This window comes from Acinetobacter sp. NIPH 1852 (assembly GCF_022549455.1).
Taxonomy (GTDB): Bacteria; Pseudomonadota; Gammaproteobacteria; order Pseudomonadales; family Moraxellaceae; genus Acinetobacter.
Genome location: NZ_JAKZGG010000026.1, coordinates 1 through 44790, shown reverse-complemented (window position 1 = coordinate 44790; position 44790 = coordinate 1). Strand labels below are relative to the sequence as shown.

General features: G+C 40.3%; 42 protein-coding genes and 2 pseudogenes. 12 read left to right on the top strand and 32 right to left on the bottom strand.

Features of this window, described 5'->3' with window-relative positions; all coding sequences use genetic code 11:
* Positions 1 to 1269: FUSC family protein (locus MMO38_RS15660; protein ID WP_241324104.1), on the top strand; the 1269-nt coding region annotated here is incomplete at its 5' end.
* Between the two features lie 21 nt (positions 1270 to 1290).
* On the opposite strand, the gene MMO38_RS15655 is transcribed toward MMO38_RS15660, so the two are convergent.
* The gene (locus tag MMO38_RS15655; RefSeq protein ID WP_155757169.1) at positions 1291 to 2502 is read right to left on the bottom strand and encodes an MFS transporter; all 1212 of its coding nucleotides are present in this window, start codon (positions 2500 to 2502) and stop codon (positions 1291 to 1293) included.
* Between the two features lie 369 nt (positions 2503 to 2871).
* Positions 2872 to 3243: a hypothetical protein gene (locus MMO38_RS15650; protein ID WP_241324108.1), complete on the bottom strand. Its 372-nt coding sequence runs from the start codon at positions 3241 to 3243 to the stop codon at positions 2872 to 2874.
* Positions 3244 to 3498: 255 nt separating this feature from the next.
* Between MMO38_RS15650 and MMO38_RS15645 the strand changes: the two genes are divergently transcribed.
* Both MMO38_RS15645 and MMO38_RS15640 read left to right on the top strand, forming a co-directional pair.
* Entirely contained in the window at positions 3499 to 4089 is a 591-nt protein-coding gene (locus MMO38_RS15645) for an NAD(P)H-dependent oxidoreductase (RefSeq protein ID WP_241324103.1), read from the top strand.
* 12 nt (positions 4090 to 4101) lie between these two features.
* Positions 4102 to 4416 (top strand): putative quinol monooxygenase, encoded by a 315-nt coding sequence (locus MMO38_RS15640; protein WP_241324102.1) that lies wholly within the window; start codon positions 4102 to 4104, stop codon positions 4414 to 4416.
* 259 nt (positions 4417 to 4675) lie between these two features.
* On the opposite strand, the gene MMO38_RS15635 is transcribed toward MMO38_RS15640, so the two are convergent.
* The 3 genes from MMO38_RS15635 to MMO38_RS15625 form a co-directional block, all read right to left on the bottom strand.
* On the bottom strand, positions 4676 to 5440 hold the full coding sequence (locus tag MMO38_RS15635) for a nucleotidyltransferase domain-containing protein (protein ID WP_241324101.1): 765 nt from the start codon (positions 5438 to 5440) through the stop codon (positions 4676 to 4678).
* Between the two features lie 184 nt (positions 5441 to 5624).
* Entirely contained in the window at positions 5625 to 6863 is a 1239-nt protein-coding gene (locus tag MMO38_RS15630) for a caspase family protein (protein ID WP_241324100.1), read from the bottom strand.
* 75 nt (positions 6864 to 6938) lie between these two features.
* Positions 6939 to 8348, bottom strand: coding sequence for an FAD-binding oxidoreductase (locus tag MMO38_RS15625; RefSeq protein ID WP_004673120.1), 1410 nt, complete (start codon positions 8346 to 8348; stop codon positions 6939 to 6941).
* A 363-nt stretch (positions 8349 to 8711) separates the two neighbouring features.
* On the opposite strand from MMO38_RS15625, the gene serA reads away from it, so the two are divergent.
* Entirely contained in the window at positions 8712 to 9944 is a 1233-nt protein-coding gene (serA, locus tag MMO38_RS15620; protein WP_004673121.1) for a phosphoglycerate dehydrogenase, read from the top strand.
* Between the two features lie 53 nt (positions 9945 to 9997).
* Here serA and MMO38_RS15615 read toward each other — a convergent pair whose 3' ends face one another.
* Both MMO38_RS15615 and MMO38_RS15610 read right to left on the bottom strand, forming a co-directional pair.
* Complete coding sequence (locus tag MMO38_RS15615; RefSeq protein WP_004673122.1) at positions 9998 to 10876, bottom strand: M23 family metallopeptidase; 879 nt, start codon at positions 10874 to 10876, stop codon at positions 9998 to 10000.
* A 168-nt stretch (positions 10877 to 11044) separates the two neighbouring features.
* A complete protein-coding gene (locus MMO38_RS15610) occupies positions 11045 to 11869 on the bottom strand; it encodes a M23 family metallopeptidase (RefSeq protein WP_004673123.1) in 825 nt (274 codons plus the stop codon).
* 435 nt (positions 11870 to 12304) lie between these two features.
* Between MMO38_RS15610 and MMO38_RS15605 the strand changes: the two genes are divergently transcribed.
* Both MMO38_RS15605 and MMO38_RS15600 read left to right on the top strand, forming a co-directional pair.
* Positions 12305 to 13186, top strand: coding sequence for an EamA family transporter (locus tag MMO38_RS15605; protein ID WP_004673125.1), 882 nt, complete (start codon positions 12305 to 12307; stop codon positions 13184 to 13186).
* Positions 13187 to 13278: 92 nt separating this feature from the next.
* Positions 13279 to 14142: pseudogene (locus tag MMO38_RS15600) on the top strand (EamA family transporter).
* 22 nt (positions 14143 to 14164) lie between these two features.
* Here MMO38_RS15600 and MMO38_RS15595 read toward each other — a convergent pair.
* From MMO38_RS15595 to ispH, 21 genes are all read right to left on the bottom strand, one after another.
* Positions 14165 to 14611, bottom strand: coding sequence for a hemerythrin domain-containing protein (locus MMO38_RS15595; RefSeq protein ID WP_004673129.1), 447 nt, complete (start codon positions 14609 to 14611; stop codon positions 14165 to 14167).
* Positions 14612 to 14764: 153 nt separating this feature from the next.
* Positions 14765 to 15535, bottom strand: a complete 771-nt coding sequence (locus MMO38_RS15590) for a TSUP family transporter (protein WP_004673130.1) — start codon at positions 15533 to 15535, stop codon at positions 14765 to 14767.
* 11 nt (positions 15536 to 15546) lie between these two features.
* Positions 15547 to 16440 carry a tRNA pseudouridine(55) synthase TruB gene (truB, locus tag MMO38_RS15585; protein ID WP_004673131.1) on the bottom strand — a complete coding sequence of 298 codons (894 nt, stop codon included), beginning with the start codon at positions 16438 to 16440 and terminating at the stop codon, positions 15547 to 15549.
* A gap of 148 nt (positions 16441 to 16588) precedes the next feature.
* The gene (rplS, locus tag MMO38_RS15580) at positions 16589 to 16960 is read right to left on the bottom strand and encodes a 50S ribosomal protein L19 (protein ID WP_004673132.1); all 372 of its coding nucleotides are present in this window, start codon (positions 16958 to 16960) and stop codon (positions 16589 to 16591) included.
* Between the two features lie 137 nt (positions 16961 to 17097).
* Complete coding sequence (gene trmD, locus MMO38_RS15575) at positions 17098 to 17838, bottom strand: tRNA (guanosine(37)-N1)-methyltransferase TrmD (RefSeq protein ID WP_004673133.1); 741 nt, start codon at positions 17836 to 17838, stop codon at positions 17098 to 17100.
* Positions 17839 to 17883: 45 nt separating this feature from the next.
* Positions 17884 to 18432 carry a ribosome maturation factor RimM gene (rimM, locus tag MMO38_RS15570; RefSeq protein ID WP_004673135.1) on the bottom strand — a complete coding sequence of 183 codons (549 nt, stop codon included), beginning with the start codon at positions 18430 to 18432 and terminating at the stop codon, positions 17884 to 17886.
* A 24-nt stretch (positions 18433 to 18456) separates the two neighbouring features.
* Positions 18457 to 18714 carry a 30S ribosomal protein S16 gene (gene rpsP / locus MMO38_RS15565; protein ID WP_165382351.1) on the bottom strand — a complete coding sequence of 86 codons (258 nt, stop codon included), beginning with the start codon at positions 18712 to 18714 and terminating at the stop codon, positions 18457 to 18459.
* Positions 18715 to 18879: 165 nt separating this feature from the next.
* Positions 18880 to 19359, bottom strand: a complete 480-nt coding sequence (locus MMO38_RS15560) for a prepilin-type N-terminal cleavage/methylation domain-containing protein (protein ID WP_130160880.1) — start codon at positions 19357 to 19359, stop codon at positions 18880 to 18882.
* Positions 19343 to 23578: a PilC/PilY family type IV pilus protein gene (locus MMO38_RS15555; RefSeq protein ID WP_241324099.1), complete on the bottom strand. Its 4236-nt coding sequence runs from the start codon at positions 23576 to 23578 to the stop codon at positions 19343 to 19345. Before MMO38_RS15555 ends, MMO38_RS15560 begins: the two co-directional genes overlap by 17 nt.
* 13 nt (positions 23579 to 23591) lie before the next feature.
* Positions 23592 to 24326 (bottom strand): pilus assembly PilX N-terminal domain-containing protein, encoded by a 735-nt coding sequence (locus tag MMO38_RS15550; protein ID WP_241324098.1) that lies wholly within the window; start codon positions 24324 to 24326, stop codon positions 23592 to 23594.
* Positions 24327 to 24328: 2 nt separating this feature from the next.
* Positions 24329 to 25543 (bottom strand): PilW family protein, encoded by a 1215-nt coding sequence (locus MMO38_RS15545; RefSeq protein ID WP_277602886.1) that lies wholly within the window; start codon positions 25541 to 25543, stop codon positions 24329 to 24331.
* 1 nt (position 25544) lies between these two features.
* Positions 25545 to 26033, bottom strand: coding sequence for a type IV pilus modification protein PilV (gene pilV, locus MMO38_RS15540; protein WP_121928911.1), 489 nt, complete (start codon positions 26031 to 26033; stop codon positions 25545 to 25547).
* Positions 26030 to 26716, bottom strand: coding sequence for a prepilin-type N-terminal cleavage/methylation domain-containing protein (locus tag MMO38_RS15535; protein WP_241324097.1), 687 nt, complete (start codon positions 26714 to 26716; stop codon positions 26030 to 26032). The genes pilV (MMO38_RS15540) and MMO38_RS15535 overlap by 4 nt, the downstream gene beginning before the upstream one ends.
* A gap of 314 nt (positions 26717 to 27030) precedes the next feature.
* Entirely contained in the window at positions 27031 to 27486 is a 456-nt protein-coding gene (locus MMO38_RS15530; RefSeq protein ID WP_347006104.1) for a prepilin-type N-terminal cleavage/methylation domain-containing protein, read from the bottom strand.
* 2 nt (positions 27487 to 27488) lie between these two features.
* The gene (locus tag MMO38_RS15525; RefSeq protein ID WP_277602885.1) at positions 27489 to 28058 is read right to left on the bottom strand and encodes a type IV pilin protein; all 570 of its coding nucleotides are present in this window, start codon (positions 28056 to 28058) and stop codon (positions 27489 to 27491) included.
* The gene (locus MMO38_RS15520; RefSeq protein ID WP_241324096.1) at positions 28046 to 32008 is read right to left on the bottom strand and encodes a PilC/PilY family type IV pilus protein; all 3963 of its coding nucleotides are present in this window, start codon (positions 32006 to 32008) and stop codon (positions 28046 to 28048) included. Before MMO38_RS15520 ends, MMO38_RS15525 begins: the two co-directional genes overlap by 13 nt.
* Before the next feature lie 19 nt (positions 32009 to 32027).
* Complete coding sequence (locus MMO38_RS15515) at positions 32028 to 32858, bottom strand: PilX N-terminal domain-containing pilus assembly protein (RefSeq protein ID WP_241324095.1); 831 nt, start codon at positions 32856 to 32858, stop codon at positions 32028 to 32030.
* Positions 32858 to 33862, bottom strand: a complete 1005-nt coding sequence (locus tag MMO38_RS15510; RefSeq protein ID WP_241324094.1) for a PilW family protein — start codon at positions 33860 to 33862, stop codon at positions 32858 to 32860. Before MMO38_RS15510 ends, MMO38_RS15515 begins: the two co-directional genes overlap by 1 nt.
* Positions 33862 to 34404: a type IV pilus modification protein PilV gene (pilV, locus tag MMO38_RS15505; RefSeq protein ID WP_004673161.1), complete on the bottom strand. Its 543-nt coding sequence runs from the start codon at positions 34402 to 34404 to the stop codon at positions 33862 to 33864. Before pilV (MMO38_RS15505) ends, MMO38_RS15510 begins: the two co-directional genes overlap by 1 nt.
* Positions 34404 to 34892 (bottom strand): GspH/FimT family pseudopilin, encoded by a 489-nt coding sequence (locus tag MMO38_RS15500; protein WP_241324093.1) that lies wholly within the window; start codon positions 34890 to 34892, stop codon positions 34404 to 34406. Before MMO38_RS15500 ends, pilV (MMO38_RS15505) begins: the two co-directional genes overlap by 1 nt.
* A gap of 141 nt (positions 34893 to 35033) precedes the next feature.
* Complete coding sequence (gene ispH / locus MMO38_RS15495; protein ID WP_241324092.1) at positions 35034 to 35984, bottom strand: 4-hydroxy-3-methylbut-2-enyl diphosphate reductase; 951 nt, start codon at positions 35982 to 35984, stop codon at positions 35034 to 35036.
* Between the two features lie 103 nt (positions 35985 to 36087).
* Between ispH and gmk the strand changes: the two genes are divergently transcribed.
* The 6 genes from gmk (at position 36088) to bfr (ending at position 41039) form a co-directional block, all read left to right on the top strand.
* Positions 36088 to 36711 (top strand): guanylate kinase, encoded by a 624-nt coding sequence (gene gmk / locus MMO38_RS15490; RefSeq protein ID WP_241324091.1) that lies wholly within the window; start codon positions 36088 to 36090, stop codon positions 36709 to 36711.
* 70 nt (positions 36712 to 36781) lie between these two features.
* The gene (gene rpoZ / locus MMO38_RS15485) at positions 36782 to 37060 is read left to right on the top strand and encodes a DNA-directed RNA polymerase subunit omega (protein ID WP_004673169.1); all 279 of its coding nucleotides are present in this window, start codon (positions 36782 to 36784) and stop codon (positions 37058 to 37060) included.
* A gap of 234 nt (positions 37061 to 37294) precedes the next feature.
* The gene (locus MMO38_RS15480; RefSeq protein WP_241324090.1) at positions 37295 to 39403 is read left to right on the top strand and encodes an HD domain-containing protein; all 2109 of its coding nucleotides are present in this window, start codon (positions 37295 to 37297) and stop codon (positions 39401 to 39403) included.
* A gap of 103 nt (positions 39404 to 39506) precedes the next feature.
* The gene (locus MMO38_RS15475) at positions 39507 to 39887 is read left to right on the top strand and encodes a RidA family protein (protein WP_241324089.1); all 381 of its coding nucleotides are present in this window, start codon (positions 39507 to 39509) and stop codon (positions 39885 to 39887) included.
* A gap of 179 nt (positions 39888 to 40066) precedes the next feature.
* Positions 40067 to 40261 carry a bacterioferritin-associated ferredoxin gene (locus MMO38_RS15470; protein ID WP_004673176.1) on the top strand — a complete coding sequence of 65 codons (195 nt, stop codon included), beginning with the start codon at positions 40067 to 40069 and terminating at the stop codon, positions 40259 to 40261.
* A 313-nt stretch (positions 40262 to 40574) separates the two neighbouring features.
* Positions 40575 to 41039 (top strand): bacterioferritin, encoded by a 465-nt coding sequence (bfr, locus tag MMO38_RS15465; protein ID WP_004673178.1) that lies wholly within the window; start codon positions 40575 to 40577, stop codon positions 41037 to 41039.
* Positions 41040 to 41088: 49 nt separating this feature from the next.
* Here bfr and MMO38_RS15460 read toward each other — a convergent pair whose 3' ends face one another.
* The 4 genes and pseudogenes from MMO38_RS15460 to MMO38_RS15445 form a co-directional block, all read right to left on the bottom strand.
* Positions 41089 to 42726, bottom strand: coding sequence for an O-antigen ligase family protein (locus MMO38_RS15460; protein WP_241324088.1), 1638 nt, complete (start codon positions 42724 to 42726; stop codon positions 41089 to 41091).
* A gap of 155 nt (positions 42727 to 42881) precedes the next feature.
* A complete protein-coding gene (gene tfpZ, locus MMO38_RS15455; RefSeq protein WP_241324087.1) occupies positions 42882 to 43616 on the bottom strand; it encodes a TfpX/TfpZ family type IV pilin accessory protein in 735 nt (244 codons plus the stop codon).
* A gap of 35 nt (positions 43617 to 43651) precedes the next feature.
* Positions 43652 to 44077, bottom strand: a complete 426-nt coding sequence (locus MMO38_RS15450; protein WP_241324086.1) for a pilin — start codon at positions 44075 to 44077, stop codon at positions 43652 to 43654.
* Positions 44078 to 44250: 173 nt separating this feature from the next.
* A pseudogene (locus MMO38_RS15445) lies at positions 44251 to 44790 on the bottom strand (hypothetical protein); the annotation flags it as partial.

Genomic DNA, 44790 nt, shown 5'->3' with positions numbered 1-44790 from the left:
CATAAAACACCCTATCAAAACAGTCAACGGGCAGATGCAGCACTGGAAAATCTTGAAGCATCCATGAAAGATTGGATCGTTCAGCATCCTCATAATCTTGAGGTTAAAAATTTAGAACTCATTCTCAATAATTTAAAAAGTATCCATGAGCAATTCGCTCAACTGCAATTCAAGCAAAAAATCGAAACACTCTCCCCACAGCAACAACAGGCACACTTGAACTTGCTTGATGAAGATATTCAGGGTTTTCAGGATTTCTTCTTAAAAATTAAGCAACATCTCAGTCCACAGTCTGCCTTATTTCGTCATGCGGTTCGTTTAGCAATCGTCTTTGCCGTGGGTTATGCAATTTCTTTGTTGCCGTTTGCAAAAAATGGTTATTGGATTTTACTGACCAGCTTGTTTGTTTGTCAGATCACCTATTTTGCAACCAAAAGCCGCCTGAAACTCAGAACCATCGGCACGTTATTAGGTGTGCTGCTTGGCATACCCGTGCTTTATTTTGTACCCAGTATAGAAGGACAACTGGTCATTACCGTGATTAGCGGTGTGTATTTCTTCTATTTACGCCAAAAGAAATACGCGCTTGCCACGGTGATGGCAACACTGATGGTTTTATTGATTTTTAATCTAAAGGGCGCGGGTTTTAGTATTGTTTTACCAAGGATTGTCGATACGCTCATCGGTTGTGCAATCGCATGGTTAGCAGTGAACTTTATTTGGCCCGATTGGAACTTTCGTAATATCCCTGAAAATATACGCAAAAGTAGCCAAGCCACCATGAATTATTTGGATGCGGTCATCCAGCAATATCATCAAGGGCGTTCCAACGACCTTGAATATCGTAAAGCACGTCGTGCGGCACATAATGCCCAGATCGAACTGTCAAATATGATTTCGAGTCTCAGTACCGAACCACAGCCCAATCAAGAACTCATCCATTATGCATTTCGCTACTTAGTTTATAGTCATAGTCAATTGAGCTATGTTTCTGCTCTCGGCCATCAACGTATTCAAATTCAAGATCAACATATTTTGGCGCTGTTAGATCAAAGTGGCGAATTAATCAAACACAGCTTGATCCAACAACAACAGCCAATTCCAAATCAACAGATTGAAGACATATTAATCAAAATTCAGCACTTAAATTCACAAGGTCAGGTCTCAGAGCAAAATCAATTGCTGTTAAAGCAAATGAGTCTATTACTCGAGACCCTCACTGAACTGGTGATGTTGAAAAATAAACTTCTAGAACTCGAAATTCAGTAATCAACGGACACCTCATCCGTTCTAATTTATCCCTTGTTGCTGACGTGTTTGCATCACCTGTTTCAGCGCAGCACGCGGTTGAGCAAACCATAAAGCAATCAAAGCCACACTCGCGAGTGCAAAAGCCCAAATGTGGAAATGCGTATAAAGTACCCGTACCAGTTCAATAATGACAAAGAAACTCATCATCATGATCATCGACACTGCGGCTGCAACTGTCCCCTTCGATACTTCTGAAGACATTAAGGCAAAACGATACATCACGGAGAAGCTAATCCCTTCACCAAAACTGATCAAGGTCATGCCGATCAATAAACATGGCACCAAATAGATCGGCCAAATCACGCCAAGCAATAAGAACAACGTCCCAAATAACATGATGGGTAAACCCACCAAAATGGTTTTACCTAAAGCAAAACGATCCATCACTTTGATCAAGACAATATTGCCCGCAATCAAACCAAAGAATATCGGGAACTGTGCCAAACCATATTGCATGCTGCTCAGTTTCAACTCATCCACCAAAATGATCGGTGATAAGGCAATCCATAGCATCAAGGGCATCGCCACCAGTGGTAAAGCAAGGCTTAAACCCAAGAAATGGCGATTGGTAAACACCTTTTTAAAGTCATCAAACATATAGCTAAAAGGCTGTTTCACTCTGCTTTGTTGTTGTGATGGCATAAATTTCTTCAGACCAAACCAACTCAAGAATGAAACTGCGGCAATCGCGACAAAGCCCCAATGCCAAGAAATATGTTCAATGAGAAATGCACCGAGTACAGGACCAAGTAAAGGTGCTAATAATGAAATATTTGCCATCAGTGCCATGACTTTAATGGCATCTCGCTCTTCAAATGTTTCTTGAATTGCGGCATAACCAACCGCTGAAATAACAGTTAAGCCAATACCTTGCAAGAAACGCAAGGCCAAGAATTGTTCAATATTATGCGTCAATAAAATCAACAAACAGCAGACTGTAAAGAATGCCACGCCTGCCAATAATACTGTTTTACGCCCAAGTCGATCTGAAAGTGGTCCAAGCAGCCAAGCGACACTGGCACCACCCAACAAATAGAATGACATCGACGAAGGTGCCCACGTCGCACTGACACCAAATTCTTGGGTAATCGACAGCATTGCAGGCTGTATCAAGTCATTACCGATATAAACCGCAAACTCAAATAGCACTAAAGCTAAAGGAAACATGAGCGTTATACGGTTTAACGTCATATTTTGATTATTCGTCATCATGTTCTATTCACAAAAACAACCAATTCGGGTGCGTCCCATTTCCATACAAAGAAAATAGGATCATCACCACACGATTTTATGGTTTAGATTTAAATTAAATTTTGATTTTCATGCTGTGAGAGCGCATGTAATAAATGTGAAAACACCGTATTCACTAGGTGTATATAAGAAAAACAATCTATTTACGTGAGCTTGGTAAATGTTTTACCTTTTGGCAAAATTGCCAGACGCAACTTTAGCATTATTTCAAAATGACCGCAATTTGAGCAATTGTTTTAATATGTGAATAACAATCAAGTTATCCACAGCTTTGCTGATCTTTCATCCAATCTCAAATGAGTTTTACGTTTAAGGGCATAAATCAAACTGGAATGTCGCAGTATTCTCCCCTCTAGCACATTGATAACTTTGTTTCTTATTCACAACTTTCCAAACTGCTTGATCGCGTTTTAATTGATATTCGGTTCGAACGGCAATCACAGAATCATCAAGTTGAGTTTGTTCAACCGTAATTTCTGCCTCGCTTGGATTTTCTGCGCTATTAAATTGTTGATCGATCTTTAAATTAGTTTCTTCATTGAATAGATTCGGTTGATCCAATAACACGGCATGTATCGCTGTACTTTTTTGTACCGCAGTTTGCTGCTGCGACTGAGCTATGGGCTGATTACATGCTGTTAAAAAAATTCCGCATCCTAAAATCATCAAAATTTTATGCATTTTTAATCTTCCATCACAACACTGCTTATTCATATTAACGCCCCAGAACAAATCGTACAGCACAAGTATGTATATAACTTGCAAATGAATTTGTATTCCCCTCTCACATTGCGATCGCAGCAATGAAATCTACTATTGATCAGCTCAACTATTGATTTTTGATCAATAGTATTTTGCCTATTTATGTATTTTTACTCATGAATAGATTTCCTAAAATGCCGTCAAGTTTTAGCAATCTATTTTTTGAGTTCTCCCATGACTAAGATTTTAATTATTAACGGTGCCAAACAATTCGCCCACTCCAATGGTGAGTTGAATGACACCTTAACTGACTTTTCTGAAGGGCATTTAAAAAACTTAGGTCATCGCGTACAAGTCACTCGTACTGACAGTGACTATGACATCCATGCCGAAATTGAAAAATACTTATGGGCAGATGTGGTGATTTATCAAATGCCAGGCTGGTGGATGGGTGCACCGTGGACCATGAAGAAATACATTGATGATATATTTACCATTGGTCATGGTTCACTGTATGCCAGCGATGGGCGTAGTCGTTCAGACGCATCTAAAAAATATGGTTCAGGTGGTTTGATTCAAGGCAAGAAATACATGTTGTCTTTAACATGGAATGCACCAATGGAAGCCTTTACCGATCCTGATCAATTCTTTCACGGCGTTGGGGTTGATGGAGTTTATCTACCTTTTCACAAAGCCAATCAATTTTTAGGTATGGAATCACTCCCAACGTTTATCGTGAATGATGTGATCAAAATGCCGAATGTTCCAAGCTATATAGAAGCGTACAAAGTTCATTTAGATCAGCTTTTTGCAACTGCTAACTAAGAGGGAAATAATATGCTTACTATTATCGCTGAAATCCGTACTCATCAAGGTACTGAACACCGCCAAGCAGTGTTAGATGCTTTCCAAAAAATCATTCCAACTGTACTGGCTGAAGATGGTTGTCATGGCTATGCGCCATTGATTGATCATTTACCTGCAATTGAAATGCAGACACAGGATGAAAATAGCATTGTGATGTTGGAGCAATGGGAAAGCACAGCTCATCTTGAAGCGCATATGCAAACGGCACATATGCTGAAGCATTTTGAGGCGACCAAAGATCATGTAGCTGATGTAAAAGTGCGTATTTTGGAAAGTGGGATTTAGAACAAAGATTGGTTATTTATCAAATCCTCATAAAATATATGATACTCGGTAATGTCATCTGCAACCTGCGTGATTTCAAGAAGATGCTGTTTCTGCGATAAATTTTAATTAATGCAAGAAGTGAACAGGTTTTGCAGATGACAATGCCTTTGGTTACTTTGGGCAAAACCAAAGTAACTCCAGCCGAAGGCTAATCTTAAATATGAATGAGAACACAATACGACTCCGCCAAGATAAAGCAAAATATAAGCAAATGATTTTACTTATAATAATGCTGCTTCAAATGGCGACTATATTCCGTTAAATAACGCTCTAAGCCCTCACGTCGATCAGCTTTTTGCATTTCTTTAGCAGCTAATTTCTCAATCTTGGTTTCCAATAAATGAAGAATCGCTGCTTGTTCCACTTCTGGAAGTTGAGCTTTCTCTTTCTGCTGCTTTTTAATTTCTAAATAATCTTCTGCCCAATGACGCAATGGATCATTTGAATCAACTTGTGCAAATAAATCAGTAATCAATAATTCTGGCATCACTTCTTGGGTTGCCAACTCAGCCGACATCAAACCACGAATCGAATAAAATACTTTTTTATAAGTAAAATTATCTGCGGTTTGCATGACTTTCATCCCACCTTTGGCGAGTGACAAATAGTGGTGATACAACGCGCTATAATCGATTCGCTCAAGCAATCCATCTCGAAAGGTTTGCCATTCTGGAAAGGCATTAAAATAAACAATATGTGCTCTTACCCACTCCAAAACCGTGGGGTTACTTTTAGCCAATAGCCCAAACATTTTGTCTAAATCATAAGAAACAAAATCAAAATCACCGTCCATGATTTCGATCAAATCACGGTACTTTTTATAGTCAAAATACTGTTCTTTACTCGGTAAATGAAAACCACGCACATCATAGTCACTGTCAGGGCTAGCCATCCCCCATAAACGGCTACCACTTTCAATATAAAATAATGGGATATCTTGGCGTTGTTGAAACAGTTTTTCGATTTCGTGATGGATGTTCATTTGTATTACTTCTCAAACGTAGGTAAATCAACTGGTTGAATATTATTAATTTCTTCAATATTAGGATTAGGTTCAAATTTAAGCTAAGCTTTTTCATCCAATGTTTGAATTCTGAATTTTAAATCCTTCTTCATTGTATGGAATTTCAATACACCCACAAGCAGCGAATGCATGAGGTAGCATCTTATAAAAATATGCTCTTATCAGTAATAGAAAATTCTAAATCGTTGATGAGTTCATAAGTTAGAGAGTTTTTTAAGACAGCTTTACATTCACTTTCAGCATATTTATCAATAATATTTTCAATTGTTTCTTTGGCATTACCATCTAATAAATCACCTAATTGAATTTTTCGAACAGGGTTAAATGAGAAATTTAATGTCTCAACCCAATAATTTGGATATGCCGTCCCCAAAGACTGTCCTACTTCAATCAAGATACTAAGGTAATTTTTGTCATCCCTCATAATCTTGTATGAAATCTGAAAATCAAATCCAATTTCTTTACTACTTTTTATAGCGTAATCAATATCATCTACCATGAATTTTCTAACTTCATTAATGATAGAATACCCTAGTTGTTGAACATAAATATTTATAAAATTGCTTTGCGAATGATTTGTCTCACTAAAAAATGGGAGTTTACAATCTGCTTCAATTTTTATTTTAGGGTCTATATCTAATGGCAAACTAATTTCACTGATAGTCAATTTTTTATTATCTTGTTTTCTTCTAAAAATATATGTTCCTCCCTCATCTCCAGTATGAGAAAGAGTGCCAAATTGAGGAGTTTGTCGTAAATCTTCTCTAAAATTTCTAATCGTCTCTTCGGAAAGAGTATTGAATGTTAACTCTTGCTTATCATAACTACTTAGAACCTGCACTAATGCGATGTTAAAGGGGCTATTTTTTGCTACACCATCGCTTACTTTTTCAATTCCTCCAGAAGTTAAAGCCTGTCTTGATTTACTCTTAACTAATGCATTAATGCCTCCCCCCCTTATACTTTCAAAAATTGCACCTGAAAAACAACTATCTGAAATTAAAGCAATATGCTTGGCTTTTGAGGCTGTAAAAAAATCCATTAAATCCCGTAAATTAAACCACGTCGTAGGATCATTACTATCAGAATCTGAGCAATACCAATAGTTAGTTTTTAAATACTCATTATAATCGCCATGCCCAGCAAAAATAACTAAAACAGTATCATTATCTAAAGCATTTATCATTTCCTGATTAAGATTGTTATAAAGAAAAGATAATGTTGTTTGCTCTGGTTTATGATAAAGAATTAAATCAGGATCATTGAAATATTTTTCTGTAAGCACCCCTATCAAACTGTTTATATCATTCAAACAATTTTTCAAATTACTAATTTCTTGTGATTTATACTCGTCTATGGCTATTGCAATTATTTTATCCATTATTCTTTAACCTAAAAATTAAAAAGCGCATCTTTAGATACACTTTTAACAGAACTTCTTTTATTTAATCAAGCATTAAAGATCAAATAATTTCCCAGGGTTCATAATCCCATTCGGGTCAAATGCCAACTTCAATGCTTTCATATATTCAATTTCCTCAGGCGAGCGTGAATATTCCAAATATGGTTTCTTGGTCATGCCCACACCATGCTCGGCAGAGATTGAACCATCATATTTTTTCACAGTGTCAAATACGTATTTATTCACCACCTGACACTTCGCAAAGAACTCATCTTTGGTGAGGTTTTCAGGTTTTAAAATATTTAAGTGCAAATTACCGTCACCAATATGGCCAAACCAACAAATCTCAAAATCTGGATAGTTATCAGCAACAATTGCATCAATCTCTTTGATAAATGCAGGTACATGCGTAATCAGTACCGAAATATCATTTTTATAAGGAATAAACGGCGCAATAGACTCTGAAATATCTTCACGCAAACGCCATAAGCTTTGCGCTTGCTCTAAACTTTGGCTCATCACCCCATCAATGACCCAACCCTGTTCCATACAATGCTCGAAAATCTGCATAGCTTTATCCATGATTGGCTCATACGGCGCTTCAAATTCGAGTAATACATAGAACGGGCATTGCGTTTCAAATGGACGCTGTACATGACCGCGATCCAAAACTTTTTGCATTGCGACTTCACCAAAGAACTCAAACGCGGTTAAGTCAATTTCTTTTTGGAAAGCATGCAATACAGGCATCACCGCTTCAAAGTCAGGTGTACCCAATACCATCACTTGCAGGTTTTGTGGTTGACGTTCCAACTTTATCTCAGCTTCAGTGACTAAACCAAGCGTCCCCTCACCACCAATGAATAAATGCTGCAAGGCATAACCCGTGGCATTCTTAATCATGCCTTTATTGATACGAAGAATATCACCCTTACCTGTCACCACCGTTAGACCAAGCACCCAGTTTCGGGTCATACCGTATTTGATAACTTTAATGCCGCCTGCATTGGTTCCGATATTTCCGCCGATTTGGCTTGAGCCAGTTGAGGCAAAATCAACTGGATAACACATCCCTTGTTGTTCTGCATAGTTCTGCAACTGTTCAGTGACCACACCAGCTTGAACTCGCACCATACGATCGGCTGGGAAGAACTCCAAGATTTGGTTCATCTTGTCAAAGCTAATCACGATCTCACCGTTGGCTGCCACCGCACCTGCTGAAAGTCCAGTACGCCCACCTGACGGCGTAATCGCAACATTAAACTGATTGGCAAGTTTAACGATGGCTTGAACCTGTTCCGTGCTTGAAGGAAAAACGATGACTGAAGGGTTCGGATCAAAATGTTTAGTATGATCTCGTCCCCAATTTTCCAAACTATCGGCATCGGTTTTAATACGGTTTTCACCCACAATTGCCGTTAATTGGGTCAATAACTCAGGTGTTAAAGCGACTGAAGCATTCATCGTTTACAGGCCTAGCAAGAAGTAAATATAGGACTTTTGAATAACAAGTAATGATCTTTCAATCTCTTGAAGCGTTGATCATTGGAGGTATCCAAAATATAGAAACTTTACAGAACAGCTCAAACCATTTGATTTCTAGGTTTGACCATCAGATAACTACATTTTACATAGAAGCGAGCATTGGATAAAGCATTGCATCAAGATACTGTCATAAGACACGGTCAATCCTGAAAATCAATCAACATTTCCATGGAAAATGATCAGTATTTCCACGCTGGAATTTGCAATGAAATCGCCCTCATTTTGATCAAACATGGTATGATACGGCGATTTAAATTCGACCTGATATAGCGTAGAGCCGTTATGAGCCAACATCTATCACTCCCTAAAGATAAAATCCGTTTTCTATTGTTAGAGGGCGTTCATCAAAATGCCATCGATACTTTAAACGCTGCGGGTTATACCAATATCGATTACCACAAAACTGCACTTGAAGGCGATGCTTTAAAAGAAGCGGTCAAAGATGCTCACTTTATTGGTATTCGTTCGCGTACTCAATTGACTGAAGAGATCTTTGAAGCAGCGAATAAATTGATTGCGGTAGGTTGTTTCTGTATCGGTACCAACCAAGTCGATTTAAAAGCAGCGATGTCTCGCGGTATCCCTGTTTTCAACGCACCGTATTCAAATACACGTTCAGTGGCTGAATTGGTTCTAGCAGAAGCAATTTTATTACTTCGTCGCGTTCCTGAAAAATCAAAAGATACCCACGCAGGCGGCTGGAACAAAGCGGCAGTTGGTTCTTTTGAAACACGTGGCAAGACTTTAGGTATCGTTGGTTACGGTTCAATCGGTTCACAACTTTCTGTTTTAGCTGAAAGCTTGGGTATGAAAGTGATCTACTTTGATGCTGTGACCAAATTACCTCTAGGTAATGCACGTCAAGTGGGTTCTATGGATGAGTTGTTAGCGACTGCTGATGTGGTTTCTTTACACGTTCCAGATGTTCCATCAACGCGTAATTTCTTCAAGAAAGAACAATTTGCGAAAATGAAACAAGGTTCAATCTTTATTAATGCTGCACGTGGAACATGTGTGATTATCGAAGATTTAGCTGATGCGATTAAATCGGGTCACATTGCTGGTGCCGCGGTTGACGTCTTCCCTAAAGAGCCAAAAGCCAATGGCGAAGAGTTTATTTCACCGCTTCGTGGTTTAGACAATGTTATTTTAACCCCACACGTGGGTGGTTCTACCATGGAAGCGCAAGCCAACATTGGTTTAGAAGTTGCTGAAAAATTCGTTTCTTATTCAGATAAAGGTATGACACTTTCTGCGGTTAACTTCCCAGAAATCGCATTACCACTTTCTGATGGTCAACATCGTTTGCTTCACATCCATAAAAACGTTCCGGGTGTATTATCTAAGATCAACACCTTATTTGCAGAACAAGGCATCAACATTTCGGGTCAGTCTTTAATGACCAAAGGTGATATCGGCTACCTCGTTATGGATGTCGATGCATCTGCTTCTCAAGAAGCACTTGATACCCTAAATCATGTTGAAGGTACGATTCGCGTTCGCGTATTGTTCTAAAACACGCTGACTTAAAAAATCACAGCTTTGGCTGTGATTTTTTTTGCTACGTCTTAAGGACAGTTGGGAATCACCACCCCATTATTGTCTTTGGCTTGATCATTGCCCCAACGTGACAGCATAAATGCAGACACCCATTGATTGGTTGGACCTACATCTAAGTCTGTTTTTAACCACCAATGATTCCATTGTGCGCCTGTCGCATTCTGAACTTTTGGTCCCCACACCTTACAGTAAACATAACTCGTACCTTTATACAGCGTTCCAGTAACCGTACCTCCGGGGCTAGAACGACCATTGGCATCGCCCCACGTATCTACCCAATATTTATTTCCAGTCGGTGGAGGTGGCGGTGTTGTATTCGGACAGTTTGCACTGGTTCTGACTATAGGGGAGTTTGGTACCATATATAACCATTCACCTTGGACTATCGGGTTCACAATATGCTGATTGCCTGCATCATTCAGACCCGGTGCATATAACTGTTCATAATGTAAATGAGGAATACCGGGTGATCCGACATCTCCCATATAGCCCACCACATCACCTTGTTTAACCGTTGTACCAACAGGCACATGGCTACTCATATGCATATAGGTGCTAAACCAACCATTGCCATGTCGAATTTCGATCCCACCGGGATAGAACGTCTGATGGACGAAACCGTCTGCCGATGCAGTAATTGGACTGCCTGTAAACATGCCCATACGATACATATCAATTTTTTTATCATCAGGATTATGCCCTTGATAGGTTTTTAATTCGATTTGCGCACCGCAGGGAAAAGGAAGTTTGAAAGCAGGACGATTCGGTAATGGATCAGCAGAAAAAGAATGCGTTGAAACCATTGCAAGCACTGCACAGGCGATGGTTTTATATCTATTTTTTAGAATAATGCTGGTCATTAATGGCGGGATTTGTATTTCAAACATCGTTTATTATCCTTATTATTGGACTGCTTCCATAAAGCCTTTGTATTTCTCCCGATGAGAAAAATATAAAAGACTAAATATTCATGAAAGAGATTTATTGATCAGTTTTTTTATTTTTTAGATATGCCGTTCCATTGAACAGCACATTGTCATTAGATCGCTTAAATATTAAGGACAATTTGGAATCACAGTACCATTATTATCTTTTGCTTCATCATTACCCCAACGTGACAGCATGAAAGCTGAAACCCACTGATTGGCTGGACCCACATCTAAATCGGTTTTTAACCACCAATGATTCCATTGCGTTCCTGTCGCGTTTTGGATTTTTGGCCCCCAAACCTTACAGTAGGTATAATGTGTGCCCTTGTATAAAGTGCCCGTAACCGTACCGCCCGGACTAGAGCGACCATTGGCATCGCCCCATGTATCCACCCAGTATTTATTTCCAGTTGGTGGAGGCGGCGGTGTTGTACCACCACATCCATTATCACTGGTCAAGACTCTTTGACCGTAACTGTATGGATAAGGTGCCAGTGACTTGCCATTGATGACAATGCTTTGCGCTGAATTATTCAGACGCTGTTCAAAGTGTAAATGCGCACCCGTACTTTGCCCTGTACTTCCTACCGTACCAATTTGATGACCCTGACCAATTGAAGCACCGACATTGACATTAATACTATTCAAATGAAAATAGTGGGTAGACCAACCGTTGCCATGATTGACCACCACCATATTGCCAGCACCACCATTCCAGCCAATAGAACTTACCGATACTGTTCCACCTGCTGAAGCCAATACGGCGGCACCTGAAGTTGCTCCATTATCCCATCGTACCCAGTCCAAGGCATTATAATTATGACCTGAGTAGGTGCTATAACTCCACGTTTGTCCACAGGCGAAAGGGGCTTTGAAGGAAGGCGCTGCGTAAGCTGCAAAAGGAACGAATGTCATTATACCAATGGCAAAAGCTCGTTTTAGTTTTAACATTTAATTGTCTCCATCATTATTATTTCATTTAAAGCATTATCATTTTTAGCGTTTTAATTAAGATGTACGGGGTCTTGATTGCCCCAAAATTTTATAGCAGACAAATCGTAAATTTGGTCTGTGAATCAGACGAACTGCATGCTTTCAAGCGACTATTCACACGATTAGCAGACCATTGCACGCTAAGAAAAATTTATATGACCCACACTTTCCAGCATTTACTGAGCAACCAATCTCAAAAAGGAACTGCATTTCGCGCCAATCAACCAAGTCCACAAACAAATAATATTTAAAAAAATATTAAAGTTAATTCAAGAGCCACGAGCGTATAAAACCTCAGGCCGCAATAAACTAAAATTCTGCTCGTCTCAACCCAGATCTTTGGTTAGAATTCAATTATTATGTGAAAGTTACACTAACTCAATTGCTGATTAAATGTCCAACTCAATTCTAAAGTCTCCGCTGTCTGCCATAGCATTATTGATGCTTGCGATGATCTGTGTCCAAGGCAGTGGTTCTTTAGCCAAAATGTTATTTCAGAGTTTTCCGGTATTAACGGTCTCCGCGATGCGCTTGTGTTTTGGTGCACTCATTTTGGCTGTGATTTTTAAAATCTGGACCATTGATTTTCGTACAGTTCGCTGGAAAGCCATCCTGAGTTATGGTGTTGCGTTGGCAGGTATGAATGGGTTGTTCTATTTATCGCTTGAACGTTTACCGCTTGGTCTTGCCGTTGCCTTTGAATTTATTGGACCTTTAAGTGTCGCGCTCTACTACGCTCGCCAAAAATATGACTTTATCTGGGTCGGTTGTGCGATTTTTGGCTTAGCGTTATTGTTCCCAATGCAACAAGCGCAACAAAGTCTCGATTTGGTGGGGGTATTTTTTGCTGTCAGTGCAGGTGCGTGTTGGGCCATGTATATTATTGCAGGACAGAAGCCCTCAGGCATTTCTGGCAACCATACCGTTTGTTTAGGTATGAGTATTGGTATGCTCTGTTTACTGCCATTTGCTGCTTTTTCTGGAGCGATGGATCGTGTATTCGAACTCCCCAATTTATATTATTTTATTGGGCTTGCTATTCTCGCCAGTGCCTTGCCATTCTCATTGGAAATGATCGCTTTGCGTAATCTAACACCACTGAGTTTTGGGACTTTGATGAGTCTAGAACCTGCTGTTGCCGCACTTTCTGGATTTGTATTTCTCGGTGAAAAACTATTGTGGAATCAATGGCTCGCTCTTGCCACCATCATCATCGCCTCAATTGGTTGTACCTTTACCATGCAACGTGCTCGTCAACAAAAAGAGGTTAAATAAAATGCCGCTTTGCAATAAAAATGTACCTGTCCGAGCGTATGATCATCATGCCTGTTGTTTAGGTTTTCTTAAACTTATTTTGTAGATCTGCCATGAAAAATCTTCAATTGGTTGCAGTGCTATACATGGTTTTATCCATGGTTGCCTATCAGATTAGTGCCTCATTTGCCAAGCAACTGATCACCACACTCGACCCACTGACAGTGACGATTTTAAGGCTTTGCTTTGCGACCATTATCGTGGCAATCATGTTCCGCTCATGGACAATTTTATCCAAACTCAAACAACTCAAATGGCGAGATCTATTGCTTTATAGTGCTTCTTTGGGCTGTATGAATATCTTGTTTTATACCTCTTTAGGTAAACTGCCCCAAGGGATTGCCGTCGGTTTGGAATTCATTGGACCTTTGAGTTTGGCCTTGCTCTCAATCAAACAGCGTAGTGATTATATTTAGGTGGTTTTTGCAATATTAGGGATTGCACTGATGGTACCGTGGCACGATGCCAATCAAGATAATTTTTCTTATATCGGTGCAGCATGTGCTCTCGGTGCTGGATTTTTCTGGGCCTTTTATATTTATTATGGACATCGTGTTGCGCAACAAAATATCGGCATGCATGCGCTCACCATTGCGATTGGTTTATCGGCATTGATCCTATTGCCTTTTGGTCTATGGAATAACGCCCCAGTCTTACTTGACACCCAATACTGGGGCAAAGCCTTAGTCATTGCAGTGCTAGCGACAGCTATACCTTATGCACTCGACTTAATGGCCCTCAAACGCTTAAGTAAACTCAGCTATGGCACGCTCACCAGCCTAGCACCCGCATTAGCTGCTTTGGCAGGCCTAGTCATCCTGCATGAGCAAATCAGCTTGATTCAATGGGTTGCACTTGCTTGTATTATGGCGGCATCCATCGGTGTAACTTTACGCGGGGAAAAACAAGTTCCGTGACATGGTGAAGGAACACTGAATATTAAGTTTCAGAGACCTTATATTTACCATATTCCTTTAAATATTTCTGAGCGAGGCTTTCTTTCTCGCGATCAGAGAGGATTTTCCCAGCCTGTTGAAAAAATGTATGTTCTTCTTCTTTTAAGTGATGATGAACTGTCTCACTGAGCTGTTTAGCAGTTGCCAACCAGCTCGGATTACTCATATCTGTTTCTTCTAGTTTTTCGATCAATTCATCCATTTCATGGTGTTCTGCCAAAGCATGTCGGGTAATACCTAAACCCACATCATCAAACATCAATGGAATATATAAATAGCGATCCTCGGCAACCGAATGAGCATATAATTCATTTTTTAATAATTTAAATAATTGTTTTCGTTCATCACTCATACCACTGGTCGCAATGAGTTTCTGAGCTAGGCTACGTTGTTGCTCATGACTTTCTCGGAGTGCTTCAAATATATTCATCGATCACCTCTATGATTGGCTAACATCATCAACATAGGATTTAAATCCATTATCATGTTGTTGTGCTTGGCTGATCTTTCATAATAGAAAGTGTCGTTTTTTTATACAGTGCTATTTAAGTATGTTTTTGTCGTGAAAATTTAACGTTTAGATTCAAGCTGCAACCAAAATCTGATAGCCCAAGCGACAAATTAAGATACTCACCAAAATCAGAAAGAGGATACGGATAAATCCACTGCCATATTTTAAAGCCAAACGAACGCCCAATAATGAACCCGCAATATTCGCTACCGCCATCATCAAACCTAAACCAAATAACACATGCCCAGTCGGAACAAAAAAGCTCAAAGCTGCCAAATTGGTCATAAAATTTCCGATTTTAGACAGGGCTGAAGCATGTAAAAAATCGACCTGTAAAAAACGGATAAAGAAGAAAATAAAGAAACTACCCGTTCCTGGGCCAAAAATCCCATCATAAAAGCCTATCGCAAGACTACCGATTGCAGCAAAAATCAGTAACTTTGGTGTGATGCGTTGATCCACATGGACTTGGCCAAACTGCTTTTTCATCAAAGTATAAATCGCAATCACGATCAGCATGACCAAGACGAAAGGTCTTAAAATATGAGTTGGAATCATCGAGACACATGCAGCACCAGCAAAAGAGCTCACAAAGGCAAAGATCGCAATAACCACCAACAACGGCCACTTCAATTTAACTCGTCGTACAAATGAAAAGGCTGCTGAAGCTGTACCACAAATCGAGGCCAATTTATTGGTTCCGAAAATGGTGGCTGGGGCTGTCTGAGGTAATGCCCCCATCAAGGCAGGAATTTGAATCAATCCTCCACCGCCTACAGCCGCATCAATGGTTCCTGCACAAAACGCAAAGAACACCAGACTCAGAATCAGTTCCCATTCCATCGATGATTACTCTACAAATTCAAGAGGCGTTTTGGTACTAGACGTTTCTTATCAGTGATTTCAGCCAAACCTAAACAACGTTCGCCATCGAACACCAATACTTCTGCAACAGCCTCATGCTCAATATTACTTTCCTGACCATTGCCAAAATACTTTTCACGTCCTTCTGGCAACTGAACTCTAGGAAAATGCGCAATAGGTGCATAGACGGGAAGTAATAAAGCATCTCGTTGTTCTAGCGATAAGCTTTCCAAATACTCAATGGTGTAGTCTGGATTTATCTCAAAATGACCTGTTTGAATACGATTCAAATGAGTCAAATGTCCACCGCAACCTAAGGCTTCACCAATATCCTCACCGAGCACACGGATATAAGTCCCTTTTGAACAAGTCACATCTAAAGTCAGACTATCTTCAGTAAAGCTCACCAAAGTTAAGTCATAAATCGTGACTGGACGTGCTTCTCTTTCAATCTCAATGCCTTGACGCGCCAACTCATACAACGGACGCCCATCCCGTTTTAAAGCGGAATACATCGGTGGAATTTGCTGAATATCACCACGAAATTGCGCCAATACCTGTTCAATGCTTTCTAAGGTTAGATGTGGTACTTCTCTCTGCTGGAGAATTTCACCTTCGACATCACCTGTCGTGGTCGTTTGACCCAATTTGACTGTAGTTTGATAACGTTTGCTTGAATCGAGTAAGTAATGTGAAAACTTGGTTGCTTCACCCAAGCATATGGGTAATAGTCCCGTCGCCAAAGGATCTAAAGACCCTGTGTGCCCTGCTTTCTGAGCATTAAACAGTCGACGTACTTTTTGCAATGCTGAGTTTGAACTGATTCCTAAAGGCTTATTTAATAAAAACACACCACTTAGATGACGATAAGCACTTTTTTTCATAAATAAGAGTCAAAATACAAAGATGCATTTTAGCAAAACTATCTAGAAAAAGTTGCACCTTTAACTCATGGTCAAGGCAAATAAAGACCTATTGGCATAAAAAAATGCGCCTATTGGCGCATTTTTTTGCTTTAAAACAACGTTAAAATTAACCTTGTTTACGAGCTGGTAACTTTTCACGAATACGTGCAGCTTTACCAGTCAATCCGCGTAGGTAGTAAAGTTTCGCGCGACGTACATCACCACGACGTTTCACTTCAATTTTAGCAACAACTGGAGAGTGAGTTTGGAAAACACGCTCAACGCCAACACCGCTAGAAATTTTACGAACAGTGAAAGCTGAGTTCAAACCACGGTTTTTCTTCGCAATCACAACACCTTCATAAGCCTGAAGACGTTCACGGTTACCCTCTTTTACTTTTACCGAAACAATAACTGTGTCGCCTGGAGCAAAAGATGGGATATCAGTTTTCAACTGTGCATTTTCAATTACTTGAACTAAAGGATGTTTACCACTCATTGTGGGAATCTCCATAATTGCGGGAGAGAAGAGGTCTCTTACACCGCTGGGGATAGAGGCTAAAGCGCATATCGACCCGTTTAACTTTCTCTTCACGACAGACTGTCAATAAAGAGCCTATTTATACTTAAATAATTTTAAGTATCTAAACTTTGCAACCATTTTTTTTGCTGCTTGGTCAACTCGACTTTTTCCACCAACTCTGGTCGGCGATCTAAAGTCCGTTGATAGCGCTGCAAAAACCGCCATTTCTCGATATTGGCATGATGTCCAGATTTTAAAACCTCTGGAACATCCAGACCTTCGAAATGATCAGGCTTGGTATATTGTGGACAATCCAATAAACCATCCACAAAAGAATCTTGTACTGCCGACTGGTCATCTGACATCACATTCGGCAAACGACGAATGATACTGTCTAATAACACCATCGCAGGCAGTTCACCACCCGATAAAACGTAATCCCCAATTGACCATTCTTGATCAACATAATGCTGGATTAAACGTTCATCGACCCCTTCATAACGCCCACACAATACAATCAAGCCATCATAGTCGACAAATTGTTGTACTGCCTGTTCATTTAAGGTTTGCCCTTGCGGTGACATATACACCACAGGTGCATGAACACAGCCTGCTTGCGTAGCGAGTTGTTTGGCATGGCAAATCGCTTTCGCCAAAGGCTCAGCCATCATCACCATACCAGGACCACCACCAAATGGACGTTCATCCACTCGTTTGTAGTTGCCCTCAGCAAAATCTCGTGGGTTGATGCAAGTGACTTGCACGATGTCACGTTTCGATGCACGCCCGCTAATCCCGTATGCTGTAATCGCTTCGAACATCTCAGGAAATAATGTGATGACTGCAAAAAACACCGCAGACTCCTTTATTATCCTGCTGCGCGACTATCCTCTATAGGATTAGTAATCTACGCCCCAATTGACGTAAATACGACCAGCTTCAAGATCAACGCGTTGTACCACATCTTTATGCCAAGGAATCATGCGTTCCTCAGAGTCAACGCTGTCAAGGGTTGCTTTTACAACCATGACTTCATTGGCACCCGTTTCAAACAGCTCATAGATTTGACCGAGATTAACTTCCTGCTCTTCATCATCCAAACCGAACACGGTTAAGCCTTTAAGATCAGACCAGTAATACTCGTTCACATCCGCTTTTGGAAGCTGTGATTTGGCAATCCAGATATCCACGCCAACTAAGTTTTCTGCGCCAGTGCGATCATTTACACCTTTTAACGCAACAACCAAGCCTTTGCCATGTGGTTTCCAACGTTTTACATCGATTGTTTGCCAACCTGCCTTGGTCTCAATGTACCAAGGAAGGTAGTCAAACATATTGCTCATAGGTTCAGTATTTGAATACACCCAGAGCCACCCATTTAATCCATAAGCTGAACGTAACTGTCCAATCTGAATACGATCTTCTGGTACATTCTGTATTGGTGTCATGGGTTACCTACTACAATACAAATGTTATGCAGCAGCTACAGCTTTCTTAGCTTGAGCAGCTAAAGAAGCAACACGCTCTGAAGGTTGAGCGCCTTGAGCAACCCAGTGTGCAAAACGATCAGCATCTAAACGAAGTTTTTCCGCTTGACCTTGTGCAGTTGGGTTAAAGAAACCGATACGCTCGATGAAACGACCATCACGCGCATTGCGGCTATCAGTCACAATAATTTGATAGAACGGACGTTTTTTTGCACCACCGCGCGCTAAACGAATAACAACCATGAGAACAACCTTATAGTTTTTACGGATTATCCCTGCGCCGACCATCGACAGCATTTCAAACCCCTTTAATAGAGGGCGACATTCTACGTTAAATTTAGACTGAAAGAAAGATCAAATATTAAGTTATCCGCAGCTTTGAATTTAAATATTTGAAATCCAAATTCATTACCAATCTTCTGATTCTGTACCACAACTCTGATTGGTAATATTGGCCGTGGTTTTGGTTTTACATTTTATGCCCGTACTGGTGAGTAATAAGGAATAATTACGGGGACTTTGGCTTTCGGCTTTGAGTGACCAAGCCTGTGAATTTACGTTCAAAATCAAAGTAAATTTTTGCTTTCCTGTTGTCGTATCCAATGGAATCAGCAAAGTTGTATTGGTTGCATTCGGAACATCGAAGTAAGGTCCTTTATTTGTCGAGGTTCCTTTCAATACGAAACCATCATAACTAAAGTTACGTGTCCGATGTTTTTCTAATAGAGCAGCGACTTTATGCATTTCTTGTTGTGCCGTTGATAAATCTGCACGGCGTATATAAATGTCATAACTGGGGATCGCTATCGCTGCCAAAATAGCAATGATAGCGACAGTGACCATCAGTTCAATGAGTGTAAATGCCGATTGTTTATTCATTGCTTTCATACCATTTGAGTGGCACAAGTTGACGGCGCATGGTGTTGATTGGCATGGCATTTCCACCAACGATGCTATCTTTGGCATTTGGGTTTAAAATTTGGCGCGTCGCCTCATTTTTCTTATCGAGTCCAGTACCAACACCCGCCATAACATCAACAATACCTCGACCTGCACCAAAGCTCATTTCAGTAACATTTTGCTCACAAACACCAAATGGTAAACAATAACGTTGCACCGTAGTAATGCCTTGCGCTTGTACCCGACAACCATCAGTTGTACCGTTTGGATTATAAACACTGGCATATAAGCTCTTATTCATCACGACCATTTCACCCAATACTTTGCTCGCCGCTGTATTGGTTATCTGTTTTTCATTGCCATTTTGTTCAAGTTGCTTGCCAATCACTGTTTCAGCAGATACATACCAACCATTTTGCACACGCTTATTACCTGAAGCTTGTAAGTCAGCTAGTGTTAAAGCCACACCATTTAAATCAGCGATTTTCATTTCTTTTAAGTCGCTTAATAAAAACTTTGCTGTGGCACTTCGGGCTTCAAATTTAAAATTAGGATGAATCACTTCTCGATCAAAAAGATTATAAATCGTACTGGTTGAACTTTTATCACTAAATGGAAGACTGCGGTTTCCTGAAGCAATGCTAATCACTGCACGGGGCTGTTCATAACCATATACACTAAAGTTAGGCGCTTCATAAAAACGCTCTTTTGAATTTGTAAAAATAAGGCGAGCAAATCCAGCGTTATTGCCCACACCCAACTTCGAATCAAAATCTATACGCCAAACCTGCCCACCCAAATCTCCAAAATAAAGATGATCCGTCAAACCATCGCCATTACGATCTGCGGTATTAATCCGGCTCACCACACTATATTTCATGGCTTCAATCTTTAAACTACTGGCAGGATTGGCACTGGCCCACCATAAAAGCGCACCATTTTCGGCATCAAACATATATATACCAGCACCTTTTTCATTTGCTTGGTGTGTATAGTTTTGATCTTCATACCGAGCGTCATAACCACCACCGACGATCATGACGCGTTTCAGCTTACCATTCCATGCGACCTGAGTAATGGTCGGTTTTGACCAGCTCTGCCCCATTTGACTCAAAGCTGTTTGTGTATTCGTGTCATCTATAATCGTATCTTGATTAATGATACGTCTATGCTCAGGATCAATATGAAATTTAAGTTTCGGAGTATTTAAACTCACCAAGTCAAGTGCATAATAACTTCGTCCACCCATACGTAAACCACCATAAGCAATTTGTTTTCCCTTTGGTGCTTTACTATTTGATGAGTCTATTGAACCAACGGTAGCTATAACTTTACTGCTCCCATTACTCGCTTTTTTCATGCCATAGACATATTCACTATATAAGGTCCAAGCCCCGTCTATGCCGTATGCCATATTGGCTTTTAAGCCTGTTTTTTCTTTTAAGAAGGCATTCCTTTGTCGGCTATTTTCAAGCATTTCATTTGGAACAAAAGCAAACTGCTCTTTTCCAGTTTCAGCATCAACTACATGAAGTAAACCTTGTGTTGTACCAAACAACATATAATCTTTTCGAGTATCCTCTACAACATCACCATTTGCGTCAAAAGTCGCTTCTTGGGTCAATTTTATTGGCGTAGAATGTAGATTCATGCCCACTTGCCAATTACTACGATTGGCTTCAGTTAGATCATTTGCGGTCGCACCCTTCTCTAACTTGTAACCCAATAAACTCATAAGATAATAATCTTCATCCTTCACATTATCTCGCTTATTTGGATCAAGCACACAGCGACTTTGATTTGAAGTATCTAAATAATGATTATCAATGGCTTTAAGTTGACGTGTAGCAGTAAATCGAATATTACCCTGACCATCATTTTCACAATCACGGTTAATCAATAAGGTACGTCCAGTCGTATTTTCAGTGGTACTTAAATCCTCAAGTTTGGCGAGCAGACCACCTTTATTCCAATCTTTTACATCATAACTAGGTGCACTTGTACTCCACGCATCTTTAAGCTTATAAACAGAATTATCATCTTGGGTGTAATATTTTTTGAAGTTCCCCAACCAACTGGCTTTTTCAGTCGGTTCAAACATACTTTTATAGACATCATTGGTCATACGATATGGGGTAAGCGGATCAGCAGGAAGCGTTTGCAAACCAATTGGATCTGACTCCATTTCGACAAGGCTTTGGTTAAAATCCAAAATCCCCTCAGCAATACTTTGAGCACTAGATAGTTGATACCAACCGCCGCCGCCATGCACTCCCCAACGCGCCAAGTTTGCAACATCTGCATTATAAGCAGCTTGATCTAAAGGTACAGGCAGTACGTTATTGAGTATTTTATTAAGCTTTTCAATTAAATCCCCTAAACCAAGCAACGATAGAACAGGGTTTAATGCTTTTACAATATTTGCTACAGGTTGTAGTAGGCTTGATAAAACGGTTTTCGGTGCTTGAATCGTCCCTAATTCCTCTGAGGTTTTGGCATTTGGAATATGGGCAAAGTCGCGACCAATCCCACCAACACCTGTTTTTATACCAACACCATTATTATAAGTACCTTCTTTTAGAATACCTGCATAGTTTGCAATACAAGACCATGTCGCAGATGTTGAACCATTTGTCCAGCCACTCGGAACAGTGCCACAATTAAAAACGGTATTACTGGATGGGTCTAATGATCGACTCATTAATTTACGAACAGGATTATTGCTGGCGTTAAATGGCTCTCTTGTTGCCCCTCCTAATAGTCCATCGAGTAAATTTGGATTTAAATCTGGGACACTACCTGTCAAAACATACAAACCTTTAGCACTACACTCAGCACTCGTTGCTGGCGGTCCGACATAACGATTGCCAGATTTACTAGCAGTGGTAGATACAGGGAAACCACTATATGCAGATGCATACTGAAGATTTCCATTATAACGATAGAAAGATTTCCATTGATTGAGTTCTAAACCAATCAAAGATGTACCAGTCGTAGGTAAATCATGGCAATTTGTACTATTTGTTGATGTACATTGATTTTTATACCAACCAGGCGCATTTCCGCCTAGACCTAATAAACTACTATCCCTAAAAGGAGCCGACCAGTTAACACACTTTCCTACCTCATCAAGTGTACTACATTCTTGATACTCTCCTAATTTTATCAATCCAATACCTAAAAGGCTTATTTCTATTTTTCTTGCACGGCCAACTTCAACAATCCCAGTACCTTTAGTGGTGTTACTGAGTAAATAAGCGCCCGTTTCAGCATAGGCTGTGGCTGTCGGTGTACTTAAGCCAGCAAGGTTTTTTAAATCATTAATTAAAGTCGGAATCGTACCTAAAGCACCAACAATCAAGCCAACAAGATCAAGCGCCAATAGTTTTCCAACCAGCTCATTCACTTTTGTGGTAATACTAGCCGCGGGATCAACACTGCTCACTTCACTTATTTTTGCTTTAATTTTGGCACGTTGTGCGGCATCAAGCGGCTTTGCTTCAACTGCAATCATACCTGCCAACTCATTTTTTCCAGTGCCTGATTGATTCATGGCTGGAAAAACAGATAGACCTACAGAAACGTTATCAGGCAAAGCATCAATCCCTTTTCCTGAATTACCGTCAATCACATCATGGATTGCTTGTTTAACACGGTACAAACGGTTGTAACAACGATAAGCTGGGCCTGCAATTGCCAACGGTGGATTCTCAACCAGCTCACAACTGTCTTTAATATACTGCACAGACCCTCTCAACCCGAGTAAATCTGCACCTAAAATAGGATTGGTAATACCATCAACACCTTCTAAAATTTGCGTTACCAGCAATGAGGGAATGTAACAAGAATGTGGATCTGTTGGCGCACCAGTATCTAATTTCACTAAGCCTAATAAATTAAGATCAACCGTTGCGATACTGCCCAATAAACTGGTGACATTGCCAAGTAGACTGCCACTTAAACACAATGGATAGTCACGCTGTAAATCTGCAATTGGATCCGCTCCCATACTTTGGGATAAATCCACCATTAACATAATCGTATTACTACTATTATTTTGCTGATAAATCTCAATATCGCTTGCAGATGCAACTGAAGATAGCACTAAAAAACTCGATAATACCGTGCAACTCAACAACAACCCTCTTGTTCTATTTTTTTGCTTACACTCACGTTTTGTTAGTTTTTTCATTTTATTATTATTCATGACCCTTTCTCCCTTATGAACCTGATGGCTCAAAGTCAGATAAGAAGCGATATTCTGCTACTTGCATATTATACAAAAGGCTTTCTTCATTATTCTTTAAACAGTCAGCCACTTCATTTGTGCCGTCATTATCTATACTTTTGGTTAAACAGCCCTGCTTAATATCCGTACTCCCCAAAAAGAGCGTCTTATTTGGATCGAACAACAACCCCTTCATTACCGATACCACATAGACACGTAAACGGATGTTGTTTTCAGTTTTTGCTCCTAAGCTTTCAGTCCCACGAGCAAGGTCAGCAAATGGTACTGACACATCGTCTGTCTCTCGTTTAATATGAACCTGCGTTACTACTGCCGAACGACCACCAGATACTGAATCGTTATTACAGGCTCCACCACCCGTTGCCATGTTTAAGAAAGATGAGCTATTGAGACGATAACTTGCATTACTTAATTGAAATGGCTCAGCCCCAGAAAAACAAAATACCAATTCAGCTTCTCTATGATTTTCATTTCTAAAAAATCCAACGATTCCATTTATAGCTGTAATATGCGGTCGAAATGCAGGGTCCTGAAAAGCCATTAGAGCAGCATCAGAGTTTTGCAATAACAACGTTTGCATTTGATTATTACTCACCAATTTCAATGAGCTAATACTCTGACGAATCGCAAGCGTTCCTATAATCGTAATCATCAATACGATCATCAACACAATGATAAGCGTTGAACCTTTTTCATACTGAATCATATTCAAGCCCCCCCTGTACATGTTGACCCTGCACTACTATCGCAACCTTCAGTCACCCAACCCATCGCATTTCTAAGCGAGACTGTTTGATCAACCACTTGGCGTAAACGAGTATCTTGATATGTGGGTGTGAGTGTTACTTTGGTACCGAGCACCTGAAATGGTTCTTTATTTCTTTCTTTAATAATGTTTTGACTACCAGCGCTATCTGCTGATTGGACCAATACACCAAGCTGAATCGCATGAACATGTGGACGTACAGGCCGCATTACACCATCAATATTTTTATTTTTAGCACTCAAAGCCATATAGTTTTTGATATCGGTATAAGCGAGTGTGCTATCGGCATTATCCAGTTCGCCATCGATATAGCCTAAACGAACCTGAAAAAAATCAACATTCGGCAAAATAACCTGACTATCTTGCCAGCCTAATGATAACGGCGGATCAGTTTCACTAAGAAGATCAAGTTGCGCTTGCGTATATTGGGCCGCTTGACAGCGCAACGATTGACGCAAATCCGTTGAAGTTGAACCCACATAATACCTTTGCACCACAAATGTATCTTTTGCTAATGTATTTCCAGAACAATCAAAGCCCCCTTGTGGTGCCTGATAACGAATTAGGAGTTGGTCATTGGTTAACCCTGCTACATTCGCGTTGCCAAAACTCGTTAACTTATTATCAGAAAAACAGGTTGCACAGTTTAGATTGATTTTTGACCCTACATTATTCGATGTCAGGATAATTCCAGAATAAGCAATTTGATCGTTAACAGCGGGGATTGGAGAGCTTAAATTGGCTTTACGAACATCATCAATAATAAAGTTCAAGCCAAAACTTGCACTGTCCTGAATATGTGACATCGCTTTTTGCAGCTTATAACTGGTTACCCCTGTAATAAAAAGCTGGATTGCGGCTGCAACAATAATCAGACCTAACGCAAGTGAAATCATGAGTTCGATCAAGGTAAATCCTGAGCGAGAGTTAACAAAGTGAAACTTTGTCCGAGCGTAAGACGGAGAGCTATGCTCGAAGTGACCCTGTGCCGCAAGATGAGAAGCTATGCTTCGAGGACGAGAGTTCCGAGCGCAAGACGAAGAGCTATGCTCGAAGTAACCCGATGCCGCAAGACGAGGAGTCTTACTTCGAGTACGAGGACTAGCTATGTAATGCAGCGAGCTGTGCTCAGCATGTTTTAAGAGACTTCTTTTCATTTTAATAAGCCTCCAAAAACAAACAGTGTGACCCTTTTACATACACACCGTCTTTGATACATGACTCTACCCCTTGACTGTCTGCCAAAGTGGTCTCTTCCCATGCGACATAAATACACTGCCGTGTATTTCCAGTTGGACAGTCAGCAATCGATAGATTCATTCCATTATTCTTCGCTTGTACAGCCGCATTATTTAAATCTTGTTCTGCGATACTTGCAGCATCGCCTGCCGTTGTTGCAACATCTTCTGTCGGAATGGTTAACGCACCAACATTATAATTTCCATCTCTAACAGCTTGAGGGTTGGCTCTCATCCGTTCAGCCAAATCACGAGCAATCGTCAATCCAATCACTTGCTTACTCGCTTCCAAACTGGCATCGACTGCTTTCAACTGTAAGGCAGCAAAACCAAGTACAGCGATTGCTAGAAGTAATAGCGCAACTAAAACTTCAACTAAACCTACACCTTTTTGTTTGTTATAATTCATGTGCAAGCTCCCTCTTTTATTGTTGTATCACCCGTTATCCCAACAGCAATACAATAAGAAAAGCCATTCCGCAGTAAAATAAAATTGGTAGCAGCAGCTACACTGCCATTGTTTCTAAATTTAAGATAAGTTTCTGAACGACTATCAACTGTGACTCCTTTTTCTAAATGAGACACAAATATCCTATTTTTATTGGTATCCGTGATCGTAAGTGCTGTTGAACAATTGGCTTCTGATAACGAGCTTAGACAAACACCAGTTGACTCTCGAAGCATCACGGCTTGGGCCCTAGCCTCAGATACTTTCATCGCCACGTCACGTGCTGAAGATTCCAGTTTTTGACGTGAATACATACTGGCAAAAGAGGGGGCAGCCATCACAGCAAGAATTACAATAATTGTAATTGTCACGATCAGTTCAAATAACGTAAATCCTGAGCGAGGATAAACAAAGTATAACTTTGTCTGAGCGCAAGACGAAGAGCTATGCTCGAAGTTACCCGATGGAGAAAGACGAAAAGCTGTGCTTTGAGTATGAGGATAAACAAAGTGCAACTTTGTCTGAGCGCAAGACGGAGAGCTATGCTCGAAGTGACATGGTTTACATCGAGCATGGCTCGACCCAATAGCTATGCTTCGAGTATGAGGCGAAGCGTTAAGCTTGGAATGATATACTTGTTGCATATCGCCCTCCATATGCACAATTTTTATAGTTTTGATTTATGTTCTAATGTTTAATTATCAATTTCCTACCAAAACGCCATGAAATCTATTTTTTATGGATGAAAGGTAGATATTGTCAGATAACTGCAAAAATATTAAATACGAATCCACATTTATTAAAATAAAGATAAATTCATCACAAAATTAAGCTTATTTTTAGTATAAAAAATAATTGCAACATTAAAAAAATTAATCTATCCCTTGCGATAAAAAGAAGAAAAGCAAATACCTTTCGATATTTGCTTTTCTTAAAGATAGGGTACTTTATGAGGGAGTTAACGACCATCCCAATTAGAAGTTGCGGATAGTGCGCATACTGTTGCCGCTTTCTCCCAATATTTTTGTCCTTGATCATTTAAGCAAATTACACCATTACCAGCCTGTAATGTTCCTGCTTTAGGCGTTGCAATTAACAACCAAGTTCTAACTCTTGCAGAGGCTGCGGTAAGAGCTACGCCATCCGCATCAGTCAATACAATATCATATAGAGGCTGTGCTCTGGATATCGTCGTCGCACCATAAATATTTGTTGCTGTTCGTCCTGCATAGCTATTATTTGCCATTTTAAACGTTGCCAAATTACGTGCTATTTGCAACATTTCAGCCTGTGCATCTGTACGCTGTACTCGAACTTTATAGCCAGTATATGCTGGATAAGCGATCGCCGCCAATACACCAATAATCGCAACAACAATCATAAGCTCAATGAGGGTAAAACCTTTTTTATGCACGATTACCAGTCCTCCCTTCCTGTTGCTTCCGTACCACACCCTTCATCTGTAACATTCAATTTTGTTTTATTTTTACAACGTACTCCAGCACTGGTCATTAACAAATCATAGTTTCTAACGTCGTTCGTTCTCGCAATCATAACCCAATTACGAGCTCTAATCGTGGGAGCGGTAGTATCCGTTAACAATCTTGTTGGCGCTTCTGCATCTGTGATTGTAATTGTATATTTAATCGCCGAACTCACTGCTCCTCTTGGCAAAGTCACTGAATTCATTGGCCCCACGACGTTATAAATAAAATTCGGGTCAAAGCTTCGATAAGTAAAGTTTTTTGCCTTATGGCGCTCTAATTGTTCTGCAATCTTTTGCATTTCTTGTTGCGCCATAGCGACATTAGCTCTTCTCACATATTCCTGATAACTCGGAATTGCTATTGCAGCAAATATCGCAACGATAACAACAACGATCATCAACTCAATTAGAGTAAACCCTTTAGTAGCCCCCTCTTTCAACCGACGAAACGTTCCCGTCGATTGAAAGAATTTTGTATTTCCTTGCGTTATTTTTTCCATCTTTCATACCATCGAGTTGGATTAATCGTCGGAATACAATTCCAAATTCCATTCCCTTTTTCATTCCCAGCAATAGAGAAATCTGGACATGGATTTGTTGATGTTGGTTCTTTAATTGGCACTGGTGCCAAGCCAACAATTCCCCCGCCGATCACATTTTTATTACACTCAGTGACATTAGGCGGGCAGTCTTCCGTTGTCGTTTGAAAGCCAGTACCACCTTCTCGTGCGAGATTCACGGTACCATCTGACTTAAGACAAACACCATAAGGTAAGCAAAAGCGTTGACTATCTGTTTCACCAATCACACGAGGTTTACATGGGTCTTGTTGTGCAATACCCGTACCTTGTGGGTCATAAACAGGGACAATCAAGTTACCTGTTAATGCAATCGGCTCTTCAAATGCTTTCATACCACCCGCTACACGGAAACTATTATCCGCTCTTTCGATACCGTTACTGTTACTAGACAGCGAACGATACCAACCGTCTTTGGTAGCCGATGCACCAACAAATGCACCGATAATATTACCTGTCAACAATTGTGGATTTTTCTGCAAATGCGAGAGATTTTTATTTTCTGTACTCAGTGTTGGTGTACCACTAATTAGGTCTGTCTTAATAAAATCACGATCAATGAGACCATACACATTATTCACTAAGCGATCATTTAAAGCATTCACGGGGGTCATTCCATCACGGCCTCGTAATGGATAAACATCTAACGGGGTACTTCGATTACCCGATGCAAGACCAATCAACATGAATGTCTCAGCACCTTGATCATGAATCGTCACCGTAGGGGCTTTATAGAAACGTGGATTTTTTCCTTGATCTAAAGCAGCACCACTTTCTGTGGTTGCAAGATTTGCCAAACGTACGACACGTTTACCAAAATTTGCTGTTGTTGTTCCGACCGCATTATTTAAATCTGCACGGAAGACCTGCCCCCCCAAATCCCCAAAATAAAGATGATCAATCAATCCATCCGCGTTTCGGTCAATCGCACTGACACGACTCACGATACTATGCTTCATATTTGTATTATTAGTATTTGCCCCAGTATTACTCGCCCACCATAAGCGCTCACCTGTTTTTGCATCAATGATATAAACTGCATTGCCTTTAGCAGTATCACTTCCAGTCAAAGTAAAGGTTGGGCTCTCATAACGTGCATCGTAACCACCACCCACGATCATCACACGCTTAATCACATTGTTATGACGAATATTCGCAATGATAGGTTTAGACCATGATTGTCCCATACGACTATAATTACTTTGATCACTGCCAACCCTAAATAACAGTTTAGGTTTTTTAGGGTTTAAAACATCCAGACCATAATAACTCTCTCCGCCCATACGCAATCCACCATATACATTCATCTGGCGTGCTTGTACTTTACTTACATCTGTGGCATTTGTTGCTTTCTGAGATTTGTATAATGCATCTGCAACCCATTCGCCATCCACACCGTGCACAGGTGCAGTGTTATCGCTTGCACCTTTAACTAATGCTTTAGACGCAATGTTACTTCTCAATAACTCGGATGGAACAAACACCATTTGTTCCATCCCCGTCGTACTATCTACTAGATGTAAACCACCATCCATCGTACCGTATAAAATAGATTGTTCACGAGTACTTGTGAGTTGACCAGTGGCATCTAATGTTCCTGAATATGTCAATTGCACAGGAAATGAGTGCACACTTCCACCCATTGCCAAATGGGGTGCATTTGGTGTGGTCAGTGTTGCAGGCAAATCGGTAGCTGATTCATCCAAAGGCACACTAAAACCTAGATAATTCAAAATTTTCTGTTTAACTAATATTGGAAAATCTTTTAGCGTATTTTGCTCTGTAAACTGCTTCAGTACATATGCTGCAATTCCAGTCGTTGGAATCTCACCTTCCGCATCCCCAACGGGAATACTCAACAAATCACCACTATCATCTTTACTGGTTAAATCAGCACCACCGTTCACGGTGACGTTAGTGAATAAGCGTCTTAATGCATTTGGTCTTGCTGCATATGCGTACTGTTTTGGTTCTACAGACAAGTTTTCTGCTTGACCTAAAATTGGCATTGGTACACGAGAAAGTGCTCCGCCTAAATTGATAATGCCACCATCCGTATAGCTTTTCCCATCATAGACAGCACTACTGTTCCATAAATCTTTTGTGGTTTTATTAAACGCACCTTTTGAGTCATACACCAGTGTCGTGCCATTTGCTCCTGCAAACGCACCAGCATTCGCACCGCTCAAAACCACCTTATAACGTTTTAAGTTACCGGCCCAAATCATATTATTGCTTTGCGGATTTGGCTCTAAAGCCCGCAAATAACCATAAGGTTGTAGACCCGATGGACTTAGTGCATCTGAAGGAACGGAAATTGAACCTGTGGTGAGTGGCTCAAGCGGTGCTACCCCTAAGTTATTAATGAAAGCAATAACACTATCTGTGACACCTTGCGCACTCTGAGTAGTAAAGAAACCACCATTACCATAACCCGGTGTACTTACAGCATGTGTTCCCGCCCCTGGTGAACATGCATCATTTCCAGAACGGTCAGCCTGTGTACGTGAACTCATTTTACATGCTTGTTGTACATGTGTGGCTGTTAATGCATTAAAATCATTACCAAAACCCACAAAAGCAGTTTGAATAGATACACTAACGGGGTTAGTATTTTTATTAAATAACTTTTTAGCAAATTCCCCCATACAGTGCCAAGATGCAGCCGCCCCCGTATCTAAACCACCACTTGTTGGACAGGTAAAGTTGGTTGTTGTAGTCTCCAATGCAGCAGACATAATAGCTCTTGATCTAGCAACACTTGAGTTATTCGCTTCACCATCTGATAAGACATACACCCCTTGACCATCACAGCTCACACGATCAGCAGCAGCAGGTAAAGGTGAAATATAATTGTTACCATCTTTTGAAGCAGTAATTGAATCATCAAAACCACTATCAGCATTTGTTCCTAATTGCATCTCCAAAGTATAGGTAAAATCTCCACTAGCTCCATCTCCCGCAAAATCAGAAGGCTCAACATTACCCATATTCTGCCAGTAAGTCGCATTTGTACCATTTCTATTTGTATTGTTATTGGCACAATATTGCACACCATTAGAAAAATCCGTAGAACGCCAATTCACACATTTATAATAGGTCGTTACAGATCTATTGGTCACCTTTTTATATAAATCTTTTTGAATTTCTGAGGCACTTCGTGTTGATGTTCCCATAAGATAAGCGGCAGCTTCTGCATAAGCATGGGCTGTTGGTGTACGACCTGTTGCAATCAAATCGTTAACAGCTTGCCTTAATTTATAACGTTGTGAACCTGATGTATTTAAAGTATTTACATCACCTAATGGTTCTGCTGTAACTAAAATTTTACCTCGCACATTGCCAAGTGGATAATGCCCTAATCCAACTCGCACATTTTTTAATATGGCATTATTACTCTCTAATAATGCATTCATACCATCTTTTAATCGCGTAATACGATCATAACATTTATATGTTGTATCATTGACTTTTTCACAACCCGTATTCGGATCCTTTACTTTTGCAGGAACATCACGTTCTTGACTTTTTCTAACATAACAATACCTACGCTCATAACTTGGTGTCGTTGTAGAATCTTCCCTATAAACAGTATTATCCGTTGTTGGAGTTGTTTTTGAACCATTGAAAGTTGTATCGTTTGTACATACATCGTAATCATTACGGATATAATTCATCGACCCCGATGTATCCAACATCATTACAATAGTTTTTTTACCTGCGGTAGGATTCGCATAAATCTGCATATCACTGGCTTGTGCAACCGATGTCGCAACCAGCATTGTCCCTGTAAATGCCCAAACAAACGACGCACCATATGAAAAACGGTGAACATAATGCTGGAAATCTAACCTATTTTTTTGTCTTTTCATCATCATTCTCCCCATTTATTTATTCTGGTGCTTCGTCTTCGACGTAGCGTGTCATCAGATCAATCTCTTGAACCTGTGTATTTACGGGAATGCCATAATCACGCAAACAATCCGCAACTGTTCGCTTAGTTTGTAAACCATCATCGACATTGTCATTGATAAAACCCACAGCACTACCATTACCAATACAATCTTGTTGTACTGCCGCTAAGTTGGTACTCGAATAATTGGGCAAAATTGCGGTTGAGGTGATGCGAACTCGTCCATCGACCTTACCTTGCTGAACTTTAGCGTCTTTGCTCAAATCTGTATTTCGCGCCAAATCTGCACCCGGCGTCGTATCATTTGCTGCATTAATATATTTCACCGCAACTTGTGTCACGACAGCTTCACGCGCACTGCCAAAGTCCTGCTCTAAATTACAAAAGCCACTACGGTTACTTTCAGACGTATCTACTGTTGCCTTGGTATTATCCGAAGCAGTTGCCGCTGGTGGAACCAAAATCGTTACATCGAGGATACTGCCGACTTGTAACGCTTCAGTGGGGCGATAACAGAAAATATATTCCCGCCCATGACTTAAAGGATCTTTTTGATCATCGATCACCTTACCCACAACATTCATAACCGAGGTAATATCCTTATAATTGGTTCGATTTAAGAAATAGTTAGTCGGTGTATCACTGGTTTGTAATAGCAACTGTCCTATTTGACTGTTGGTTGCAATATTCAGTGAGGTCATAGCTACACGTATTGCAACGACGCCAATGATCGTCACAACAAGCAAAATGATTAAGACAACGATCAGTGTTGCACCACGTTGTTGGCGATAGGGTTGTTTTAAGCTCATCATTTTTCTCCCAACCCATTTCTAAATGTGACGACAGTGCTGTATACACGGCGAGCAAAACGAGTATTGGTGTCAGTGAGTGCGACATTTTGGTTTAACAGATCAATTCGTCTAGACAAATCAATTGCGTTATTCCGAGTGTTATCTGTTGAACGAACCAATACTGCTAATTTGACTGAAACAATTCGAGGTGGGACAGTGGGTATAGCTGCCGCATGAGCAGCAGCGGCCATCGTACGGTATTGATTAATTGTGTAATACGCCATATTACCTGTTGAGTCCTTAGTCCCAACCTGCACCACGAAATGATCAACTCGAGGCATAATTAACTCACCAGCCCCACCGAACCCTGTAATGGATGTCGGTTTTGCAACGGCTGCTGTGCCTGCTGGCGTTGGTCTATTTGCATCACAAGCCAATCCGTAATCCGTGCCCGTCGTTAAAGCCGCATTTGCACGTCTTAAAAAATATCGCTGAATGACGTAATCACCTGCTTGTACATTTTCCCCTTCACAATTCACCATCGCATTCGGTGCAACAAACTGAATAGTTAATTGATCACTTTCGACATCAACGTTCGACAAACCTTGCCATTCATTTAAAGTTGTACTAAGTGTATCGCCAGTCCCAATACTGTGACTCAATAGACCCTTTGAAATAAAAGGTGCTGTGGCAGGCATAGGTAAGTTTGCATTAGAGGTTGTTGCATCTATAGCGGTCAATACAATTCCGCCCCATGGCGTTTGGTCATTCAACTCTGGGAAAGCTGTATTTATATAATTCGCCAAACGAATATCACGTGCGACATAATCTAAACCAAAGACACCACTATTTTGCAGTTCAGCATTTGCTTCTTGCATACGAGAAGCAAGAAATCCACCCGTAAAAAGCTGCACCGCAGCGGCAGTCACAAGCAAACCCAACGCCAACGCCACCATCAATTCAATAAGCGTAAAACCCTGCTGTTGTATCGGCTTCGAATCAACATAATGTGGAGTTTTCATTAATACACCTCCATCATTAAGCAACTTGAGCGATTCACATACACACCTGTTGCTCCCATACACTCACTTACATCCGCAGCTGTATTGGTTGCGCTAAGCTCTGTATCTCCCCATGCAGCAAATAAACATTGCCGTTGTACAGGTGCAGCTATCACACCTGGACAGGTATCCATCGTAATATTCATACCAATTTCAAATGCTGTTCGTGCAGCCATAAAAGCGTCATAAGTTGCCATTTGCGTAGGAGTACAGGCAGAGGCGGGATTGAAACACGCGTTACTAGGTGATGTCGGTGTTGCCGTAATATTGGTATAAGCTCTCACAGCCGCAGGATAATTCGTTTGTGCATCGGGGTTTGCACGCATATTTTCAGCCAACCCACGTAAAATGAGCATTCCTTGAGAACGAGCTAATGCCTCACTAGATGCATCTACCGCGCGAAGTTGCAAAATGGTATACCCTAGAACCCCAACTGCTAATAACAACAAAGCAACCAGTACTTCTACCAGCCCCACACCTTGTTGATGTTTATTAATATTCATTAACACGCCCCTGCAACTTGTCGAACATTGCCTAATCTTGTTACTTCTATTGTTCTGTTTTGAGCTGACTTACAGAAACTAAATGTTTCAGCGGTAGTTGCACTTCCGACATCATTGAACAAAATCATCTCTGCACTGGTAGATTCAATCGCAACTTGAGGGTCGATCTGTACGGAAATAACTCGTGTGTTCTGAACTTCTTGTTGATCCAATGCTGCATAGTTTGGAATCAGAGCTGTCGCACATTTATCTTTATTAAAGTCATCATCCGTATTGGTTCGGTTTAGACATACGGCTACCGTTGTTTTCATCAAAGCTGCTTGTGATTTTGCTTGATTAATCGCAAGTGTGAGTTCACGAGTTGCTGCATTTAATTTTTGTCTCGCCACCATATTGCCAAAACTAGGCACAGCCATCATCGCGACAATCGCCAAAACAGCAATCGTCACCATCAACTCGATTAAGGTGAATCCCCGACTTTTCCCCATCACTTTGTACCAATTTTTTTTAAATTTATTAGCTCTATATTAAATTTTATTTTTACAGAACCAATACAAAGCAGATAAGAACCAAAAAAAAACGGATGGAGTGTAATCCATCCGTTCCTAGTTCACATTTTTCTAATAAAATTAGGCTTGTATCACCTGTATGCGCAGCTCTTTTGGCAGGCTAAAGGTAATATTTTCCTCTGTACCTTGTAACTCTTTAGGCGGTGTTGCACCCCAATCTTGTAAGCGTTGAATCACTTGCTTAATTAAAATTTCAGGCGCTGATGCACCAGCCGTCACACCAATTTTGCTGTCCGCTTTAAACCACGCTTGTTCAAGCTGATCCGCGTTATCAACCAAATAAGCAGATTTCCCCATACGTTCAGCCAACTCACGTAAACGATTAGAATTAGAAGAATTCGGAGAACCAACCACTAGCACCACATCACATTGCTCAGCTAAATCCCGTACTGCATCCTGACGGTTCTGAGTGGCATAACAAATATCATCCTTACGTGGCCCTTGAATCTGTGGAAACTTAAGCCGCAAAGCATCAATCACCTTTGCTGTATCGTCGATTGATAGCGTGGTTTGCGTAACAAAAGCAACTTTTTCAGGATGTTTCACCATCAATGCTTCAACATCTTGCTCATCTTCAACCAAATAGATCGCGCCACCTTTGGACATATCATATTGTCCCATCGTGCCTTCAACTTCTGGATGACCTTCATGCCCAATCAGGATCGCTTCCACCCCTTCACGCGCATAGCGAGTGACTTCTATATGGACTTTAGTCACTAATGGGCAAGTTGCATCAAATACCTTTAAACCACGCTGTTCAGCTTCTATCTGTACGGCCTTTGAAACACCATGCGCGCTAAAAATCACGATCGAATCATCAGGCACTTGATCAAGTTCATCGACAAAAACTGCACCGCGCTGACGTAAATCATCGACCACAAATTTATTGTGTACTACTTCGTGGCGTACATAAATCGGGGGATTAAAACATTCGAGTGCGCGATTGACAATTGCTATAGCACGGTCAACACCAGCACAAAAACCCCGTGGATTGGCTAACACGATTTCCATAACATCCTCACTCTAAGCATCTGAATATTTATACCAAACTATTTCGTTTAGCAGCACGCTACACTACAATAGCCAAGATATTTTATCATATCAGGAAAGTATCATGTCGGGTCTATTGTTTGTCGTTTCTGCGGCCTCAGGAACAGGCAAAACATCTTTAGTGAAAGCCCTACTCGATCGAGTCAGCAACCTTCATGTTTCAGTCTCGCACACAACTCGCGACCAACGTCCTGGCGAATTAGATGGTGTTCACTATCATTTTACCACTAAAGAAGATTTTTTAGCCCAAGTTGAACAGGATGGATTTATTGAATACGCAGAAGTCTTTGGCAATTATTATGGGACTTCCCAAGCCACCGTCAAAGCACAACTACAACAAGGTCACGATGTATTATTAGAAATTGACTGGCAAGGCGCAGAGCAAGTTCGTCGACTTTTTCCAGAATCAAAACAAATCTTTATTCTGCCTCCAACACAGTACGATTTAAGACAACGCCTGTCCAACCGTGGCACAGATTCAGTTGAAGTGATTGAGCATCGTCTCAGTTGTGCCGTGGAAGATATGCGTCATTTTGCTAGTTTTGACTACGTGATTATCAATGATGACTTCAATAAAGCTGTACATGATCTAGAATCGATTATCAGCGCCAACCGTTTAGTAACATTGCAGCAAAGTAATCGTCATCAACAATTGATCGAGAATTTAATTACGCTCCATCGCGAATAGCTTGAGTCTTGCTCAAAAGCCTTTTATACTACTTAGTCATTTCAGATGTATTGTTCAAACGAGACTACTTATGGCACGTGTAACCGTTGAAGATTGTTTAGACCACGTAGATAACCGTTTTGAGTTGGTACTGGTGGCGAGTAAACGTGCACGTCAACTCGCACGTCAAGGAATGGAACCCACTGTAGAATGGGATAATGACAAACCAACCGTCGTTGCTTTACGCGAAATTGCGATGGGTCATGTAACTAAAGACATTTTGAAACAACGCGATCAAGACTACCAAACGTCAAATCTTGATATGGTATTGTCTACAAATTCATTAAACTTAGAAGGTTTTTCTTTCTAAGTCGAATTTACTTTGCATAGAAGCCCATTGTGAAGACACTGGGCTTTTTTGTTTGTTGAAATATCAGTAGATCCTGTTCTATATTGATAAAAGCACTTTCCTTCAGTTGAAAAATTTTTGAGTTTTTTTCCTGAATAAATTGACAAGTTTAGCAATATGCTTTTCATTAGAGGCTAAAGCAAATATTCATAGACGTTATCATTATTGAATTCATGTTATAAAAGGTGTTTTTCTATGCCAGGCGAAGAGGTCAGCCAAGCCAAGCAACAGTTAAAAGTAATTATTGATGCCTATCTCAAAGATAGCGACGTCCTGCGTGTGCTTGCTGCCTGTGATTTTGCCGATTTAGCACATAGCGGTATTACCCGTAAAAGTGGCGAACCCTATGTCTTACACCCTATTGCGGTGAGTTGTATCTTGGCACATATGCGTCTCGATGCAGATACGCTTATGGCTGCACTATTACATGATGTGATTGAAGACACTGAATTTAGCAAAGATGAGATTGGAGAAAAATTTGGCTTGGTCGTCGCCGAACTTGTCGATGGCGTGACCAAACTCAGCCACTCCAGTGATAAAGAATATAACAAAGCCGCATCTTTCCGAAAAATCCTGCAAGCCACCTTACAAGATCCTCGTGTCATTATTATTAAACTTGCAGATCGCTATCATAATATGACCACGCTAGGCGCGCTGCGCCCAGACAAACGTGCTCGGATTGCACAAGAGACGTTTGATATCTTTGTGCCTATGGCACGCCTTGTGGGCATGAACGAGATGGCAGATAACCTAGAACATCTATGTTATCAAAATCTTGATCTCGACATGTTCAATGACATACAAACCGCACTATTAGAAACCAAACCTAAACGCTGTGAATATCAAACCATTTGGGAACAAAAATTATCCGATTTATTAGAAAACCATAAGATAAAAGGTCGAATTAAAAAGAAAAATAATAATATCGAATTGCTACGTCACTTTGTAAAAAATGAAATTGATTTAAATGAACTGAGTCATAGCCACGCCTTTGAAATCGTTTTACAAAGCATTGCGGATTGCGACCGTCTGGTCACTGCACTGAAAGATAATTTTCAAGTCTTACAATATCGAGACCATATTCGCCGCCCTTTACCTGGCGGCAATCAGTCGCTAATGATTAAGCTTAAAGGCGAAAAAACCACACTATCTCTCACCATTCAAACTGAATTGATGCGTAAAGCCGCACGCTTTGGTGTGGTACTTGGGGAAAATGCACCTCAGGCTTGTCGATCGGCGATTCAAGCATCTATGCAAAACCTGAACACCTTAATTGACAGTGAGTGTGCCAAAACCACCTTTAGTGATTTACTTGACTATCTACATCAAGAGAAAATCTGGGTGTATACCCCTCATGGGCAGCTACATGAACTGCCACAAGGTGCAACCGTAGTTGATTTCGCGTATTCAGCAAGCTTATTTTTAGGTAACCATGCTGTTGGTGCCAAAATCGATGGTGAAATTCATCCATTATCTACTCCACTGTATAGCGGTCAGGTGGTTGAGATCATTACCGATGTATTGGCCACGCCGAATCCAGATTGGCTAAGCTTCATTAACACACAAAAAGCACGTCGTGCATTGCAAAATATGCTCAGAGATCAAGATATTGATGAGCAACGTTTAGTCGGTCAACAAGCACTGAATCGAGCCTTAAAATTATTCCATCGCTCAATCAACGATCTTTCTCAAAATGATTGGATCAATGTTTTAGAGTGGCGACATTTAAGCAGTAAAGATACCTTATTTGAACAGATCGCTGTTGGCGACCTACTACCTCAATTGGTAGCAAATCACCTATTCGCTCAAGATCAATATTCACATGTTCATGAAAGCTCAGATCGCTTAATTCTCGGTACTGAAGGCGTCGATGTAAAATATGCGCATTGTTGTAATCCCGTATTAGGGGATCCGATTCAAGGACATTTATCACGTCGCGGTTTGATCGTGCACCGTTCCCGCTGCCGTAATTTATTGCACGAACAACATTTACACCCTGAAAATATCATGCCTTTATATTGGCAATCAGAAGAAATAGATGATGTTCGCTTTAGTGCTTATTTATGTATTCATATGGCCATGAACGATGAACAAATTTCTGATCTGATCTACCAATGTCGTAAAGCAAAGACAGGGGTTGAAATGGTTCACTCACAAGATCAAAAGACCTACGTCAATATCGTGGTGAACAATCGAAAACAACTTGCACAAATTATTCGTGACTTGCGTATGCATCTGAATTTCCCGCGCATTGAACGCTTAAATATACCGATCGTCCAACCAGAAGTCGCTAAAGTGGTTTAAAACCATCTGAAAACGACTCGGCAGTACTCAGTCGTTTCGCAGCTATGCTTTTGTGTTAAAGTCGCTTTGCTTAAGATAGAAAATAATGACATAGGAGAGCTTAATGTCACGTCAAGTTATTCATACTGAACACGCCCCTGCTGCGATCGGAACATATTCTCAAGCAATTCTTGTTGGCAATACGCTCTATCTTTCAGGTCAAATTGGCTTAGACCCATACAGTATGGAACTCGTGGATGGCATTGAGGCTCAGATTCGTCGAGTTTTTGACAATCTAAAAGCAGTATGTACTGCTGCTGGTGGTAGCTTAACGGACATCGCCAAACTCAACATTTTCCTCACCGACCTGTCTCACTTCCAGCTGGTCAATCAGATTATGGGTGAATACTTCGCTCAGCCCTACCCTGCACGTGCCGCACTTGGCGTTGCAAGCTTACCTAAAAATGCACTGGTGGAAATGGATGGCATTGTCATTATTCCATAGTTTTTAATTCATATTTTTCAATAATATAAATAAAAAACATAGACACCACCGATAAGGTGGTGTTTTTTTATTCAAATTCCCAATAAGAATCTATTCACTATTCGAATGAAATTCATTGACAAACGATAACAATTATCAATAATATCAATTATCGCATTTATATTTGTGAATAGTCTGCCATGTATGTCTGTTTATGTCGTGGAATCACCGATCAAGATATCAAAGATGCCGTTGCCAACGGTACAGAGAGCTATCGTGAAATCCGCGAACAACTTGGCTTAGGAACTTGCTGTGGGCGTTGTGTTCCTGAAGCACGTGCTATTATCAGTGAAGAACTCGCTGAAATCGCTGCACGCATCTCGGTTGCAGCCTGACTTATTTAGACCTTAAAACAAATTCCATTCGTGTTTACGACTCCACCGCTTCTTGTCGAACCTTAACCCCTCTTCATCTAAGCGGTTTTTTTATAAAAATAATGTTCTTGCAAGACTTCCATTTTCTTAGGTCGCTACCATCACCCCTCTGAGCGTCGAACTCCTCATGATTGTGATTTTCATTTGCCGTTCTATAAATTACTCGCCATAACCCTGTTTGTTGATTAAAATCATATAAATTGCCTTAATAAGGGTCTGTTGGTATTTCACAGATGTTTACGGCATCAACTTGGTGTTTTATGGAGCAAGCGCAATGAAAGGCAATCGTGAAGTGATCAATCAGCTGAATCAGGTGCTTTATCATCATTTAACTGCAATTAACCAATATTTTTTACATTCTCGTATGTTTAATGATTGGGGCATCGAACAGCTCGGTTCAGCAGAATACAAAGAATCTATTCGCCAAATGAAACATGCCGATAAAATCATTGAACGTGTTTTATTTTTAGAAGGTTTGCCCAACTTACAGCATCTCGGCAAATTGTATATCGGCCAGCACACCGAAGAAGTGTTAAATTGTGATATTCGCAAAGTTAAAGAAAATATCGCGACGATTCAGCAAGCAGTTGAGCTTGCTGAGGTTGAGCAGGATTATGTAACACGCGATTTAGTCCAAGAAATCTTAGAAAAAGAAGAAGAATATCTAGACTGGCTCGACACTCAACTTGATTTGGTTGAAAAGGTTGGCATCGAAAACTACATTCAAAGTCAAATTTAAGAAACAAAAAAATCCCTTTCAAGAATTTGAAAGGGATTTTTTATCGCTGTTACTTTTTGGACTGACCAATCACCTGCTCTAAAGTCAGTTGCTTTTTATAAAGCCGATTCCAAATCTCAATATATTGCTGTGCTTCTGCCTCTCTACCATTATATGCCAGCAACTGCGCATACTTTTTCAGATTAAACGGTGTTGCTTTATTCTTCACCATTTTGCCGATCATCATTAACTCATGCTCAGACATCACTGTATTCGGTGAGAGTGCAATCCAATTGAGACGCCACTCAAACTGAGTTAATAATAGAATTTCTGAACTACCCAAAATACGAGCAGTCGGTGGCTTTTTCGCAAAAGCCAAACGGCTATTGTCTTGATAGAGCTTATAGTCGCGCCAAATCATCAGAAGTACAATAAGACTCAACACCCAAACACAACAGATAATATTCTTATGTATTTCGATGCCTTTTAAATTCGGTGTTTGCGACTGAATCAGACCCAATAAGAAGCCCAATGGCAATAAGAAATATGCATAGCGCTGCGGAAACTCAAGCATGGCATGAATCAAAATGGCAACGACCATCAACATCGCAATAATTGAAACAGTCTCTTTATTGCGTTGATTTAACCAAAATAGCCACAGGGTGATATAGCCAATAATCAAAAGACCCAGTGGAATACCATTCCAAACCAGTAAGTCCAATAAAATATTATGCGAGCTATTAAACCAAACCTGTACCGTATTGAACTGAAGACTCTCCACCACTGCCACACTGGTTTGATTCCATCCATAGCCCCACCATGGCTGTTCTGCGATCGCATGAAGGATTTGCATCCACATTCCTAAACGCTCATGTCCTCGGCTCGCCCGATCAACAATAGAAGCAGTCTTAGCCACTTCGGTAAGCTGTTCCGCTGCGATCCATTGCGTCAACAGCGGTAAAAGGTAACCTGACATCAATACAAAAGTTGCACACCAGAAAATCAGTTTAGGAAAATTCAGACGCGGGCTATTTCTATGTTGTTTATAGATCCAATAAATAAAAACAAAAATCAGTACCATCCACGACGTTCTAGACTGACTTAAACTAATCGCAAATAAAATTAAGAAACTCGATGGAATCAGCAACCATAAGGCTGCTTTTCGTTTTTCATAGAGATAAAGCCCCCCAAACAATCCCACGATTAAAAAGGTCGCCATATTGTTTGGTTGGCCAAAGTTGGCAAATGGGCGGTTTCCTTTAAGCTGAATCACTGCACTCAAGTTGGATTCGAGTTTCAACCACTGTGCGATTGCCATCAGACTGGTGATCAGAGCCGTTGCAAGCACCAGATAACTAAACCCTTGCATCAACTGTTCACGTCGGTTTGGTTGCTGTAGCGACAGGTTAAAACCGAGCAAGATCATTAACCAAAAGGTAAATAGGTAAAATGAACTCAGTAACGCAACACTCAGATCCCCAATTAAGCCAAAGCCCCATTGCAATATTGGAATCACAATAATAGGCAGCATCCATAACTGTGCTTTAGGTACTTTTATATTTTTATTCAGAGCCAAAGTAAATAGCGCAATCCCCGCAGCAAAACCAGCGAGATCGCTCGAAAAAGTCACCCATGGGTAGGTATGGAATGGCGAGAGCCACGCAAAGCCAAGTAGAGCACTGGCGAGAAGAAAACAGAGAGCTTGCATAAGGTTAAATAAAGATAAGGCTTCGCGGTAGTATATAACGAAGCCATTTTATTGATCTCAATTTGGTAGGAAAAACTACATTTTTTAATCAAGGAGAATGATCAGGCCTACCCACAACGTTTGATCAATGAACTCAATAGGAACGCCCTTTTCAATTATTTCCATGGACGTAAATCAACGATTTTAACTACGTCACCTGTTTCTTTATTGATAAGAACTGTCATATCTATCGCTGTTGCTTTGAGTGGGATGAAAGCATTGGCTTGTGGGTATTTGGCTAAAATTTTCTGTACAGATTGTGGGTCATTAAATTGTTTAAGTAGTTTCAGATCTTGGGCACGTTGTTGAATCTGATTTTTTACGTCGATCAACGGTACATATCGTTCAGGTTTTTGAGAAATTGAAATACCAGCAAATAACTCTTGGAACATTTCATCGTTACGAACATTAGTATCTTTTGCAAAAACAACGCCAACAAACTGAGGCTTAAACCAAGAAGGTTGCTGGTATTGTGGCAATGCCTTCGCAATATTATCTTCAATCAGTTCATTTTTACGCACAACCTCAAAACGATCGACTGTGTAAGCCAACCACACTGGTCTACCTTGACCGATACTATAGATTCCATAGAGTAAAGCCGAGAGTTGAAGTAGAATGATAATGCTTAAATCCATTTTTAAGGTTTTCTTGCCTTCTTTATAAACTAACCATCCTAAAACTGGTCCTACGATGACATCGATCACAAGTAGCATAAGAAAAATATCGGTTACCCCAACCGCCTCGGCGAGTGGCGCTGGATACCAAACAAAGAAAACAAGCCCTACAACGATTAAAGCAATCATTGCTGAAATAAATAAATGACTGAGAAAGAATTTAAGACGGTTAGACATTATACTCCTAAGATAATTAATTAAATTGAATAAGATTAAATACAATCAACAGGCTTTAGCCCATTCGCAATTCCAGCCGAAGTCCTACAATTCCAAGAACCATCTGCTTGGCGGTCTAAAAATATTGATTTCCCGAGTAATATTGCTGCAACATTATGCATTTGACACTCCAAGGCAGGTTGTGAAATCCCTCCACCATCTGGTGCATGTACAACATAATGACAAAATTGAGAATCTGGTGCACTAAAACCCATATTATCTACAGTAAATGTGCTATTGGTCGCCCCATCATTCATTACTAGTTCATATTGTGTTCTTGCTCCATTTAGTTCTGCGATTGCAGAACTAATTTGAGACTTCGCAACATAATTTTGATACATAGGTAAAGCAACAGCAGCTAGTATGCCAATAATCGCAATTACGATCATCAACTCAATTAACGTAAAACCATGACTTTTCATATAAGCTTCCCTTCTTTTCTTCTTTGATGAAGCAAAAGCCATACCAACGTATAATAGTAAATTAAATCAACCATATAAAACAAAAGAAAGATTTGAGTCTACATAAATTTGTCATTGCCTGACCAAATTCATCAATTAGAACTAATCCTTTTCACCTACCGATTAAAAAATTATTAATTTTCTGCCAGAGTGTCATAAATCCGTTTTCTTAAATCATCCAATTTTTCACGTTTATCTACTGTTGCTCCCCTAAAAAGCGTTAAAATACGTGAATCCTGATCAATAAAAATATCTGTTTCTACCCCAGGGAAATAACCATCTTTCATATAGACAATAAAATCCTTTCCTTTTGGTTTATGAGACTCATAGGGAAGTAGAGCATAACCATAGCATCCTCCAATTAAATTCATCGCACATGGACTAGCATTACGATCCAAAATATTGAATGGCTTTTCCAGCAGCATCTCTGATGCTAAAAGTGTCATCTCTTTTGCTGAACCAGCTAACCCACCAACAGCTGACAATGATTCTTTAAAATCAAATTTATCTCTATAAAAAGCAGCATAAAAGCCTTCAAATCTATAATCATATTGAACTTCATCAGCCAAGAAATCATTATCTATAAATTTAATATTTCGCTTTCTCAAATTATATTTAAGTTCAACGGCTTCACGAAAGCTCTGATTTGTAACTTTTTCAACTATAGCTCCCAA

Excerpts from the sequence above, each read along its gene's own strand:
- gmk (WP_241324091.1), top strand. The coding sequence starts at position 36,088 with ATGTCGGGTCTATTGTTTGTCGTTTCTGCGGCCTCAGGAACAGGCAAA.
- truB (WP_004673131.1), bottom strand. The coding sequence starts at position 16,440 with ATGAAAAAAAGTGCTTATCGTCATCTAAGTGGTGTGTTTTTATTAAAT.
- MMO38_RS15630 (WP_241324100.1), bottom strand. The coding sequence starts at position 6,863 with ATGGATAAAATAATTGCAATAGCCATAGACGAGTATAAATCACAAGAA.
- pilV (WP_004673161.1), bottom strand. The coding sequence starts at position 34,404 with ATGAATATTAATAAACATCAACAAGGTGTGGGGCTGGTAGAAGTACTG.
- MMO38_RS15615 (WP_004673122.1), bottom strand. The coding sequence starts at position 10,876 with ATGTTTGAAATACAAATCCCGCCATTAATGACCAGCATTATTCTAAAA.
- MMO38_RS15650 (WP_241324108.1), bottom strand. The coding sequence starts at position 3,243 with ATGCATAAAATTTTGATGATTTTAGGATGCGGAATTTTTTTAACAGCA.
- MMO38_RS15625 (WP_004673120.1), bottom strand. The coding sequence starts at position 8,348 with ATGAATGCTTCAGTCGCTTTAACACCTGAGTTATTGACCCAATTAACG.
- MMO38_RS15655 (WP_155757169.1), bottom strand. The coding sequence starts at position 2,502 with ATGACGTTAAACCGTATAACGCTCATGTTTCCTTTAGCTTTAGTGCTA.
- MMO38_RS15590 (WP_004673130.1), bottom strand. The coding sequence starts at position 15,535 with ATGGAATGGGAACTGATTCTGAGTCTGGTGTTCTTTGCGTTTTGTGCA.
- MMO38_RS15605 (WP_004673125.1), top strand. The coding sequence starts at position 12,305 with ATGTCCAACTCAATTCTAAAGTCTCCGCTGTCTGCCATAGCATTATTG.
- MMO38_RS15635 (WP_241324101.1), bottom strand. The coding sequence starts at position 5,440 with ATGAACATCCATCACGAAATCGAAAAACTGTTTCAACAACGCCAAGAT.
- bfr (WP_004673178.1), top strand. The coding sequence starts at position 40,575 with ATGAAAGGCAATCGTGAAGTGATCAATCAGCTGAATCAGGTGCTTTAT.
- MMO38_RS15645 (WP_241324103.1), top strand. The coding sequence starts at position 3,499 with ATGACTAAGATTTTAATTATTAACGGTGCCAAACAATTCGCCCACTCC.
- rpsP (WP_165382351.1), bottom strand. The coding sequence starts at position 18,714 with ATGGTTGTTATTCGTTTAGCGCGCGGTGGTGCAAAAAAACGTCCGTTC.
- MMO38_RS15500 (WP_241324093.1), bottom strand. The coding sequence starts at position 34,892 with ATGGGGAAAAGTCGGGGATTCACCTTAATCGAGTTGATGGTGACGATT.
- MMO38_RS15555 (WP_241324099.1), bottom strand. The coding sequence starts at position 23,578 with ATGAATAATAATAAAATGAAAAAACTAACAAAACGTGAGTGTAAGCAA.
- MMO38_RS15550 (WP_241324098.1), bottom strand. The coding sequence starts at position 24,326 with ATGATTCAGTATGAAAAAGGTTCAACGCTTATCATTGTGTTGATGATC.
- MMO38_RS15525 (WP_277602885.1), bottom strand. The coding sequence starts at position 28,058 with ATGGAAAAAATAACGCAAGGAAATACAAAATTCTTTCAATCGACGGGA.
- rpoZ (WP_004673169.1), top strand. The coding sequence starts at position 36,782 with ATGGCACGTGTAACCGTTGAAGATTGTTTAGACCACGTAGATAACCGT.
- MMO38_RS15450 (WP_241324086.1), bottom strand. The coding sequence starts at position 44,077 with ATGAAAAGTCATGGTTTTACGTTAATTGAGTTGATGATCGTAATTGCG.
- MMO38_RS15640 (WP_241324102.1), top strand. The coding sequence starts at position 4,102 with ATGCTTACTATTATCGCTGAAATCCGTACTCATCAAGGTACTGAACAC.
- MMO38_RS15470 (WP_004673176.1), top strand. The coding sequence starts at position 40,067 with ATGTATGTCTGTTTATGTCGTGGAATCACCGATCAAGATATCAAAGAT.
- MMO38_RS15460 (WP_241324088.1), bottom strand. The coding sequence starts at position 42,726 with ATGCAAGCTCTCTGTTTTCTTCTCGCCAGTGCTCTACTTGGCTTTGCG.
- MMO38_RS15560 (WP_130160880.1), bottom strand. The coding sequence starts at position 19,359 with ATGAAAGCAATGAATAAACAATCGGCATTTACACTCATTGAACTGATG.
- MMO38_RS15535 (WP_241324097.1), bottom strand. The coding sequence starts at position 26,716 with ATGCAACAAGTATATCATTCCAAGCTTAACGCTTCGCCTCATACTCGA.
- MMO38_RS15610 (WP_004673123.1), bottom strand. The coding sequence starts at position 11,869 with ATGTTAAAACTAAAACGAGCTTTTGCCATTGGTATAATGACATTCGTT.
- rplS (WP_004673132.1), bottom strand. The coding sequence starts at position 16,960 with ATGAGTGGTAAACATCCTTTAGTTCAAGTAATTGAAAATGCACAGTTG.
- MMO38_RS15480 (WP_241324090.1), top strand. The coding sequence starts at position 37,295 with ATGCCAGGCGAAGAGGTCAGCCAAGCCAAGCAACAGTTAAAAGTAATT.
- MMO38_RS15475 (WP_241324089.1), top strand. The coding sequence starts at position 39,507 with ATGTCACGTCAAGTTATTCATACTGAACACGCCCCTGCTGCGATCGGA.
- ispH (WP_241324092.1), bottom strand. The coding sequence starts at position 35,984 with ATGGAAATCGTGTTAGCCAATCCACGGGGTTTTTGTGCTGGTGTTGAC.
- MMO38_RS15510 (WP_241324094.1), bottom strand. The coding sequence starts at position 33,862 with ATGAAAACTCCACATTATGTTGATTCGAAGCCGATACAACAGCAGGGT.
- serA (WP_004673121.1), top strand. The coding sequence starts at position 8,712 with ATGAGCCAACATCTATCACTCCCTAAAGATAAAATCCGTTTTCTATTG.
- MMO38_RS15520 (WP_241324096.1), bottom strand. The coding sequence starts at position 32,008 with ATGAAAAGACAAAAAAATAGGTTAGATTTCCAGCATTATGTTCACCGT.
- pilV (WP_121928911.1), bottom strand. The coding sequence starts at position 26,033 with ATGAATTATAACAAACAAAAAGGTGTAGGTTTAGTTGAAGTTTTAGTT.
- MMO38_RS15515 (WP_241324095.1), bottom strand. The coding sequence starts at position 32,858 with ATGAGCTTAAAACAACCCTATCGCCAACAACGTGGTGCAACACTGATC.
- tfpZ (WP_241324087.1), bottom strand. The coding sequence starts at position 43,616 with ATGTCTAACCGTCTTAAATTCTTTCTCAGTCATTTATTTATTTCAGCA.
- MMO38_RS15595 (WP_004673129.1), bottom strand. The coding sequence starts at position 14,611 with ATGAATATATTTGAAGCACTCCGAGAAAGTCATGAGCAACAACGTAGC.
- MMO38_RS15545 (WP_277602886.1), bottom strand. The coding sequence starts at position 25,543 with ATGAAAAGAAGTCTCTTAAAACATGCTGAGCACAGCTCGCTGCATTAC.
- rimM (WP_004673135.1), bottom strand. The coding sequence starts at position 18,432 with ATGACACCAATACAGAATGTACCAGAAGATCGTATTCAGATTGGACAG.